This is a genomic window from Ferdinandcohnia sp. SAFN-114 (assembly GCF_059415045.1).
Genome location: NZ_JBPFDQ010000019.1, coordinates 1 through 57,671, shown reverse-complemented (window position 1 = coordinate 57,671; position 57,671 = coordinate 1). Strand labels below are relative to the sequence as shown.

The window sequence follows — 57,671 nt, the reverse complement described above, 5'->3', positions numbered from 1 at the left end:
CTGTGAATGTTTTATCGTTTCTTACATAAACTCATTTCAACCTAAAAATACAGGGGTCAGACCTTCATTTGTGTAAGTATAGTATTTTTTAAGAGCACTTTTGATTAAAACGACTTATCTGTGCCACGTTTATAGTCAGAACCATTGTTTAAATTCTTTCCCTTTGTCTTTAGTAATCTAACAAACTCATCCAATACCTTCGTACGAAACGGCGAATCCAAAACAATGAAAAATTGTCTAGGAAACTGTAATCCATCCACATCAATTATCTTCAAATCACCACTTTTAAGCTCACTCGCTACTGCAAGCTCTGATAACAAACTAATTCCAAGCCCCGCCTTCACAGCCTCCTTAACTGACTGTGTACTACTAAACGTCATAATATTCTTCGGATCAATCCCAAGTTGTTCAAAAATCTTTTCCCCAGCTTCCCTTGTTCCGGATCCCTCTTCCCTAAGAATCCACGGTTGCGCCTCAAGTTCTTTTAACTCAATCTCACCATATTCACCAACCAATGAGTTGTTTGGTAAAGCAATAATCACCATACGATCCGCCGCAAATTCCTCAATCTCAAGGGACTTCTCCTTTTTTACTTGTCCTTCAATAATTCCAATATCAAGTTGATGTGCTTTCACTAACTCGACAATTCTTTCTGTGTTATCAATCTTAACTGTTGGCTGAACATCCGGATACACCGTTTTCATATCTGCTAACACATGTGGCAGGACATACTCACCAAATGTATAGCTAGCGCCAATTGACAACGGCCCTCTCACCTTATTTGTTAGTTCATCCAATAGGTTCTCCATTCGTGTATATAATCCGACTATCTCCTTCGCATGGTGGTAAACAATCTCGCCCGCTTTATTTAATTGCACATATTTATTCGTTCGTTCAAGAAGTCGAACCCCTAGATTTTCTTCAAAAGTACGTATATATTGACTAACTGCAGGTTGAGTCATATGAAGTTCCTCAGCTGCTCGTGAAAAATTCCTCTTTTCTGCAACCATGATAAATACTTGTAATTGCTGATCCACTTTTCCACTTCCTCTCCGTCTACATTCATTATAACAAATCACTTATCATAACTATAATTAACACTTATTTTACTTATACCTAGTCGCCTAATATAGTAAAAGCAGGAGGTGCACATATGGCGTTAGCTGAATTAAAACAATTACCAATAAAAAAGACAAAACCGGAATTAGCATTGGTTGGCGGGGTTGCTTTTACATTTTTATTAGCACTTTTAGGATACTTATTAGCACTTGTACCAGGATTTAGTATTGTAGGACAAATGGCATGTGCCATCATTATTGCAATCGTTTACAGGCAAATTTTTGGCTTTCCGGAGATGATACGCTCAGGTATTGTCTTTTCATCGAAACGAATACTTAGACTCGCTATAATTTTGTATGGATTAAAATTAAACATCGAAATGGTACTTAGCGACGGGATTGGGTTATTAGTACGGGATGCACTAGTAATCATATTTGCAATTTTTGCTATAATGTGGCTAGCAAAAGTTCTAAAAGCGGATCAAACTATATCCCTATTACTCGGTGTTGGAACAGGCGTATGCGGAGCTGCTGCCATTGCAGCGGTTGCACCCATAATAAAATCAAAAGATGAGGATACTGCAATTGGAGTTGGGATAATCGCCTTGGTCGGAACTATTTTCGCCATTATTTACACGATCTTAAGACCAATTCTACCAATTGACGCCGTACAATATGGAATCTGGTCTGGAACAAGTCTTCATGAGGTCGCCCATGTAGCACTTGCAGCTGCACCTGGTGGAGAAGATGCACTCGCTGTTGGATTACTAGCAAAATTAGGCCGAGTTTTCCTCCTTATCCCGCTATGCTTCATTTTAATTTTCTTTATGAAAAGAAAGAATAACAACAATGAAACCGGCAAAGCAAAAATTGAATTTCCTTGGTTCCTTGTAGGATTTATTGTCATGAGTATTCTAGGAAGCTATGTATTTGGCTACTCCATTCCAATGCCCGATAATATAATGAATTTCGTTTTCACCCTTACCACATGGCTGTTAACCGCAGCAATGGTAGGCTTAGGCTTAAACGTAAGCTTAAAAGATGTCCGTGAACGGGCAATCAGACCTCTCATAGCGATTTCGATTACATCTGTAGTGCTATCGGTAATTGTATATTTTACGGTATAACATCAACGTACAACAAAAAAACAATATATTTATAGATAAAGACGTTATGAATAAAAACTATAACAAAAAGGCTTAGGGACATTTCATTTAGTGAGCAGTCGGACTTTTTGTAAGGAAGACACGAACAACTAGCAGTTAGATCTGCTAGTTGTCCGTTCTTCTTATTAGTAAGTTTAGGTCACAGTGACTCCCCGAATTTTGTCGATAATGAATAAAAAACGCCTGACCCCCAACACAGTAAAGCATTACCGCGCTGGGGGTCAGGCACTCTAATCCACTACCTATTCAATTCTACCGTCTCAAATACCTTCCAATTCACTATTTTCTCTAACGTAACTGATAGTAAAACACCTATAATTAAGCCATTGCTAATAAACGGCTGTATATATAGTGGGATGTCAGCGAAAACAGTGGGTGAAATGTTCATGATACTGATCCCAACTAGAACAGGTGCTGCCAATCGAAAAATTGTATTCGAATTAAACGTCTTCCCGTTAAGGCTGCTAAAGGCTGTACCGAATAATTGTAAATAGGCCACAAATAAAACAGCATTTCCTACTGAAATTGGCATGGTTGCAAGGAATGATCCGAATATAGGAACCAGTCCGATTGTTGTTAATAACCCACCACCGATAAGGAATGGTTTCGAATGAAATATTCTTGTGCTTTGTAGAAATCCGATTGAGGATGTAAAGGGTGTGTAAGGTACTAGCCCAAATCCCGTACCAATCGCCGTAAAAACACTTGTCACATAGATAGAATTACGAAATCTATGTTGTGGGGTTTCTTTGTTTATCAGTTTTCCGGCTGCATCAATCGAAGCAATTGTATTGCTCAAATTGATTACCACTGCAAAGAATGTCACGCCAATAATCCCAAACTCTAGATTTGGTTCTCCGATAGGAAATAAAGTGAAAGACATCGAGGATGCTTCTAAAGCCCTTTGGCTAACATCCATAAAAAATAGATCATGCAATATCCATCCAATCATTAAACCTATTAAAATGGAGAAATTACTAATAGATTTAGAGCCTTTAAGTTTTATAATCACAACTAGGATTACAATTCCGATTGATAATAAACTCAACGGTACGTCTAATACTCCTTCCTTGGTTAAAGGAAACATTCCTTTAAAGAAGATAAAAATCAATTGGAAGGTTAAGAGAAAAAGATAGACTGACATGACCATTGGACTGAAGATTGACTGAAAAAGTGACAAACCATTACATGCTGCTAAAACGATTGTAAATACGCAAGCGAGTAGAATCCCAGTCGTGATCCCTCCACCAATCGTAGATAGGCTCATTCCCATCGAAGAAGCAGTGAGCCCTAGGTTTAATATAACGCCCCATAACAACCCAGAATGTCCTTCCATAATGGGCATTCGATGTCCAATCCATCCTTGAAACATACAAGCTACCCCTGTAAGGATTAAAGAGCATCTTAGCATCATTCCAATCGTATCTTGAGGCACCTCAAACACGGTTCCTATCGAAATCGGGACAACTACTGTATTAGCAAAAATAAAAATAAGCCATTGAACAGAAGAAAAAACTGTTACAACATAATCTTTACTCATCATTCACACCACTTTCTTGAAACATGTCGACAGTTCTCCCGTTCCCCTATTATTTCAAACGACAAAAAGGAGTCTAAGGATTTGATGTCAGACCCCATCTAGTAAACTTTTAAAGAACTAAAGGACAAGCCCACATTCAGAATATAAAAAAGAGTCTTACTTAAACCAAAAGACTCCCTGAAGAATACCATTACTATTCTCCAAAATCAATATACTCCGTTCAGACAACTAAATTTTTTCTCTTTTTAGTGCAATAAATCGATATTCATCATGTTTTTATGGATATAACTCTAATGATATTTCTAAGCACTAGGCTCGGTACCAGAATTTAAATTTACTATCCAAAAGAGTAACCTTAAAAAAATAGGTGAAAATAGGAAAAAAGGATGTGGTCACTATGGAATCCTTTCTCTACTTCTTCCTTGCATTCAGTTATCTTTGTCTATTTGTTTGGGGGATTTTTTTAGTTAAAAAAGCAAGATTACATCTTACCAATTTACTCTTATTCGTCATTATTGGACTTATATATGATAACTTGATCATTGCGTTAGGTAGATTTATCGGTGAAGGAAAAATGCTGGAGAGTATCAGCTATGTTCGATTTTTGTTACACGCCCTGTTTACCCCCACCCTGGTTTTATTTGCATTTGGAATCTGTTTGGGGACAGAATTACCGTGGGCCAAGAAAACCTTCTGGAAGGTCTTAGCATTTCTGATGACTCTCGGGTTAATTCTTTATGAACTATTTACATCAGTAATCAATCTTGAACTTGAACCCCATTGGAAAAATGGCATATTGACCTATACAAGTGCGGGTCATTCGGGTAGTCCGATTATGGTCATTATCGTAACAATTGTTCTCGGGATTGTTGGCTTTATTTTGGCGAAGAGATTTCACTTTTATTGGCTCTTGGTTGGCACAATCGTTATGATTACAGGGGGTCTGTTAACCATCTGGGTCAAACATGAATCGATGATGAATATATTAGAACTTTTATTAATTGTCACTTTACTTATGACATGGCAATTTCAAGTCCGTTATCTACTGTCACAGTGACTTCCCGAATTACGAAGCAGTATCTCTTCTGACATGTCATGTTCAACAAACAAAAGAGGTAGCGGTTCTTCAATTTGACTCTTGGGAGCAAAAAACAACTCCTCTTACAATAAAAAGGAGAACTTTAGTAATGACTGATTCATTGGATGGTACAAATGGTATCTAGTTGATTGCAAATACGCTTCACTTATTAGAAGGGAAAATATGCTAGATAAACAAGTGCTCGTGAGAGATTTGCAGTAACTAAGGAGAGTGAAAACCACACTCTCCTTCAGAATTCTTATGTAATTTTAATCTTTAATCAAGAATTCGCCCATATAGTTACCTACAACCTAGTCAGTTCTCACTTATCCTCAGACCCGTACCCTCAAAAACTCTAATACTTCATTTTTGATTGGGATAGACTTTAGGGCCCCTTCCTTTGATACCGTTAGGGCGGAAGCTGCAGTTGCAAACGCGAGGCTATCTTCGATGGTGCTACCACTGCTTTTTGCTACTACGTATGCACCGATAAATGTGTCTCCCGCAGCTGTTGTATCAATAGCTTGTACAGTAAATGCGGGTGTATAGATGCGTACTCCACTACTATTCTTAAAATAAGATCCTTGTTTGCCGAGGGTTATGATGACTTCTTGTACCCCTTCTTCTAGTAATAGGTCTGCTGCTTTTTCTGCAGAAGTTGGATCAGTCACATGGATTCCTGTAATCACTTCCGTTTCAGTTTCATTTACAAATAAACCACTTAGTTTATCCAATACACCCGTTGGTACCTCTATCGCTGGTGCAGGGTTAAAAAAGACAGGTACACCTAATTTATCAGCTTGCTCAATCACATAAATAGTCGTTTCCCATGGGATTTCATTTTGTAATAGGATTAAATCAGCATTTTTTAAAACTTCTGGGAGGACGTTTTTGATGTCATCCTTATGCAGTAACCCATTTGCTCCTTCTTCGAGAATAATCGAATTTTCTCCATTACGATCTACGGTAATGAGGGCAAGTCCCGAATTTGAGGGTTTGGTAACAATATAATCACTCGAAATCCCTTCTGTTTTCAAGGTTTCAAGCAATTCGGAGCTAAACGAATCATTACCTAACGCACACACCATTGTGACAAGTCCACCAGCTCTTGATGCAGATATAGCTTGATTGGCGCCTTTTCCACCAGGATTAAACTCCGTTTTTAATCCTTTCATTGTTTCTCCTGGTAGAGGGTGCCTATTCACTCGGTTGACAATATCCATGTTAATACTGCCAATTACTACAATTTGACTCATTTTACAAACACCTCTCCTCGATAAAAGGTAAAATAAGCGTTACCTCTGTTCCTTGTTCAGGTTCACTTTCAATCTTCACACCATACTCATCACCAAAAGTTAATTTGATTCTTTGGTGCACATTTGGTAAGCCTATTCCCGTACTCTCTGGATTTCCTTTTTCTTTCATTATTGTGCCTACAGATGAGTCCAACATTGAATACACTTTTTTTAGTCGTTCATTCTCAATCCCAATTCCATTATCTTTCACCTCAATCACCAAATCCTTGTTTTGCTGAAAACAGTTCACTTCAATTATTTTTGTTGAATTGGTCGTATCAAAAGCATATTTAATCGCATTCTCAACAATCGGCTGTAACAGAAACCTAGGTACCAACGTATGTTCGATATATGTAGGAAGATGATAGAGAAACTCAATTTCTCCATCATAACGAAAATCAATGATTTCCCCAAATAACTTCAAGTAATCAAATTCCTCTTTCAACGTCACGAATTTTGAATCATCTTTTAAACTATATCGTAATAATTGACTTAAGGAATCCACTACAATTTGAATTTCTCGTATTCCTTTTTGATTTGCAAACCAACTAATTGAATTAAGAGTATTGTATAAAAAATGCGGTGTTATTTTTTCTTGTAGTGCATCAATTTCTGCCTGTTTTTGTAATAAAAGGGCTTTTGATTCTCTCAATTCACTTTGATAGACACGTTCGATTAACTCTTCAATTTTCATCACCATTGCATTGAAATGAGTACCTAAGATCCCAATTTCATCCTTCCTATTAAAATGAACCCTTGTTTGAAAATCTCCATTTTGGACATCAATTAATGACTCTTGTAATTTTTGAATGGGTTTCACAAATAGTTTTCGAATGGAAAAAGCCAATAAAAAGATAAAACAAAGGATAATGACAATAAAGACAAAGAATCCTAGCCGAATCGGTTTAAATTGTTCAACAACTTCATCATACGGAACAACCCCAAATACTTTCCATCCTGTTTGTGGTACTTCTTTCATAAAGTACAGCAATTGGTTCCCATTTTGATCTTTGTACAATTTATATTTTTCCGTTTGATTAATCCAAAAGTGATTGGATTTTGTTCCTAATTTGTTAGTAGGATGAAACAAATACTCATTATGCTGATTCATTAAAATGAAAAAACCAGATTTTAATAGTTTTGCATCTCCTAGTTCTTGATAATAGTAATCAAGATTTAAATCAAGAATGGCAATTCCAATGTATTTACCTGTATGTAAGTCAATAATTTTTTTTCCGAACGAAATGATAGTATCTCCATCAACGTTGTATACCTTGCTAGTTGTAACGAATTGATTTTCGAGGTTACTCCTTAATTCTTCAAATGCAAAATGCTCTTCAAAACCTGGTAAAAAATGACCCTCACTATCTAGCCGCTTCCCTTCAAAATTGTAGACAGATATTTCTTTAATTTCTGGATGACCTACCATGAGAAGATTTGTATATTCGGTAAAGAATCTAGCTTCTTGATAAGAATTCCAATCATTCTTTGATTCCTTTTTTAAAGAATCCTGAATATCTGGATGGATCGTAACCTTCGTTAGTATACTATCCAAATCTTGATAGATTTCACTTAAAAACTCTCCCATTTGATCCACATTGTTGAAATTGGACTCTGTAATCATATTATATAGAACACGACTAAACGTATGATAACCGTATATACTTATCATCAAAATAGGAATAATCGTTAGAGCTATTAATATAAACAATAGTTTTTGATAGAGCGACCTGTTTGAAAGTTTTTTCATTTATTTTGCCACTCTTTTTGTTCGAAAGTGCAGCGGCGATTCACCTGTGTGCTTTTTAAAGATCCTTGTAAAGTATTCCGTGCTATTAAACCCAACCCTTTCAGATACTTCCAACACTTTCATATCTGATTCTCTAAGTAGAAGTTTCGCTTCTTCGATTCGGATGTTGTTCAAGTAATCAATAAAATTTATTCCAGTTTCTTTTTTAAAGACTCTACTTAAATAAGAAGGAGTCACACCCACAATATTGGCTACTTCATTTAAGGTAATATTTTGCTTGTAATGATTGTTAATGACCTCTTTACAGTGAAATAGGATATCTGGACAAGATTGTTGTCTACAATCCCTCACTATATCTGAACATTGTATGAAGAACTCCTCCACTCTTGTTCTGATGGCATGAGTGGTCAGTTTTGGGTTTAATTCTTCAAACAACATTTTTCCTTCTTTATCATAATAAAGTTGGATTATTTCATTGCATGAGAGCCTTTTTCGTAATGACTTGAGACTATCAAGTACAAAAGATAGTAACCGAAAGGGATCATCTTTCACACGAGCTAAGAATGCAAGGTAAAGTTTTGTAAATGCCTCCCTCGTCGTGTCCTTATTTCCCATTTCAATTGCATCAAATAGATGTGATTCAAGACGAACGAGTGCCATGTCCCATTTTTCTTGATTCACCATTAGTTGATTATGAGTAGATAATGAAAAATAAATAGAGGTTACTTTTGATAAGGTTTCTGAGAGATTTTCTTGTTGGATGGGTTTAAGTAAGAATTCTTGAACCCCCAGCTGAATGGCCTTTCTCGCATACTCAAAATCATCATAGCCACTAACAATGATTGTTGTACATTCCGGATATAGTTGTTTCACTTGTTTGACTAAATCTAGACCATCCATTTTCGGCATTCGAATATCTGTTACTAAGATATGAATGGTCGTACGTTTCGCTATTTCCATAGCCTCTACTCCATTGGCAGCACTTCCAACTAAAAAATAGGGTTCACCTAACTGGTGAATATATTGTGTGATACCCCTCCGAACATTCCCTTCGTCCTCAGCAAGTAAAAGATTAATCTTCAACAAAATTCCCCCCTATATAATTGAAAGCATTTTTTTCTACATTATGTTTTCAATCAGTGGAAAAAAGCAAGAAGAACATTCAATATTCAGGTTATTGAAAATAATTTCAATAAGGGAATTCCCCTCCTCTATTTGATAGGAAATTCCCTGTATATCTTATAAACCTTTTACTCTAAATCCTTTATAATGTGTGTGGCTACCATTCACATTCGAAAAACCAATTTGGCCAAATAGATATGGATTTTCTGTATCTGTATATTCTAGTGCTACTTGATCATCCACAAAAATTTTATAGTGTTTTCCTTTTGCTTCTATCTTTAAAGTGTATTCTTTTCCAACTTTCCAGACATAATCAGACGATGCTAGTTTACGATACCCATTATCATTTTTATAAAGTGATAGTTGGTTATTTGGTGCAAACCCTACTGCATACGAGCGGATACCACCTTGAACTCGATAATTTAAATAATGATCATTTCCGAGCATAGGCTTAACAGTGGCTTCAAATTCATAGTTTTCCCAATTGAGATCACCCGTATATGCCTCTGCTTGTTCACCATAATAACTTCCACTTAGGTATCCATCTTCTAATGTCCAAATTCCTCGAAGGTATGTAAACTGACTTACTTCAATGTGTAATCCATTCCATACTTCCAATCTTTCATTCTCAAAATCAATTTCATAGTTAGGCTTTCCTGAGAATCTAAAGTCATCAACATACGCGATTAAGGAAGGCAGTGCACCTAGTCTTCTTTCCTCTTGCACTGGAATCAATTCAATACCCGCTTCTTCGATGCATACTCCTTTTAAGGAAGGGATATCAAACACTAAATGGTCCCAACTTCCTTCTGTTAGTTGAACTTTATCTCCATAATATCTTAGATTCGTATTACGATCTTTGACGTATAGCCTACCTTTCACATCATTTATTTCCCCTATAGGAATCTTCACATAACATTCAATTGTTTGACCTGGATAAAGGATTGGTGAAAAGCTAGGATCATATCTACTATCATTAAAATCTTCTGGCGTATAGTATGTTTTTACAAATGTACGATAGCCATTTCCTCCATTACTATAATCAAACATTACTTTTAAAGAACGGTCACCTGTATGTGCTTCTTCTGTCGTGTTTTCAATGACACCCGTTACTTGTTCTCGAGCATCACATTCCACTCGAAAGGCATGTGTAGATGTTGGGTATTCAAAGTGGAAAACTCGATTTTTATTTTCGATTAGATTAGCCCACTTTTCTGGTGCTTGGACACCTGCAATTTTATAACCAAGTTTTGAAATGTATGAGGCACCCCAAGGGATATCCTGAATATTTAATGTACCGATTACACTTGAACAGCATAGGAAATCATTGATTGGAGTAATCCACTTTTGATTAATTCCGTTAATGCCATTCATTACACCCAAGATACAGCCAACATTACCGACATTACAATCTGTGTCCCAGCCACACATATTACAAATATTAATCGTTTTTGAAAAATCCCCTTGCCCATATAGCATGGATAAAATGATAACTGCAGAGTTTGGAATGATATGACAGTTTCCTGGGTATTTGTCATATCCATAGTTTTCATATACAAATTGGAAGCAGTCTCGCCAATTCTCAGGGTGTTCATGATAAAACCTGATTAGATCTCTTGTTACCTCAGCATATTCGCAATCTGCTGGAATCACAGCCAAGCCAGCTTCGATAATTTTTTCAATGTCATTTTCGACAAATGCTTCAGCAATACATGCAGCAATAAACATACCACCATATTTTCCATTGCCATCGTGCGAAACAGATGCTATTTTTTCAGCATACTCGGCAGCTAATGTAGGATTACCAGGTGCAATTAATCCCCACACATCAATGAAGATTTGACCACCAATTTGCTCTGCAACTGCATGACCATTTTGTTCAATGGAACCAGAACGAGGAGCCATAATCCCATTTTTTATATTCAAATAAGCCGTATGTTCGGTTGACTTCCCGTATCCACCCCACCAGTAAAAGCCATGGCCATCTGGCGCATAATTCAACCATGTTAGCCCCATATGTTCAGGTGTAATCTCACTTGTATGCGTATAATCTTCTAACGAACGTAAAAAGAATAATGGACCATTCGTATCATCATCTGCTGCAAAGTTTTTAAATTCATGGAGATACCCAGTGACTTCACCAAAAGCCTTGTTTATTCTCTCGTAGGTCCATCCTTCAATATTTCCCCCATGTCTAACACCTATAACTTTCCCAAGCCAGCCTGCATACACTCTTTCTACGTAATCGTTTGCAAATACATCTAACGATTGCTTGCTAAAACTATTTTTCTTCTCAGTAATAGACATTGATATTCCTCCTCTTTTCCATAAAAAATTATCCTTTGACACTACCTTCCGCAATACCTTCGATGAAACGGCGCTGTAGAATAACAAAAATAATGGTTATTGGCAATATCGTGATTACCCCAGCAGCTGATAACATTGACCAATCTGAGGTAAATCTACCCGTAAAGGCTAAGTACTTTGTAGCAACTGTTTTTAACTCCTCTGATTGAATAAACGCATTGGCAAAGAAAAATTCATTCCACGTCCATAATCCAACAAGAAGAACAACCGTTAAAAATGCCGGACTCGCTAATGGAAGCATGATCCGATAAATCACCTGAAATTCATTACATCCATCAATTCGAGCGCTATCCAATAACTCATTAGGAATCGCTACAAAGAAAGAACGTAATAAGAAAATATTAAATGGTAGAAAAATAGCTGAATAGATCAGAATGAGCCCTATCAAACTATCCATTAAATTAAGCTGTTTCCAAATGAAAAATAATGGAACAAGGAACAATCCGACAGGAACAGATAGAATGAATAAAAGGATTCCCATAATCGCACTTGATCCTTTAAATTGGAGCTTTGATAATGCATAGGCAGCAAAGCCAGCACTCACCGAAATAATCACAATACAGGCTATACCAACGATAAGACTATTGATGAACGCTTCCCCGTAACCCCCCCTCTCCCAAGCATCCACGATATTTTGGAACTCTAATCTAGTAGGAATTCCAAATGGGTTTACTTGAAACTCATCTTTTGGTTTTAACGCATTACTAAATAACAGAAAAAGTGGTGCAGCGGTTAGAGCAGCTATGATAATTAGGGGGATATGCCTCCAGTCTAAGAACTTTTTCATTACACATCCCACCCCTTTTTCTTCAAATAGCCAAATCCAACAATTACTAGAATACTAAAGAGACCCATAGTTAAAGCAACGGCACTTGCATACCCTGGTTGTTGGCCATAAATTGCTAGGTCATACATATATGTGGCAATTAATTCAGATGCGTTACCAGGTCCACCTTGTGTCATAACAAATACATAATCAAAGGCAGCAAATGACCAAATAATCAACAACATATAGATTAAAACAAGAGTTGGTCGCAATTGTGGTAAAACAACATGGAAGAAGATTTGAAGTTTATTGGCGCCTTCAACAAGTGCGGCCTCTTCCAAACTTTTATCAATTTGTTGTAAAGCGACTAAGAATAAAACAACTAGAAAACCATAGAAATGCCAACCATCCGCTAGAGCAACGGAGAACAGTGCATATTTCCCGTCTTCCAGCCATGGTAATGCAAGCCAATCCAGTCCCCACTCTTCAAATTTCACATTCAGGCCAACATATGGGTTATACATCCACAACCATATTTTCGCTGTTACAACAGTAGCAACAATATAAGGAATAAATACAATCATTCTATAAAACATTTTCCCGAATTTCACTTTACTAATTAAGAGAGCAACACTTAATGAAAGGATTACAGGGACGGTTAGAAAGAATCCCATCCATTTCACATTGTTTAACAGAGCAGCAAAGAAAACATGATCGGAAAATAGGCGAATAAAGTTCTCAAACCCAATAAATTCAGGATTCGCGATACCATTCCAATCGGTGAACGCTAACCATAAGGTTCCAACAAGTGGCCCTCCTACTACAAGAAGTAAAAGTACTAGAGTAGGAGATAATAGAATCCAAGGTAGAATCGTTTGTTTCCATTTTCTCTTGTTACTTTTCCTTACGGTCTTTGTAGATGTGACGGCTGAAACCTCCATTGATCCTCACACTCCTTTACAGAAAAAGGGGACAATGATCATGTAGTCCCCTTTTACTATTATTTACTCATTAAAATTAAAGAGCAGACCTTCTTCTTCATCTTTCTCAGCCTGTTTCTGAGCATTTTTTAAATACTCTTCGACAGATAATTGATCAAGGAACACACTATCAATGTTGTCCCATAAATAGTACTCAACATTTGGACCCCAATATGTCCAAGATGCAAATCCAGTATTCCCTTTTTCAAGTGAAGCATCAAGTTCTTTATGAACATTTGTCACAATCGGATCTACACCTTCAACCGCCTCAATGCCTTTGTTCGGATAGAAGTAACCTTGTTTAAACATAATGGTTCCAACTTCATCACTGAATAACCAGTCAATAAATTCCGCAGCTTCATCAGGATGTTTCGTGTCTGCATTAATACCAACGTTCTCACCCAACGCTAATGGTAAAGTTGGTTCAACTCCATCTCTCCAACCCGGCATCACAAAGAAATCAACCTCGAAGTCAACTGGTTCTGTCGTAAAGTTTGCGTTTGCCCAGGTTCCTTCCATTTTCATTGCTGCTTTTTGGTTTCGGAATAATGTCCAAGCATCGTCACCAGAAATAGCGTGCGATTTTTTCTCATTGATATAGCCTTTTTGCCAAACGTCCTTCCAAATCGTTGTCGCTTCTTGAACGAGATCACTTGTCCATGGAACCTCATTACTTAATACTTTCTTAAATTCCTCTTTACCCAAATATGAGTTGTAAACAACTGAAAGCCACCATTCATTTGCTGGTCTGAAGTCCGTTGTTCCAAATGCAAATGGGATTACCCCAGCGTTTGCGATATCTTCATTTAACTGTAAGAATTCATCTAAATTTTTTGGTTCCTCCCAACCATGTTGTTCAAATAAATCTTTGTTATACCAGACTACTAATGATTCATATTGGCCAGGTAGACTATACAGTTTGTCCTCAACGATCCCTGTATCATATGCCCACTCAAAATAGCGATCTGACCAGCCATATTTCGCAGCATAATCATCAAGTGGCAATAAATAATCAGATTTAGCAAATTGAACGACTTGTGTTGGACCATCCACAAGGACGATATCTGGTCCCGCACCAGCAGCTAATTGTTGTCTTACTAATGAAACAGGATCTTCATTTTGTACCCATTTAATTTTGATGTTTGGATGTTCCTTTTCGAATGCTCCAATCACTTCCTCCTCAATCACTTTCTTTTGAACATCATTCTCTGGAGTATGACTCATATAAACAAGCTCAACCGCATCGCTATCGCCTGTCCCATTACTAGAGTCACTATTACAAGCAGTTAATAGAATAGTAACTATCAAGATAAGACTCATAGCTAAAAACTTTGCCTCCTTCATACTCTTCCCCCTTAAAAATTTATGAAAACGTTTACTATTTAAATTATCAAGCTTTTCTAATAATTTGTATACCACACAAATCTGCACAATTTCATGTACAAATATGACATAATGGAAATTCTATTCATTTAATTAAATAGAACATTTCGCTTTAGTTCTCTTTATTAACAAATAAAATAGTGATAGAAAAAACAAAGTCGATTAATTTTCGACTATTTTCAAATACTTTTTATTTTTAGATAGACTTATCGTTTCTAGAGAACGAATGTTCTATACTATATTAAAGTGTATGGGGGTGACGTTTGTTGAGACCCATTTTAACAAAAGATATTCATGGCGAGAGTTTTAGAGATTTCAATTGGCTAAAGGAAGAATTACAAGCATTGTGCAGAGAAAATGGAATCGGTGCTTCTGGTTCAAAAATTGATATTACTGATAGGGTTGAAACCTTTCTTCGAACAGGAGAGATAAAAAAACCTACCAGAAAAAAAATAAAAAGATAGGAATCACAATCAAATATAAGTCTAGATACAGTCATTACGGAGAACCACCGTTGTAGTCAAGATGTGAGGTTTTTTTAAAAGAAGGTTATCCCAAAATTTCATTTTTCTACATATATTTAAAACTATTTTAAAAACAACGTAGGGAAAACGTATCGAGACGTTGTAGATGCTTGGTATGAGGAAGAAGAGCGAAAGAAAGCCCCCTCCTACAAAAAGAACATTGCACCTAAATTCGAATACAATCAATTCATTCGTGACTTTTTTGAAGACCCGAAAAATCAAGGCAAAAGACGCGAAGAAGCGATTGAAGCCTGGAATGAAATTAAGAAACGTCCTGGAAGCAACAAATATAAAACAATCGATCACACATAGGTCATGTTAACATTTCTACTGTATAGTGATTTGACATTCTCCAAGCAGAAACCAGCATTTGTTTGATACGTTCATCAAATGCTATTTGTTTATCTGTTGCAAGCCAAGAAACCAGCGAAGTGCTTATCTACGTATTTAGTAAGTCTCGTTAGTGGGGAATTGTCCTTTTAGCACTTCAAACCCCTATCGACACTTCTTTGAAACGTATTTTTTGTCTTCTATTAATTTCTGGAGTTCTTCCGTACTTTTCTTTTGTTCCGTTGAGCCATGCCTTGACTGCTTCTTTGTAATTTCCTTGTATGAAATCTGATTCGTATTACTCCATTTCTTCCAAGGAACTTTATCGTATTTATGGTGCTGGTAATACTTCCATGGATGGATACTACCCGGCGCAAAATTATACGTGCCCATGTTTACCGGATCGTTAATGATTTGACCTGTTTCAGCATTATAGACAACTTCAAAGCGACCATCTGATGATATAAACTTCACATTATATGCGGCGTCATATTCGTTTACTTCATACCGGTGGTATCTAGCACTGAATAGCTGCCATTTGCCACATGCCACTAGTTCAATCATTTCCGCTAAAAGCTCAGGTGCCTCTCCATATCGATTCAATTCGTTGCGAAAATAATGAATCTCTTCTGTGATGTAAGGAAGTTGTTTGACATGGTGATCAAATGTCTCAACAAACAGATTAAATTGTTTATGTCCGTTAAGAAGCTTTTCATTTCCCACCAAATCAGCCATCATTTTTGTTACGACTGCATGTGATGCAATTCCTTTAGATGAATCAAATCTATACCATTTTTTATGCTCAGATTGTATCTGATCATATTGCTCTGAGAGTTCAGTAAAGTATTCCTCCGATAAAAAATCAGCCTCGACCAGTACAGGCATACTTGGATATACTAAGTCTTTCATTAGTTGATGGTACCCAGATATCGACACTAATAACAGGAAAAAAAGAAGGAGATAAACCGTTTTTTGCAACCGATTTTTGATAACTATGATAATTTTTCGAACCTCCTCTTATCCCGCTTTCAATCATTCGTTCTTTAACCAATAAAATCTTTTTTATATCGTATAGCTAGATAGACTGCTGAGGCAAGGAAGGCAAGCGAATATTTAAATAAGAAGAATATTTGCCACATATATTCTTTCGGGAAAATCACGTCGCACAAAACGATTCCACTTAACATTATGAACGCACTTTTTAATTTTATTTGATTTGTTCTTTCGTCAGCTTCTCCCATTTTTTTCTGTAATACGTATGATAGAATCCCACCGACAAAAACCAATAAAAAACCGCTAACAATAAGAATGTTCCAATTACCTTGTGATTGCTCAGCCCAAGATCTTAATGGATCAAAAATTGCGTTAGATATATTTGACATATTAATTTTCATTTTGATCATTTCCTTTCTCATAAGTAAAAATATCGTTAACATCAACATTAAAAAATTCGGCAATTCGAAAAGCTAACAATAGAGTCGGAACATAATTACCTTTTTCCATTACAAAGATGGTTTGTTTGGAAACTCCAACTTTCTCTGCTAATTCTTGCTGAGACATTCTGGCGAGTACACGATATTCATACACCTTATTTGAGATCGAATCACCAAAATCTTTCTTCATGACCATCACCTCTTGAATCAAATTATAAACTTAGATTTACCAAAAGTAAAGTAAACTTATACAAAAATATAAAATGTTTATATTTTAATTTAGATTACTTTGATTTAATAAAAGCAAGAATACAAAAAACCTGACGGAAATCATGATTCCGTCAGGTTCACAGGTCGATCCGGAGTAATTTGGGGTTTGGTGGTCCAGTGGATGATAATATTCATTTTTCCTGACTTTATTTCCAGTAGGAAAACAAAATTATATCCATATTAACAATCTATATCTTCTCCGGCGCGCCACATATCAAGTGTTTTATGGATAAATTGTTCCAAGCCCGTATCTTCAACCTTTATCGATTTTTTTACGCGTATGCAGCCTTTTCCATAATTATAGCCCGCTAATAGGGATTCTGCATTTTCTACCTTATCTATTGTACCTACATAGAGGCTGACATAATGTTTTTGCGCGTTTAACGCTAAGACATAGTTGTCATCTTTACCATAATTCAACATTTTATAGCGAATCACTTCTTCTAACTCGGGTGCATAATCCAAAATCATTTCACGAATCGCGAGCAGTTTCTCTTTTCGCCAATCGTCCTCAAGTAATGCTAAATATTCATCAGAATTCTTAACATCGTATTGCATATTAGAGTCTCACTCCTGCATGTTCAATTTACTGATAGTTTACAGGAAATTTGCTAACTATGCATCTTCAAGGTGTTAGGTTGCAATATCAATAAGAAAGAGACACCTCATAACCAATAAATTAGTTAAAAGATGCCCCCAAGTTTATAATCCGTATAATTTGCGATTTATCATCATGGTTGAAACTACAATCTATTTATGTGGCTTCAAAGTAACGATTTTACTGCGCTCAATTACACCGACATTATTGTACTCAATGTAGGCAAAATATGTTTTTCCATTTGCTAGATTTCTGACATGGGCACCATTGAGTTAAAATTGCAATTTTACTACGATATATTTCACTCTATTATAGTAGTTAAATATCCTAATACCTCATCTATATCCTTACTAGATATTTGATGATGTGTGACCATTCGCACCTTCTTAGGTCCTATTTTCTTTACGAGGATATTAACCGATTTCAATTTATTAACTAATTGGTCCGCATTCCAACCTTCTTTTACAATCTCAATAGATACGATGTTTGTTTGGAACTGTTCAGAAGTCAATTTAATTCCTTGAATAGCAGATAAACCATCACTTAATTTTCTTGCTAGCTGGTGGTCATTTTTCATTTGACCAGTCATTTTTGTAAGTGCGATGATCCCCGGTGCTGCAATGATTCCAGCTTGTCGCATTCCTCCGCCCAATCGTTGGCGGATTTTTTTAGCTTCTCGAATAAATGATTTTGATCCCAACAATATAGACCCTACTGGACAGCCTAATCCCTTTGTTAAACAAATTTGTACAGCATCTACATATTTACATATAACAGAAGCTTGCACGTTAAGGTAGGCAGCGGCATTAAAGAGTCTAGCGCCATCTAAGTAGATTGGAACCCCGTAAGCATTAGCCAACTCCCTTATTTCCTTCATATTTTCAAGGGGAACTACTGATCCTTCATTTAAGTTATAAGTGTTTTCCAAACAAATTAATCCCGTTTTCGCAATTTGAATACCATTAGGTTGAATCGATTCTTCTATTCCATTTAAATCGTATAGCCCCTGTTTTACAGAAACACTACGAGCTTGAACTTGTGAGAGTGCCGCTAACCCTGCTACCTCAAGATTATACAAATGTGACTCCTTCCCCATAATCACTTCTTGGCCTCTCTCTGTCATAGTCATTACTGCAACTTGGTTTGCCATGGTCCCTGAAATGGTTAGCATAGCATCCTCCATATCAAATATGGAAGATGCTAGCCTTTCTAGTTCAATTACTGTTGGATCTTCCCCAAGAATAGCATCGCCTAGTTTCGCTTTTGTTATCGCGTCCAACATTTCTTGGGTTGGCATAGTTTCAGCATCACTCCGTAAATCTATATGTTTCACTGACTTTCTCCTTTGTAATTATAATTGAATTTCGTTGTTTACCTCAGTTTGTGCAGCTTTATCTTTTCCAAAGATTTTATTCACGATCATTCCAATTGCTCCATCCCCAACTACGTTTGTAGCAGTTCCAAAACTATCCTGAATCATAAATAAAGTGAGCATCAGGCCCAATGCTGCCTCATCAAATCCAAGCGAAGACTGTAATATTCCTAACGCAGCTAGGACGGAGCCTCCTGGAACTCCTACAGCACCAACCTCGATAATTCCTAATAAAATTATAAATGTGACTACAACTCCTATTGGTGGTAATTGCCCCGTGGTCATCTGAGAAACTGTAAATGCACTAATTGTAATCGCCATTGCAGCACCAGATAAGTGGACTGTATTACATAAAGGAATGACAAAGTCGGCAATGCTTTTCTTCATATATGGTACTGTTTTGGCCTGTTTTAAAGCTACTGGTAATGTAGCCGCACTTGACATCGTTCCCAATGCTGTAAAATAAGCAGGAATCATCGCCTTGAACATTTTCCAAGGGTTGTTTCTTGAAATTACTCCAGCTACTGTGTACTCAATAAGCAACCACACAATTTGCAAGACTATAATTAGGATGAGCATTTTCCCAAAAATCCCTATACTAGAAAACAACTCTCCTTTTGCAGTAATCCCAGCGAATATACATCCAATAAAGAAAGGAAGAATTGGGAGTATTATTTTATTTATACAGAGCGTAACAATGTCTCTTAATTCACTAATTGCATTCTTAATCGTTACCCCTTTTACCACAGTACTTCCAATACCCAGGATAAAAGCAATTAATAACGCACTCATGACACTCATGATTGGAGTCATCTCAATCTCAATAAAAGGCGCTCCAATTGAAGCTGCTTCTGCCCCTGACTTTGAGTCAATTGCAAAGAGGGGAATAACAAAATAAGCGACTACTGCTCCCAATGCACACGCAATGATGGTATCAATATAGGAAATTCCAACCGTAAAACTTAATAGTCTTCCAGCCCTTTTTCCAAACTCTGAAATTGCAGCAGCGACAAACGAAATGATAATAAGAGGGATAATAAATTTTATTAATCCACCTAATAAAACCCTACCTGTTTCGGTCAATCGAATCATCCAGTCGATGTCCAACAACCCAATTCCAATACCAATCAATAAACCAAGGATTAACTTCGGAATAAGTCCTAACTTCGGCAATCGTTTTTCCTCCTTCAATATCTTTTTATATTCAGTATCAAACAGATACTATGAACCGGTTAGAAACTGTTAACCTTGTTACATATTTATAAGTCTACGAAACTAGGCCAACCAAAAAAGCTGTTGAACAGAAACTGGCTATAATACTAAAATTGGTTGTCCATTTAATAAATTATTGTATGTATGTGCTTACGCTATTATAATCAGGTGTTGATACTTTTCATAAACTTCAGATTATTCAAGTGAGCAATTTACTGATGTGCAGCGTCTTTTGTGCCCATATTTGTAAATCAAATAACAGGACGGTTCAAGTGTTTTCTTATTTTTTTCTTATTGCAAATTCAGTAAATCAGTACAAAAAAAACGGAAGTCATCATAAACTTCCGCAATTTCAAAACGTTACTTATATTTGGCCTAGATCATGCATCCATCCTTAACTGTTACTTGTGGATTAACAGATCTTTCCCTTCGATAAATGGAGGAAATATAGTTGGATGTAGAATGCTTGCAATCTTATTGAGTCCGAGCAATAATCTTGGAGATGGTCTGCAAAATAATGGTTCTTCTAAAATATACAATTGCTTATTTTGTATCGCCTGCATTTTATCTGATTGTGGACGTTTTAAAATGACTTTAGGGTTCACTTTGTCTTTTTGAACACCTACCCAGATGATGCACATCACATCAGGATTTCTTCGTCTAACTTCTTCCCAATTTGTGTGTACACTCGCTTGTTCCATATCTTGAAAAATATTTCTCCCACCTGCAAGCTCACTCATTTCAGATAACCAATTTGTCGCCCCAGGTGTAAAAATCGGCTTTGCCCACCATTCCCAATAGATTGATTTCTGATTATCTACTTGCTTCGATAAACGTTGATAGCTTTCAAGAATTTGTTTATATTTATCAAATAATTGGGTCGCTTTTTCAAAAACATTGGTTGCTTTTCCCACAAAAAGTAAGCTTTCTCCTACCTCTAGTAAACTTTCTGGGTTTGGAACAATGACATAAGGAAGGTTTCTCTTCTTCAGTTCTTCAATATTTCGTTCCATCCCAGGTACACTTAAAGATGCTAACACTAGGTCTGGCTGTAGCTCTTCTACTTTATCCATGTCGATATGTAAATCAGGACCCAATCTCGGTAATGTTTTCACCTGTTCAGGCCAATCTGAGTAATTATCTACTCCTATTAAGAATTTAGTTAATCCAAGATATTCAACTATTTCCGTATTACTTGGACAAATAGAGATGAGTCTCATGAGCGATACCTCCTTCTTACAAGCAGAAAAGATTTATTTTAATTTCTTACTTAACCCATTCCATACGTACACCACTTCATCTGACATCTTTACAGCATCCTGCGCGATCCATCCCATCACATCTCGTAGCATTCTATCATTTTTTTGAATGGGTACTATGCCACTGCCAACCTCTAGCATGACAAGCACGATCGGCATATTACGCTTTTTCTCCTCCACATCAAATGCATGAAAAAGTTGTGAATAATCACTTCGAATCTCGTTCATGCTTTTTCCATGGGCAAGTTCAGTTTCAATCCATTTTTCCCAACCTTCAACGACTAATGGTGTATCATTCTCCCATTTGATACTCCAATCCGATAATGAATCACCCATATAAGCAGATGTCCAACTACAACTTTCATATTTCTCTCTCACGATTTTCCTTTTTCCTGCGAAGGCACCGCCGATAACGAGCTGCATGTCCATCCCCCCTCGTTCTTCTTAAAAGTTAAACGTATACAATGTCCATTCGGGATCGTGACTTCCCAGAACGAAAGAGATGATACATATTTTGAAACAACATACCGAATCACGCCTCCATGAGTCATGATAAGAATGGTTTCATTGTGACGCGTTTGTTGAAATCGTTCATTAAAGAAGGCATCAATTCGACCACTAAATGTGTCAGTTGACTCCCCATTCGGAATTATGCCTTTCTCCCAATTGTTAAGCCAGTTCTGATACGCTTTCTGGTCTTTCAATTCGTCATATGTTTTTCCTTCCCAATCCCCAAAATCCAATTCTCTTAATCTATCATCTTCCGTTTCCGGTGCTGGAATATTTAATAATTTCAAAGACTCCTGACAACGTCGTAAATCACTTGTAAAAATATGGTCAAAATGTATGTGTGTCAATTCTTTTTTAAGCTTAATTAGGCCTGATTGTTCACCTCTTATAATTTCTATATCCGTATGACCTAAATACCGTTTCTCCTTATTCCAAGCTGTTATCCCATGACGAACGAGATATACAACCATGTAATCGCAAGTCCCCATAATTCGCCTCCCTCTATGGCTGTACCTAATAAATCTCCATTTGTTCCTTTAAATGTATGCTTGATCCAAGCACCAAACAAGACCATAAACACAATATATGCAGGAACTAAAAAGAAACATTCAGGAAAGATGTATAAGAGTATCCCTACAGGAATCATCGCATATAAAAAGTCAAACTGATTTACGTTTTTCTTCCACTCCCATGCTAAGCCATGTTGTTTTGCTGTAGGTAAAGAAATCATTAATATAACGGCTCCTAAACGTGAAAACGCCATGATAAAAAGAAACGAAGACAAGAGAATATCCGCTTCAATCAATGAATAAATAAAAAACGTTTTCCATGCGAGTAAAAAAAGGAGTGAAATCAGTCCAAAACTTCCTACATGTGGGTCTTTCATGATCTCCCATTTTTTCTCAATGGGGGCGTTTGACCCCACTGCATCAGCTACATCCATCCACCCATCTAAGTGTAATCCACCAGTTATATAGACCCATAATGAAAGGATAAGCAATGTCAAAAACAGGATTGGGACGTAAGGCTGCAATACCGACAACACACTTATAATAATCGCACCTAATCCTACACCAACAAGCGGGTAACTCCTGATTGCCCATCTACTTGTCTGTTTTGTCCACGGACATTCGATAGTAAGTGGAATTCGTGTAAGGAATTGTACAGCAAGTATAAATCCAAACATCATTTGCTTCATCAGCCTTCACCCTTCCAATACAACGGAATCCCTGCTTGAACCTGGACGGCAATGTCTGATTGCTGCACAATATTGTAATGAAGACGTTGTAAGGTATACATATAGCTTTGAACAACATCATCACTGTGTGGGATTCCCTCATTCACATCATTTGAAACAATTAGAAGGTGAAGTTGCTTTTCGCGTGCAATTGATAACCAGCGGTTCACCCTTTCTTCCATCTCTTCCAACCTAAGTCCACGTTCGAACATGACATTACTTACCCATATCGTTAAACAATCTAGTAAAATCACATCACCTTTTTTAAAGTTTGACAGAATCGGTTCAAGATGAAAGGACTCTTCAATTGTATGCCACCTCTCCCCGCGATCATGTTGATGAATTCGAATCCTTTCTACCATTTCATCATCACTTTTTTTAGCGGTAGCAATGTATCGAAGAGAAATGCTATGATTTTCTTGCTTCATTTGATCAAAATACGACAGAGCTGTTTGTTCTGCAAAAAGACTTTTCCCTGATCTAGCGCCACCTGAAATAAAAATGACCATTACTCTTTTCTCCACTTTTGAAGTGCAGTAAGTAAATGTTGATTTTCTGTGTATGACCTGATGGCGATTCGAATAAATTTTCCATTAAGTCCTTTAAAGTTGTGAGTATGTCGCGTCAGGATTCCATTCTCCAATAAAAAGTAATAAAGTTCATCTGTTCGATTTGGAGATTTTTTATCCTGCAATAGATAAAAGTTTACTAGTGATGGTGAAACGTAGTAGTCTAATTCTTTTAAGCAACTAAATACATACCGAGATTCCCCATGTAACCAAACTTTTGTTTTGTCAACAAAAGTTCGGTCTTCAAGTAATCTCGGAACGACTGCATCAACTAAGGAGTTAATGCTCCAAGGAATTTGTTCGTTTTTCAACGCATGTATGACAGTTGGGTGAGCCATTATATATCCGATTCGAAGCCCTGGAATTGTATACATTTTAGTTAAAGAACGTAAAATGATTAGATTGGGGTATGCCGATAACCAAGACGTAAGGGATGCAATGGTAGTTGGTAAAAAATCGACAAAAGCTTCATCCACTACTACATATGTATCCTTTTTCTTCCCAATTTCTAATAAAAGCTGCAAATCTTCTTCTGGTATAACCGTTCCAGTTGGATTATTTGGACGACAAAGAAACAGAACATCTTTTTCAGCAAACCTATCTTGAATCAATTGGACTGGTAGTGTAAAACCACTTTCATCATCAACTATCAGATCCTCCACATCAATATGGTAATGTGTACAGGCACGCTCATATTCCAAAAAGGTAGGATGGGCTATGAGCGCCTTTCCTTTTTCGAAATACTTTGCCACTAAAAAAATGGCCTCTGCTCCCCCATTTGTTACTAGGACCACGTCTTGGTCTATTCCTTCATGCTCCGCGATTGCAGCGCTCGCTTTCGAATACGTTGGATCTGGATAACGGGTTATGGTCTCATACTCTTGTTGTAAAACATCTGATAACCAAATAGGCGGCCCCATAGGATTTAGGTTTGCGCTAAAATCGATTAATGATTTTTCTTCCTTCATATGTAACAGTTTTTTGATTGTTTCAGGTTGTCCCCCATGATTTGGCCATTTCATCATTTCACCTCATTTACACTATTTAACTAGCTGGAGTATGCACAAACCAAATAGAAAGAATACGATCCACCCTCCATGCATATATTGAATTGTTTTTTCGATATCAGAGCTCACCAAATTTCTAGAAGGGTCTCCCATTTGTGCACGTACTGATTTTCTACCTTGATAATAATTGATCCCGCCTAACTGAATTCCGAGTAATCCTGCCACCATTGCCTCTGACCACCCGCTATTTGGACTCGGGTGTTTTCTTGCATCTCTCCAAGTTGTTTTCCATCCATTTCTATAATTAGACCCTTTAATAAAATAAGCGGCTAGCCACATTGAGAGGGCTGTTAGTCTCGCAGGAATCCAATTGACTAGATCATCAAGTCTAGCTGAAGCCCACCCAAATTGATTAAATCGTTCATTTTTATGTCCAACCATCGAATCTAACGTGTTAATCGCACGGTACACCATCACAAGTGGTGCCCCTCCTATGAATGCCCAAAATAAGGGTGCTGTTATCCCATCAACGGTATTCTCCGCAACCGTTTCAACCGTTCCTCTGACAATTTCATTCTCTGGTAAATGTTCCGTATCTCGTCCGACAATCATACTTAGCTTGTCTCTCGCTTCCGTAATATTCCCATTCTCTATAGGAACGAGGACTTCTTTAGCAGCAGCCGAAAGACCTTTGATCGCAATCGTGGTTGAAATCAAATAAATTTGTATGAATATTCCAGCGAATGGATGCAATTGATAAGCGAGATAAACAAGGGATAAGGTAAGGAAAAAAACGAGTAGAATAACAGTTCCGCACAAGCAAATACCTTTCCAAACTCTCCCTTTTCCTCTATTCCAGCTCTTTTCTAGGTATGTGATCAATTTTCCCATTAACACAACAGGATGGGGAAACCACCTGGGGTCACCAATTAACAAATCTAATACAATTGCAGCGAATAAAATCGTGCAGAACATAATTGTGGGTTCCTGTACCATTCCCATCATTTCAATTCCTTTTGATAGTCTGTTATCAATTTATTTATTTGATCTAACTGGATATTTTCTCTCACAACATTGGCTAATACATCAAACCCTTCTTCTCTTTTTTTGGAGAAAGAGGCTCGATTCTTAATTGGCTCTAATCCTTTCTTCACTCTGATTTCATTTAGAAAGACCTCACGAAATAAATCATTATGGAAAATACCATGAAAGTACGTCCCGATTATTTGTTTGTCCTTCGTTATCGTTCCTTCCCATCTGTCAGCTAATTGAACAAAATGATCACATTCATTTTCAAAAGATGATTGTCCCATATGAATTTCATAACCTGAAACTGGAATGCGTTCCTCACCAAACTGCGCAATTCCTTCTGAATGAACGGTTGTCTTCTGTGTGGTCATCGAGGTTTTCATTGGAATCAGACCGAGTCCTTCAACACAACTATGCGTTGATTCAACTTCATGTTCATCTACAATAAGCGTTCCTAGCATTTGGTACCCACCGCAAATGCCGACAACTGTAGTTCTTTTTTGTACTAAATCCAATATCCGATTAGCTAGACCTGTACTGTGTAAGCTCATCAAATCCTCAATTGTATTTTTACTTCCTGGTAAAATCAGTACATCTGGATTTCGAACGTCTTCAATCGTTTTAACAAAGCGAACATGACAATCCTTTTCCTCAAAAAAAGGATCGATATCCGTAAAATTCGATATCATCGGATGACATATGACCGCAATATCAATTTCTTTTGACTCATCCGGTTTCGAAGTATACGTATTTAACACGAGTGAATCCTCTGCTTCAATTAAGAGGTTATCGATATATGGAACAACCCCTAGAATAGGCACACCCGTATATTCCTCAAACCACGTTAACCCAGGCTGTAATAGCGAAACATCCCCTCTAAATTTATTAATAATGACACCGATAACCCTTTTTCGATCCTGAGGCTCAAGAAGCTGTAATGTTCCTACTAAACTAGCAAAGACTCCACCCTTGTCAATATCCCCAACGAGTATTACAGGTGCATTCGCTATCCGTGCAACTCGCATATTCACAAGCTCCCGGTCATTTAAATTAATCTCTGCAGGGCTACCCGCTCCTTCTATCACAATCCGCTCATAGCTTTTGGACAATGTATCATACACTTCTCGAATCACTTGTAAACCTTGTTGAAAAAATTCCTCGCGATATTCTCCAGCTTTCATATTCTTAAATGGCTTACCGTGAACAACAATTTGTGATTCATAGTTTCCATTTGGCTTAATTAATATCGGATTCATATCTGTTGTTGCTACGATTCGTGCAGCTTCAGCTTGAACACCTTGTGCACGCCCGATTTCTTTTCCATCGACCGTAATATACGAATTCAATGCCATATTTTGCGATTTAAAAGGGGCTGTTTTATAACCATCCTGAACAAATATCCGGCAAAGAGCGGTAACAATTGCACTCTTTCCAGCATCTGAATGAGTACCTTGAATCATTAACGGTACAGCTCTATTCATATGTGTGAACTCCTTTTCTTTTGGGGTTCTTGACATTATCAAATGCGCCTTGGCGTATTTGCGCCCGATTTTTAGGCCCACACGATGTGGGTCATAAAGACGTTGCCACAGGATGTGGCGCTCTTAGTCTTTAATCTTACCGCTCGAAAAGCCACCTCTGAAAAATCGTGGCATCCGCCGGAGTCTTTAGGCCAATACGATGTTGGTCACTCAGACGTTGCCACAGGACGTGGCATTCTTAGTCTGAGTTCCTTAATTTCAGCCGGGGTTTGAACCCCCACTGAATTTGATATTTTTTTGCATGCATCCCCACGGGACTTCTGCTGAATAAAGTTAAAATTCAATACCTTTTACGGCTGGTATGCCTTCATCATAATAATGCTTTTCCACTTCAACAACTGAAACAAGATCGGCGATTTCACGTATTTCCCGTTTGGCATCTCTTCCAGTAATAACGAGATGAACATGTGGCGGTTTATTTTTTAATACATCTACCACTTCGTTTAGTGGTAACACATCATCAATTGGAAAGGTATCAATTGCTAATGCATTGTTTAATTCATCTAGTATGATCAAATCAGATTCACCGCTCATGACAGCTTCCTTAGCCTTTAACCATCCGGTCCTTAATGCTTCGCGATGTTCTTCTGGGGTCTTTGTCCAAGTAAATCCAATACCAAGTTGCTCCATCTCAACTCCAAGCTTACTTAAGGCAATTTGTTCACCATATGAACGTTCAGGTGATTTAATAAATTGATAGATTTTTACACTTAACCCTCTGCCAACCGCTCGAACTGTTAGACCTAGAGCTGCTGTTGTCTTCCCTTTACCGTGACCCGTATATACAAGTGTTAATCCCTTTTTCTTATCGTTAGCTTGTTTCATATAAACCTCCTAGTTTTATAAAGTTTGAATTACTATTTCTTAGAAATTCCTGCTGAGTCAAAGGTTGCCATTTCTTTTACCATGAGTGTAGCCGATTGGATAATAGGAAATGAAATGGCTGCTCCTGTTCCTTCTCCAAGTCTAAGTCCTAAATCAATAATGGGTTTCTTCCCTACTAGTGAAAGTGCAATATTGTGACCTGGTTCAACGGATTGATGTGTGACCATGATATAGTCGTTAACACTAGGGGAGATTAAGTTTGCAACTAACGCTGCGATGGTACAGATAAAACCATCTACAAGAATCGGTACCCTCTTGCTTGCAGCACCTAGCATTGCACCTGTCATTGCGGCAATCTCTAGTCCGCCCACTTTCGCTAGAATATCAATTGGATCATTTGGATTCGGATTCCTACGTATTAGCGCCTGTTTAATAATTTCAGTTTTATGTAAAAATGTAGCATCAGAAATCCCAGTTCCTCTTCCTACTAATTGGGATATATCTTTACCACTTAAAACGGCTAGGATTGCACTACTTGATGTTGTATTTCCGATCCCCATCTCCCCGAGTATGAGACATTGTGCCCCTTCTTCGATGATTTGTAAGGCTTGATTATATCCAGCATCCATTGCTTGTTCAGCTTCTTGTCGACTCATTGCATCTTCAAGATAAAAATTGCCTGTACCATAACGAACTTTTTGATTGATTAAACTCTTGTGTTCAATATCGGTAGCTACTCCTATATCGATTACCTTAAGAATGGCGCCTATTTGTCTACTAAATACATTTATTGCTGCACCACCATTTAAAAAGTTTCGAACCATCTGTTCTGTTACTGCTTGCGGATAGGCAGATACACCTTCTGAAGTGATCCCATGATCGGCCGCAAAAACTAGCACACCTGGTGGCGTAACACTAGGGAATGGTTCATTCTTCATTTCTGCTAGGTTAATAGCCATTTCCTCTAGTCGCCCAAGGCTTCCTATTGGCTTTGTTAACGTATTAATATACTCACCAACCTGTCTCCCCATCTCCTTGTTTACCTTTGGGGTGGATTCGTATATTTGTTTCATCCTTATCTCTCCTTACTCGCTTTATACTCTAGACATTTCCTAATCCAGTTCTCAGCAATTTTTGGGTTTGAGCCAAAATGAAGATGGGTGTAGCCAGCTACTAAATTGTATTTTAGACACCCTTCCTGCTTAACACCCCGCAGTCCTTTTGTTTTAAAAGCATGGGAGAATTCATTCTCATTTGCCATAAAAGAAGAATAATGAAATTCATGCCCTCTACCCATTTGATTGGAAAGAATGAAATTGTTATTGAGACCACTAACTTCTCTATATCCCAATGCTTGTAAATAGGAATGCATTTGGACTTTACCAGGAATGATCCCGATCATTTGATACGTCTTCTGTTCTGTCGTTTCAATGGACTCGGTCAAATACATGAACCCGCCACATTCACCAAGAGTTGGCAGCCCTTCTTTAATTGCTTTCTGAATCGATTCCTTGGTCTTTACATTAGATTCCAAGGTTAAAGCGAATTCCTCTGGGAAGCCTCCTCCTATATATAGACCATCTACATTCATTGGTAACTCTTCATTAGCCAATGGAGAAAAATAGACTAATTCTGCGCCATTAACTTCTAATAATTCTAGATTCTCAGGATAATAGAAGTTAAAGGCTGCATCCTTTGCAACCGCTATTCTCGTCATAGTATCTTGCTTCTTTTCAAACATTGAGGATTTATTTTTTTCATTTAGCGGTTCCGCTACAGCTAATTCAAGCAATTTATCAAGATCAATCGTCTCTAAAACCAAGTCACCAACTTTATCAAATAACGGAGTAAGTTCACCGCGTTCAATTGAAGGAATAAGTCCAAGATGTCTTTCTGGAATTTCAATCTCGACATCTCGTTTCAAATATCCAATAACCGGAATATGACATTCTTGTTCAATTGCTTTTTTGACAAGTTGGAAATGTCCCTCGCTCCCCACTCTGTTTGCAATAACTCCAACTATATTTGGACCTTCTGCAAACATTTGAAAACCCTTCACAATTGCTGCAGCACTACGAGCCATACTTTCACAATTGACTACAAGCAATACAGGACTTTTCGTTATGATACTAATCTCTGCAGTACTACCTTCATTCGTTTCCGGACTTTTTCCATCAAAGAATCCCATAACTCCTTCTATAATTGAAATATCTGCATCACGATTTCCATGTGTGAAAATATCCAAAACTCTTTCATGAGTGAGCATCCAACTATCTAAATTGCGTGAAACTCGTTTTGTTACAGCTGTATGATAGGATGGGTCTATATAGTCAGGACCACATTTAAAGCCTTGTACGCTTAGCCCTCGTTTCATGAATGCTGACATAATACCAATTGTTAATGTTGTTTTTCCAACGCCACTTCCAGTACCTGCAATTACAATTCGTCGTTCGGTCATTTACTTCCCCACCTTATTTCGTTTGGACTACTTTGTAAATACTTTTGGATAGCTTCTTTTGTTGCTTCATACACGATTTGACCTATAGCTTTTCCAACAGTGGTTCCTGAACCTGCATATGGTGTTTTCTCCCCTTGTTGAGTAAGACCTAGAAGTAGTGAATCCGTTGATGTACCAGTTGCAATCGTGTTGGAGTGTGGATCTTTAATATTCATGTCTAGTAATGCTTTTGTTTTTGCTTCTGTAGCTGACATAAAGCCATTTACAAGTGCACCATCTGTAAAATGTGAATCAATGAACAGCATGGTGTTGATTGTACCTACTGATTGACTCACCTTAGAATGGGTACGACTTGAAATATCGACAGCATTCCCGGTACCTGCAGTTACAACAGCTAGAATTTGAATACCTTCAAATTCTTCATGACGTATAACCACATCCTTTAATTGAACAGCTGTCATCATTCCAACCGCTTGCTCATAAGGAATAGCGTACTTTGTCATCCAATTTCGCAAATCACGGTCAGGTGCTGAGCAATTATAATTCTTATCAACATAAAAATTACAAAAATGCCTTAACCATTGAATACCATCACCGATGACCCCATTCGAAATTGTTCGTAAAGGGTGATCGAACTGAATGTGAATATACTCTTTCGTTTGATGAATCTGATAAGAATTTTCAAAACGTGTACAAGGTTCTGCTTGATGATAGCCTGGTGTCATAAGGAGTTGCGGTTTTGAAATTGTCGGATGAGACCCAAGCTTAATATCCACTTCATATACCTTCTTTAGTAGGTCGGTCTTTCTGAAATTGTCAACATCTCCAACTTCTAAGAAACAGCCCTTATGAAGCATGGCGATTCGATCTGCATATTGAGAAGCAACATTTAAATCATGCAGAATGGAGAAAATGGTTAACCCCATACTTTGCTGCCGTTCTTTTAATAAATCCAACATTTGGAATGTGTGTTTCACATCTAAATGATTCGTTGGCTCATCTAAAAGTAAAATCTCAGGTTCTTGCGCCAATGCCTTAGCTAATAACACCCTTTGCTTCTCGCCACCACTGATCATTCGGAATGGAATTTTTCGAAATTGACTTATATTCGTTATTTCCATCACCTCTTCAATGACGTTCCAATCTACTCGGGATAGCTGTTTAAATAAACCTTTTTGATGTGGATACCGCCCTAGACTCACAATTTCTTCCACTGTAAAATCAAATGAAACCTGCGCCTCCTGAGTAAGAACAGCCACTTTCTTCGCCTTCTCAAGCTTTGAAAGAGTGGAAATTTCTTTACCAGAAAGGAATATATCACCTTTTATGATCGGCAATTGCCCAGTTATCAATTTAAACAAGGTTGTTTTTCCACTTCCATTTGGTCCAAGAAGTGCAAAAAATTCTCCCTGATGAATCTCAAGATTTATTCCATTAATAATAGGAGAATTCGAATAACCACCAACTAAATTGTTAACAGTAATCATCTTCGTTCCCCTCCAACTCTCTCTCTGATTAATAATAGGGCAAAAACAGGTGCACCTATTAAAGCTGTAATAACACCAATTGGCAGTTCTTCTGGAGCAATAATACTTCTTGATACTAAATCAGCTACTATAAGAAATGCTCCACCTACCATTAGGGAAAGTGGTAGTACATGGCGATGATTTGGCCCTGTAACAATACGCACTAAATGTGGGATGACAAGTCCTACAAAACCAATCGATCCAGACACTGCAACGGCGGCTCCCGTTAATAATGAGGCTCCGATTAGGATATACAACTTTCCTTTCTTCACATCAACCCCAATATGATCTGCCGCCTCCTCCCCAAGAGCTAACGCATTCAACTCCCGGTAATGGTAGAACAAAATAAAGGAACCACACAACATAAATGGAAGAATCAACTGAACATGACTCCAGCCTCTTAGTCCTACACTGCCATATAACCAATAGATAATTTGAGTCATTGAATCTTGGTCGCTTAGTGAAATAATGAGGGAAACAACTGCTCCAATAAAAGAACTTACAATTATCCCCGCCAAGATAATGGTTTCAATCGCTAAGCTTCGACTACTCAATCGAACAAGTCCGAATACAATAAGGAGTGAAATAAAACCACCTACGATTGCAACAATAGGAAGAGTAAAGTTTCCTAACCCCAAAATCGTAAACTGAAAAAATAAAACAATTACTGCACCAAGAGATGCACCAGATGAAACCCCGATTGTATATGGATCCGCTAATGGGTTACGTAATAATCCTTGGAATGCTGCACCCGCTAATCCAAGAGACGCACCAACAAAAAATGCCAGCAATACCCTAGGTAATCGGATATTCCAAATGATCATTTCTTCATTTCTAGCAACCTCATTAAGCCAGCCCCAACCAAATGTGTTGTCTAGCACAATATGTAAAATGGTTGGAACAGGCACGTGGACACTACTAATGAATACGCCTAGGAGGGCTGTACTAAGTACAAACCCTCCACTTAGAATATATAACCAAGTAATTTTATTTATTAAAAACTTCTGGATAAATAAGCTTCGCAAGAGTCTCGACTCCTTCAATTAACCGAGGACCTGGTCTCGTAACCGTATCATTATCAACATCAAAGACCTGTTTATTTTTAACTGCAGGAACTTCAGACCAGCCTTCACGCCCATATACTTCTTCAGTGGGATTATCTATGTAGTAGCCATACGTTGTAATGATGACATCAGGATTTAATTGGACAATTTCCTCCTCTGTTAACTGTACCCACCCTTCATGCTCCTCTGCTGCATTAATAGCTTGAATTGCCTCAAGCATTTCATGCATAAACGTATTGGTTCCTGTTGTAAAAATATCTGGTGCTGGCGAAACCTCAACCCAGACTTTCTTTTTATCTGTAATAGCTGAAGCTTTTTCCTTGATTTCATCAAAGCGTTGCTTCATATTTGTCACAATTTCGTTTGCCTCAGTCGCAGTTCCTGTAGCTTTCCCAATCATTTCTATATGTTCATACGCATCTTCAAATGAAGAAGCACTTCCAACGACAATCACATCAATTCCTGCATCTTCAAACTGCTTTAATATTTCAGGATGTGTATTGTAATGATAATCAGTAACAAGAGCTAGGTCTGGAAGAAGTGAAAGAACCAATTCTGCATTGATATCCTGTGCACCTACTTTTTGTATTTCAAGTGCTTCTGATGGATAATTATCGTAATCCGAAACTCCAATGATTTTTTCTCCTAGGCCAAGTGCAAATGCAATTTCTGTATTACTTGCCTGTATGGAGACAATTGATTCAGGTTCTTCATCAATCGTAACTTCTCGATCAGCACTGTCTATAATCGTGATAGGGAACTCTTGATTAGCGTTCTCCCCTTCAACATTTTCAACGGTTTTTTGAGCCTTTTCATCTTGAGCCGTTTTTTCTTGTGTACCACAACCTGCAACAATACCCATGGTAAAAAGAAAAATAAGACTAAACAGACCCCATTTTTTCAACATTTCCTTCATTTTTTTATCCCCCTTCAAATTTTGAACACAAAAAAACGCCATTCCACAGGAAGAGCGTTTCGTAAAGGCATAATAAAGGTTATTTGCTTAGAACTCCAATAAAGCAATCCTAATATAACAAATATAGTAACATATGATCATTTATTTGCACTTTAAACGTTCCTTTCCTCGAGGAAGCTTAAAAAACAAAATAGGCAGGTCTCCTGACTTGCGAATCAACGGTCGGTTACTCCTTCCCATGTTACATACACAGTGGATATTTATAACCTTCCTCCTCGCTTACAGTGGCGGGACCGTGTTGGACTTACACCAACTTCCCTCTTAGTCTCACATTCTCTCATAGAAGAATGGTAAGAAACCTATTTGCGAAATATTCATTTTTTTGTATTCTGAGAAATTATAATACAACCCTATTGTTTTGTAAATAGGAGTTAAGGTCATTTCAGTTCCTTTTATGAAGTATAATAGAATTAACCAATACAGTTGAAGAAAACCTTTGAGAATCAATCATTTAATAGGAAATAGACGTGTCGATAAACACGTCTATTTTATTTTATGGGAAGCAAAGTATAAAAAAGTTTATGTACTTAACTGTGTTAACGGTATCGCTCTTCTTTAAATGGATTGGCCGTCATCGAATAGCCACGCTCTTCCCAATAACCAGCCTCGTCTTCCTTCATAAACTCTATCCCTGAAACCCACTTTGTGCCTTTCCATAGATAAAATTCTTCTGGTGGAATAAACCGTAGTGGATAACCATGTTTTAGATCAATATCTTGCCATTCATGATTTTTATCCTTCCATCGGAATACAAATAAAGAATCGTCCCCTAATAAAGGTTCTAGCGGTAAGTTTGCAGAATAACCAAATCTCTCCCTATTGGAGTAACCGTAAATTTTGATGTATTTTACGCCTTCATTCATTTCAACTAATTTCAATAACTCTCTAAGCGCAATGCCTTCAAAAGTTGTATCAAATTTAGACCATGTGGTAACACAATGCATGTTTACGGTTGATATGGTTTTTGGAAGCTCCATGAATTCCTTATAGGATAAGGACTTTTCTTGCTTCACTTCTCCAAAAAGTCTGAAATTCCATGTGATTTCATTAAACTCGGGAACATCCCCTGTGTGCAGAATTGGCCATTTTTCTGTTTCAAATTGCCCAGGTGGAAGCTGCCTTTTCATCTTACACCACCCCTTTTTCATTTTTAACGCTACTTAAATCACTGTGCTTTGTATAGTATGCTCCAAGCCTTTTCCTTTATAAACATGATATGAAAGCAGTATTGATTACACCTCCTCTACCCCATACACTTTCTTAGCCAGAGCTGTATTAATTTTTAATGGCTTCCTCGTAATGACTTGTTCCCTTTCTAATTCTCCTAATAATAAACTAACGGTTTCTCTTGATGACCCGATCATACTTGCGATGTCATGCTGAGTAATCTTGACCTCAACTGTTTGCCATTCCCCACTTCTTACACCAAATCGGTTACTTAACTGCATAAAAAGTAAAAGAATTCGATATTTGACATCTTTATAAGCAATGCTTTCTGTTATTTCGTACACTTCTTTTAACTTTGAGGTCAGTATAGTTATAAGTTTTAACGAAATATCGGGATGTTGACGTAGTAACTGTTCAAAACGCTCCTTTTCTAGCGAGCAAACAAAGGAATCAACCATCGCTTCTGCATAAATGTTAGATTCTGTTAAGGAAAAACTAGAAGTTTCTCCAAAGATATTACCTTCACTTAAAAGATCAATTGTGAATTCCTTTCCTGTTGAGGATATCTTATATAAACGAACCTGTCCTTTTTTCAAGAAAAACAACGACCTCATTTGTTGAGTCGGACTTAAGATAATTGTACCTTTTTTAATAGGGACGGTTACCGTTACTTCGTCTAACTTCTTTAATTCCTCTTCTGGTAGCTCATCTAGTAAATTAATTTGTGAAAGCAACATGAGTTTATCCATGTCTTCACTCCCCGTTATACCGTTTTATAATCATTTCATAATCAAAAACCAGTAAATAGATCGATTTCTTCTTTGCATTTACAATCACCTGATAATATATGTAAAACCATATCCATTGTAGCATTGATGCTTTAAATATAAAAAAACGTCCTAGAGAAGTCTCCAGGAACGTTTTCTAAATTATTTAAATAACCGAAGGTATTCCCCATAGCCTTCTTCATTTAGCTTTTCAGTTGGGATAAATTTAAGTGCTGCAGAGTTAATGCAATATCGAAGCCCGCCTTTATCTCGTGGTCCATCATCAAATACGTGTCCTAAATGGGAGTCTGCTGATGAGCTTCTGACTTCAATGCGTCTCATCCCATGGGACGTATCTAGTTTTTCAAGGACTTCTTGATGCTTAATAGGCTTTGTGAAGCTAGGCCATCCACACCCGGAGTCAAATTTGTCCAATGAACTAAATAATGGTTTTCCAGAAACGATATCAACATAAATTCCTTCTTCCTTGTTATCCCAAAATTCATTTTGGAAGGGTGGTTCCGTACCATTCTCTTGAGTCACATGGTGCTGTATAGGAGTAAGATTCTTTATGTTTTCTGCATGGTGTTTCTTCCAATTTTCCCGAATAAATCCCGCTCGTCCAGATCCTTCCTTGTACATATTATAATGAAAGGAATTCTTTTTATAATAGCCTTGATGATATTCTTCTGCTGGATAAAACACAGATGCCTCTTTGATTTCTGTCACGATTGGCTTTGAAAACTTTTTGCTTTTCTCTAATGCCTGTTTGGACTCTTCGGCTAGTCTCTTTTGTTCCTCAGTATGATAAAATATCGCCGTTTTATAGGACTCACCGCGATCACCAAACTGACCATGTGCATCGGTTGGATCTATTTGTTGCCAGAATAGTTCTAAGAGCTTTGTATACGGGAACACATTAGGATCATACGTAATTTGAACTGCCTCATAATGACCCGTTGTGTTTGAGCATACTTCTTCGTAGGTTGGGTTCTCTTTATGCCCACCTGTATAGCCTGAAACTACATCAATAATGCCTGGTAACTCATCAAATGGCTGAACCATACACCAAAAACATCCACCAGCAAATGTAGCTAATTCATAATTTGTTGACATAATCATGCCTCCTACTAGTACTTAGTTTTACCTAAACCCTATCTTTTCCTTCAATTTTGAAAGAATCCCTCAGAACATTAGGGGCACTCTTAAATCTTTTCTCAAGGTATCGAATCTATATATTAATTTCTTCTTTTATGGTATTACATTACATACACTACTTGGATCTCTTGCAAGCTGTCAAAACTACATTGCCAATAATACCACTTCAGTTACTACCTTATGAGAGGTAGATTCTATATTACAATATACAAATACCATGATTAGTTCCTCCTCCAAAGTGTTTCTAATAACTTACACTTACGATTATACTTGGAATCCCTTTTAAAAAATGTAAGCTGCCTTACATTTTTAATGAATAATAAAGTAAGTAATATTTGAACCTCTGCAATTAGTGAATAGTCTGTTTGACGGGATGGATAAGCTGCCTTTAGTTTAAGATAAATAATTTCACAATCTATTACATTTAAATAAAAAAGGCTGCCTTAGCAACCATAGCGGAGACTTACGCTTTGTCCTTTTGATACTATGAAGGTCTGCACTAAAATTATCTTTAAAAGAAATTCTTAATTAAATAACTACGAATAATAGACACTCCAGAGAATTGCTTCTAATTTATACGTTTTCTTCATTGTATAAACCTTTAGTATTCATTTATATATTGCTTATCTTTAAACTTATCTATTATTTTTATCAGACCAACCAAACCTCTAATAATAAACAAAGTAAAATTAACACTTGCAAATGTATGGAAGGCAGACCATTTTTTCCATTTGAATAATCCCGTGTTCTTTTCCATAAACCATTGCCCAATACTCATTGGAACACTAAAAATTAAACTTTTTAATAATATTTTGCCAAAATGATCATTATACGAGATTTTGACCCATATCACACTTAAAAGCGGGAAAAATAACATGTCGTAAATAATATTCGTTTTGAAAATTTTAGGAAAAGGACGAATTGGATATTCAAGTTTTTGTTTTCCAACAACGTAAGCATCAATTAGAGTAGCAATAACACCCTTTGCGAAGAAAATCAAAAGATTTTCTCTCATTTTTGGTCCCTTAAATAAAAATGGGATAGAACCAGTACATAACGCCACTAGTAATTTTAACAACTTTTTTTCCACTTATTAACATCCTCTCATTTGCATTAATCGTGCCATTCTTAAATTACCCAAAACTAAACATTCCTACCGGTCGTTTTTAGAATTTTTTTATTACAAAACGAACAAAACGGTCCTATGAATGAAAGCTTTCTCTTATTCAACTATCTATTTGTGTTAGCTTAAAAGCTACAATAAAAAGGTGCGTAATCCTTATGGATCAACGCACCTTTCGTTAAGTAGAATCTTTTACAATCTCTTGTGTATGAAGATGATTGCGATCAATTTATACTAGAAAATTTATTTTGTCGTAAAGTAGAAATTTAAAAGCATACAGACTGGTTCTTTTGGATTCCATTTGTCAAATGGATTGTTCAGATTAATTACATCTCTGTTGCTGTATTCCCCATTGCAATAGAAATTCTATTCCAATTGTTGATTTGATTAATTATTAGAATAAGGTCAACATATTGTTTTTCATCAAAATGTTCACGAACTCGCTGATAAAGCTCATCTGGCACACGTTTTGTTGGGATTAATGTCACGTATTCTGTCAACTCAAGTGCTACTTTTTCCGCGTCTGAATAAAATGTACACTCTCTCCAGGCACTAATACAATATATTCGTTGTTCTGTTTCTCCCATTTTTCTAGCATCTACCGTGTGCATGTTAATACAGTATGCACAACCATTTATTTGAGAAGCCCGAATTTTTATAAGTTCACGAAGTTTACGGTCTATACCTGTAGTTTTTGTATACTTCTCCATTTCCATCATGATTTTAAGGGCTTCTGGTGCTACATTGTAATATTCGATTCGTTGTTCCATTATTAATTTCCTCCTTAAATAGCTTAGTTTAATCTACACTTTTTACCTTTCCCTTTAATTCAAAAAGTCACGGGTTTTTCAAGTTTAGAATGATTGTGAATTAATATATCCTACTACTTCTTTTTCAGCTGATTTCATTATTTCTTCTCTGTCATTAGTAGACATGTCTAAGCCTTGAGCACGTATTAATTTCATTTGGTTAATTCCCATCATGTGCAATACTCCGCGAATATATTGTGGCGCTATATCTAAATTTACATATCGGTAATTCGTATCATATTCACTTCCACTCGTTAGAATAAATGTGACTTTGGTAGTTTCGTCTGACATTAATCCAACAGAACCAGTTTTAGTATATTTGAATGTTTCTCCTGCTGTTAGAATATTATCCAGATAGTCTTTAAACTTTGCAGGCACATTCCAATTATGCAACGGCATGTAAATATAAATATAATCAGCTGACTTCCATTGTTTAATTAATTTATGTTGTGCTTCATATTTTTCTAATCGTTCAGCTGACATTTCTTTAGGATCAGTAAAATTTAAAGTATCCGCAGTAATTTGCGGGATAAAAGTATTTGGATCGTAAACATTTACTACTTCGATTGTTCCTTGACCCTTTAATTTTTCTTGTAATGTTTGTAAACCAACATCTGCTAGACGGTTTGCAGCTCTTTCTTGATTATTGTAATCAGGATGAGCCATTAATTGTAAAATTCTCATCGTTTCACCTCCATGAATTTGATTCTTGTTGTCCTCTTAAATTGGTTATAATTAAAGACTAAGTTAATCGCCGATTAACACTATCCATAATATACGCTATCTGTATTTTTGTCAATTGAACAAACTTACCCAATCAATAGGTTCCATTTATTTGACTAGTACTCTAAATCCTCATAAGATACAATTAATATTCCTTTATTAGAAGTAGGTGAATTTTTATGCAATATGGTGTAGGTGTAGAATATGCTTTACATTGTCTCGTTTATTTAATTGATATTCCTTCCAAAGAAAGTGTTGGGATAAAGGATCTGGCAGAATTCCAAGGACTTTCTGAGACATTTCTATCAAAGGTTTTTGGTAAATTATCTAAGGCTGGAATTGTAAGTTCTGTCCCTGGTGTAAAGGGAGGATATAAGTTATCTAAGTCCCCAGAAGAAATTTCTTTTTGGGATGTTGTTGAAGCAATTGAAGGTCCTAAGCCCATTTTTCAATGTAAAAATATTAAAGACAATGGTTATGTGTATAGAGAAGGCTGCTGTTCAGCTCCCTCATTCTGTACCATCAATTTAGTTATGCTCGCTGCGGAAGAAAAAATGCGTGATGATCTACGTAGTAAAACTCTTTCATGGTTACATGAAGAGCTTAATCGTGTCTTGCCCAAACAAATCCGTGAAGAAACCCGTAACTTTTTTTCGAAAAGTAGCAAATAAAAAACTCTCTACATTCCTTAAATGAGGAATGTAGAGAGTTATTAAATTAACCGTATTCATTTATGCTACTCGCACACTCGTATTCAACTACAACGTTTGATTTAACTTGTAAATTAGAGTATTGGAACATGAAAATAAATAACAAAAAATAAGATAATGGGAATAGAGGTAAGTAACGCATTTATTGGTTTTTTGTAATGCAGCCATAGCATAGGAAAAAGAATTAAATTAAATAACACCGACCACCCAATTGTCCAACCATTATGGTGAAAAACTAAATTTAAATAGTGTAAATTAATATATTCTATTAGGGAATATAAACTTACCCAAAATAAAATCCAAATTATACGTTTATAAATCCCCTTTGGAAACTTACTTAGGTATATCAAAACTGTTGAAGGATAGGCAACAAACATGATTAATAAAGAAATAATCGTATGGTTTGAAAGGAGATTTTCAGCAAATATACTCTCTTTATATTCCCACATCATATAGTCGTGGCAAAGTATATTGTAAAGTAAGTCCCCAAACCAGAAGAACAAGATTGTAGAATGGTACTCCTTCCAATTTCTCCAATCACCCCATATTAATGTCGCGCCAAGAAATATTCCGTTCAAAATTAAATGCATGTAATCAGCTCCATCGTTTCTGATTACTATTTTATCCATATATTGTAAAATGCATTTATCTTTTTTATTTCATAATTATAATCCTAATCAGTAAGGCTTATTTGTCTGCGGTTCTATTGTTTAACATGCAACTAAAATAGGCAAAATCATGACTATTCATTGGCTTTACTCCTTATTTTTTTCATATACATCATGATTCCAAATACAAAAAGTACCCCTATGAGACATCCAATAATTAAACCAATCAAAAGCTTCCAATCTACTTCTTCATTTCTCCATACACTCATTATGACTACTGATAGAACTACACCAATAATCCACGTTAGACAAAATTTCAATGTATTTTTCACTTTTGCCCCCTCCAATACTGGATGCCTGTTACGTTACAATATTCAATCTATATTCTTACTTCGCTAAGTTGTTTCGTTCGTACAATAAATTCAATAAAAAAAGCGATAATCCGTCTCTGGATCATCGCACCTGTTAGATTAAAACTAAATATATTGTCAGAATGATACAAGTTACTAAGAGATCATCATTTTTTTGTATTCGCTAGCTTGCTTCTGTCTTCCGCCATTGGTGGTTCTTCCAGCCAGCCGTTCTTTATCATGATGTTAATCCAATCATTACCAATTTTTAAATCTTCCGCCATTGCCGTCATATATTTTGCTGTTAAGTCTCTTCTAATCGAAGATGCCCATCCCGTTCCATAATAGACCATGGCCGTTGAGAACAAAAATCCAACTTGGAACATCATTAGTTTATCTGAAAATGGTGATACGGTAGAATCCGTAATTTCAGCATCAAAAATAGGTGGACTTGGAAGATTTTCAGAAAGTAAAACCTCAAAAAACAGTTTAATATGGTCTTCTTTCTTACTAACTGCTTTCTTTAAGAAATTTTTTATTTTATTGGACTTTGTAACTTGATAGGCTGAAATGATAAAGGCTTTAGCAAATATACTCTTTTTTAGATTAAAATAAATATCTGTAATTTCTATACAGCTTAATGGTCTCTTTTCTCCTAACCAACCTGTTAGAAAGCTTTTATCATCTATGTAACTTGCACTATTTGGAGGGTTGACCACAGGCGGCCGATAATATAACCCTTTTTCTAATAACAAATTCTTTGTCCGATTACACAATTCAGCAGCGCTAGTGAGGCATTCAGTAAAATAATTACGTATATCCAATCGTGTACTAGTTGTGATAGCGCCACTATATCCATGACACCCATGAAGGGACATGATATTCAAATAGTTCAAACAAAATACATCAGAGTAAAGTCTAGGAACATTCCGTATATAATCCTCCTCCGTAAATCCAATTGGAATCGGGAAACCCTCACTCTTTAAGAACTCTTTTATACGTTCAATATGATTGGTGCTGAGAGACATTGCATATTCAAATGCATCCTTTATATCATTGTCCTCTAGATGTTCCATCATATGTTTATGAATACATATGCTTGCTGTTTCATTTGAATATTGAATCCAAAGTGCAGCAATCTCAGCAGAAGTTAATTTAGCGTTCGATATGTTGTCCAATTTTAAACACCTCACAGTTTTATTCATAAGGTGTCCTATTTATTACTTGAAAATTCCAATTTCTATAATCTTTCTAAGATCAACGAACCGTTTAGTAAGTAAAATTTTATCATTTTCACCATAACAAAATCTAATCCCTGTGTAGGGACATATCAAAAAGGCGCTTACCTACTAAAGGAAAGCGCCTGATTGTTTAACACTATTACTTACTTTCATTCATATTGGAGATGTTATTAGAAAACTCCTCAAAACTCAATTGTCCTAATGCAAACTTCGTACTTTGAACAAATATACGTTCATTTTTCGTTAGTTCACTTTTTGCTATCTTTTCAATCCATTCATTTTCTATGTCTAAAATATCTAATACATGCTTTTGTTTTGAAAAAGCCTCAAAGTATCTTAATCCAAATTTTCTTTGGGACAAAGCATTAATATGTATGCCATCTGGATTGGCAGTTAAGCCTTTTGACGTTACAAAATAACAATTTTTTTCGGAATGAGCAACTTGAGATAATATCTCGTTTATTTGTTTATATTCTACAGCACTTTTTCCAAATCCTACCTCTCCAAGATAATGTCCCAACTCACCAATCAAGATTGGGATATCCGGTGCATTCAATTCTTCTCTCAAGTGTTTAAATAATGAAAGTAATTTATCTTCATATGTCTTATAACGTTCTCCGTAACTGTCGCTTTCTCCTTGGTGCCAAAGAATTCCCACTAATTCACTTGTTTCCATTGCGAATTTTGCTTCAGAAATTGCATGTCTTGTTAAGATTCCATCAATAGCCCACTCATCTATCGAACTTCCTCCCTCAGCACATGGTATGAGCCCAATAAATTCGCCGGGATGCGCTTCTGTCCAAGCATGAGCAAAAGAGGCTGCTGGGCCAACACCAGAAACGTGACGATCAAAATTAAGCGGTTCTGCCATCATTTGCCATCTGCCGTTTCGCAACATTTTTATGTGCTCATTATAAATCGGACTTACGTCTTCAATAAATCCTCTGCCTGCCATATTTGATTGACCGATTAATAGTACTGATTTCATAGTAAAACCTTACCTTTCAGTTTAAGTATCTAAAGAAATTTTTAATAGCATCCATTCGTATCTTATGACTACAATCTTCACAACAAAAATACTTAGTCTTATTTTTCTTAATTAGTTTAAAGTGTAGCGAACCTTTGTATACCCTAAATACTTTTCTGCAACTAGTACAGAGTACCTCATAGAAAAACATTTTATTATCTTCATTGTGAAACATATCGTCCTCCAAAGTGAAACACTCTTTATTTGGATACTTTTATTAAACGTAGGGAATCTCTTTCCCCTCGACAAGGCTTTTAAGTTTGCTAAAGACTGATAAAAGCCCACCGAATTAACAGTAACTCTTATTCCGGAATTTTCTTCATTTCTGATAATGGATTATTTTTTCAATCGTTAAAGTCATCGGATATTCCTCTTTCAGATTATTATGAGCATTGGGCATTAACGTAGAGATTACTTTCTCCCCAGCACTTAGGTTCGGTATATTCCACGGTGATCCTGGTGCGTACCGTTGTATGAGCATGTCTTCATTTGTCATAGCATTTCCAAACTTTTTCTTTATCTCCATTTTAAAAAACAGAACTTTATATCTGGTGAATTATCCATAAATGATTCCCCCTGAAACATTTATATTTAATAAACAGGATTTACAAATCATTATTCCCTTTTAAAAATTTCCACAAAAAATGGGATTTTCCTTCTTGGATCATCCGTTTGGTTACTATCATTCTATAACTTTAAAATAGATCATTTAAACAATCCACATGCTGCCCGCTTACGGAATTTTTAATTAATCATTTGCCTTGATCTGTCTGAAGATACCTCAACTTCGGACACACCCTTGTGGAAATTGCCTAGCGTTGTCCGAAGATACCTTAACTTCGGACACGCTCTTGTGGAAATTGCCTTGTGCTGTCCGAAGATGGCTAAACTTCAGACACGCTCTTGTGGAAATTGCCTTGTGCTGTCCAAAGTTGCCTAAACTTCAGACACACACCAGCAGATAGTGCTTAGCGTTGTCCGATGATACCTTAACTTCAGACACGCTCTTGTGGAAATTGCCTAGCGTTGTCCGAAGTTGCTTAAACTTCAGACACAACCCAGCAGTAATTACCTTGTGCTGTCCGAAGATACCTAAACTTCAGACACGCTCTTGTGGAAATTGCCTTGTGCTGTCTGAAGATGGCTAAACTTCAGACATGCTCTCGTGGAAATTGCCTTGTGCTGTCCGAAGATGCCTAAGCTTCGGACACGCTCTTGTGGAAATTGCCTGGCGTTGTCCGAAGATACCTAAACTTCAGACACACCCCTGCAGTAATTGCCTTGTGCTGTCCGAAGATGGCTAAACTTCAGACACGCTCTCGTGGAAATTTCCTTGTGCTGTCCGAAGATGCCTATGCTTCAGACACGCTCTTGTGGAAATTGCCTGGCCTTGTCCGAAGATACCTAAACTTCAGACACTACCCAGCAGTAATTGCATTGTGCTGTCCGAAGATGCCTAAACTTCGGACAGCACAATGCAGAAATTTCCTTGCGTTGTCCGAAGATACCTAAACTTCAGACACTACCCAGCAGTAATTGCCTTGTGCTGTACGAAGATGGCTAAACTTCGGACACGCTCTTGTGGAAATTGCCTGGCGTTGTCCGAAGATACCAAAACTTCAGACATACCTGCGCAGATTTTGCCTAGCGTTGTCCGAAGATGGCTAAACTTCAGACACTACCCAGCAGTAATTGCCTTGTGTTGTCCGAAGATGGCTAAACTTCAGACACACCCCTGCAGAAATACCTTGTGCTGCCTGAAGACACACAAACATCGACTTCACCCTAACAGAAATTGCCCTCCATTGTCTGCAGACTTTATTTCCTGGTAGTCTTTTTGACTAAAATTCATTTGACATTTAGCAATCAAATGTTGCCGGGCAAGTGTGTCCGAAGTCAAGTAATACCTTTAATAAAAGGTTTTGCCGTACTCAAGCAGCTCCCGTTGGTTGTCAAAAAAATTAAAGAGGTTGGTACATTACTAGCTTAGAATAGTGATAAAGGAGAATTTGAGTAAACTCAACCTTAGAAAACGCCCTTTGTTGTTGAACTAACTGTGCAGGTTTATCGAAGAAGGTTAACTATCTTTTTTGTAGAATATAGATAGGTAAAGTAAAGGAGGTAAAAGATAAGTATGCATATACCGTGGATAGCTGTTCTAGGTCCAATTATACTTGTTTGGATAGCATCGTATATCGTTTATAGACTTATTACAGAACATATAGATGAGCGTTTTGAGGAATTGAAAAAATGGTTGAAAGATAATCAGTAAATATATATTGAAACCTTAGAAAAAAAGTAGAAAATATAGCTATTCAAGCCCCCCAGAATTACGTTAGCCAATTAGCTAAAGTGGCCGGAATGAATCCAAGCTATCTGTCTGTTATTTTCAAAAAAGGTCGGGATTTCACTACGAGAATACATTCAATTGTAAATTAAGACTCTTTGTGTTCAATCAAGTTAACCAGCAACCATTAAAATGAGAGATTCATTTTGTACCCTTCAATACGTGGGTAGTCTTACATGGTTTTTTTAAAACAGCATACATTAGAAAAACCTCCGAATTTAGTTTAGAGTATCGTCCAAAAAATTACGGAGGTTAAAAAGCCTATAATCCGAGAAGCTGCTTTTTCTTGGATTCAAATTCTTCTTCGGTAATGACTCCAGAATCTAAAAGTCCTTTAAATTTTAAAATCTCATCAGCAGTAGAAGTATTGGCTGTTTGCTGTGGGCTACTATTTTGAGCATTAGAAGTTTTTAATTTATCCAAAACTTCATGAATCGAATTATTTATGGATGAAGCGGAAGCGGAATCTAATGCAATATTAAACTTTTCCTGTGGAGTATCGATTGTGAGAATACCAAATATCATTCCTTTTTCAAAAGAAATATCATTTATTTTTTCGTGATTAACAGCTTTAAACTTTTCTCCAGCAAAAGACTTTTGACCAAACAAAATTCGTTTGTTGGTAATTGCATATGCATAGTTACTATCATGTTTAGTGGGGGATTGATAATTATGCAATCCGATGAAGGTCATTAATACCTTTTCACCGCGAATTAGATTATCCGGTAACACTTTGAAGTGTTTAACCCCCCACTTTTCGTTAAAACCAGAACCAAATTTATTCTCTTTACAATATTGGTACATATTTTCTGCACGTGACATCGGATCATCACCAAGTTTGTCTTCCTTTTCTTGAATAATCGCTTTGATCTCTTCAACTGTAATTTTATTAACATTAATCGCCATAGCTCCTCCAGCTTCTTCTAAGCAACTGGGACACAACCAAGCGTCAGATTTTTTTATTTTAAATCGATTAAGTCCAACTTCTTTATTACACACACTACAAGTAGCTTTTCGATCAAAAAAACCCACCATAACATCTCCTTTAAATGAATAAAGTGTTATATCAATTGCTAGCATCAAAAAGGATATTCAAAAAAGTTAAATAAAAAATCATGGTGATTGAGATAAATCCGTTTTCCCCAAATTGGCAATCCCTCGTTTTTTACCTTGTTTCTTAAAACTGTGTTTTTTAAAAGTTAAAACCAAGAAGTAAAAATAAAATCTCTTCACTTTTTTTAAATAAAAGGATGTAAATGTTTTTTTTTCACTATTCTCCTACTATTTAATTTTTTTATACTGCTTAAACCATAATGTTTAATGGGCAGACCCTGCAACGCTCCAACCTTGCACAAGCTATCATTCCCGAATTCCACTATACACAGTAGTTTTTTAGGTAAATACCCTTTTCATGGATACTCGCCCATAACTTTTATAGGTATTTGCATATGCTGTAGGGACAAAGAATTGATGAAAAGAGGAAACGTTATGAAATATGAATGGTATCAAATGAATCCAACGCCTATTCCGTACCAACATGATTATTCACATCCAGGAATGATGCGTGAGTTCAAGTATGGACACGGCGGCGGACAACATGGAAATCACGGTAAACCAGGACATGGCGGTGGACATTATGGTAAACCTGGACATGGCGGTGGCCACGGTAAACCGGGACATGGTTCATACGGAGGTTTTCAAGGTGGACTCCCATTTTTGGGTGGATTAGCAGGTGGGTTACTTGCAGGAACATTGCTCAATTCTCCTAATAACTATCCGTATTACCCATCCCCTAACTACGGATACTATCCAGGATACCCGCCAACGCCATATCCACCATATCAAAATTACCCAAATTACCCTGGATACCAGAACCCTCCTTACGGTGGATATTACTAAAATATTCTTAAACCACAGTTGCAACAGAAGCCATTACAAGAAGGAATTTGTAATGGCTTTTTCTATTTGTTTTATTAACTTAAGTCAGCTTCACTTGTATTACCGGATTAGTGTACCGAGGGCAAACTCCAGTATCCGATTCTTAATAACTAGGGTTATCTTTTACCTGAATCCATGCGTCTGTCTTTTCAAGTTGACCTGCAATCTGTAACAGAAGGTCTTCACGACCGCGTCTTGCCATAACTTGAACACCACACGGGAGAACATCCTTCGTCAGATGCATGGGCAAAGTCATTGCGGGTTGTCCGGTTAAATTCGCAAGCTGGGTGAATGGAGTTCTCTCAAGGCTTTTGTTTGCTAATTGCTCAACAAAGCCCGACTTTTTCAATATTCCTCCTAATCGTAAAGCTCCCACTACTTGGATTAGTCCTTTCTCAAATGGAGTCTGATCGAGCTCCCCTATCTTTGATGGAGGGTGGGCGGTAGTTGGGGTTATGTAAAGGTCATAATCGTCATGAAAGTTTTCCATTTGAATGGCAGCCTTATCCCAAAACTTTAGACTTGCTAAGAATTCATCAGCTGACACGGCTTTTCCAAGTAAATTCAGCATCCAAGTTGCCGGTTCTACATCATTAAATGTGATTTTTCTTCCGATCACACCCTCAATTTCGGTCAAGGTGGTGGCAACTTCTGCAAAATACAACATGAAATAGCTATTCGCTAATCTTTTTCCATCAATTGGTGCTGCTTTTTCGATAACGGTATGCCCCCTCTCTTCCAAGAGTTTTATCGTTTTATGTACGACCAGCTTACACTCCTGATCAACAGCGGTACCTATTGGTGAGTCTGTTGTAAATGCAATTTTAAGCGGTCTTGGTAGTGAAGTCTGCAATGCGTCTAAATAAGACCCTCGAATAGGAGGGGCACTAAACGCATTCGCGCGGTCCATTTGATAATGGTCAAGCATGGTCGCACTATCCCTAACAGTACGGCTTAAAATATGATCGACCGATGCCCCCTGCCATACCCGCCCTCTACCTGGACCAGTTGGTGTGCGTCCGCGAGTTGGTTTTAAACCAAACAATCCACAAAAAGCAGCAGGAATCCGAATTGACCCACCACCATCATTTGCACCTGCAATTGGAACCATACCCGATGCGACAGCTGCAGCTGAACCCCCACTCGAACCACCTGGAGTATGATCCGTGTTCCAAGGATTTCGCGAGGGTCCATAATGAACAGGTTCTGTTATTCCCAGTAACGCAAACTCTGGCACATTGGTCTGTCCCAACAAAGTAACACCTGTTTTCCGGATTTGACGAACAAACTCACTATCATGATCCGCCTTAATGTTTTCAAGGAGCTTTGAACCACTTCTAACTGGTCGTCCTTTTACTTCCTGGTTAATACTCTTCGTTAAAAAAGGCACACCCGCAAATGGTCCCGTTGATTGATCGTGATTAACTTCCACAGGTTCCTTGTAAAATTTATCAACAACCGCATTTAGCGTACCATTTTTCTTTTCAATCTCACGAATGGCAGCTTCCCTGACTTCTTCTGCCTTCACTTCTTTCTTTTGAATTAACTCAGCTATTCCCACCCCGTCAAATTGCTTGTAATTGAACATCACCCATCGCCCCTTTTGGTTTTGTACAATCATTACTGACGTACTAAAATTAGGTCAATTTAGATACCACTATTTACCTATTATTTTTTCATTTTATGATCTGCTTTTTTATGAAATCTTTTATGAATAAAAAAAATCTGCATACGGAAATCGTATTTTAAATTACAGTCTAAAAAGTTATAACAAAGGTATATATTCTGCACCTCAATTATTGTACAATTTAAAAGATAAACTAACACGACTGTCACTTTGAATACCGTACCGTGGCAAGTATCCTTCTTACGGTAGTTTGTTCAAACGTGTATTAATAAGGGAGATGCCCATGTCTATAATATTAAAAAGAAAAATGTTAACGGCCATTATTAGTAGCTTGATAGTTGCACTCATTTTTATGGTTCCAGGTGGATTTAGTCTGAATGGATTTGCTGGCTTATATTATTTAAATTTAATGATTGTGATTACATATGGGGTTATTACATCCATAATTAGTGATTGGATGAGTAAAAAGATGTTTACATCTACATCCTCTCGTGAAATTTGTTCTTTTCTATTCCATTGTTTTTTTGGATTAGTGTTCCTAGTTCTTAGTCTTGTTTCTGCCATTTCTTTTTATATCGTTGACCGTTTATTAACAAAAGTAAAAATTACGTGGTGGATCGTCATTTTGGCTTTATTCATTGTAATACTACTCTTTTTTATAGGTATAAATATTGGTGATTAAGTTTAACGGCGAAAAGAATAATAAAGAAGACCTGAGCCTAGTATAATACCAGACTTAGGTCCAATAAATTGCTTAATATCAATGTCTTTCTTTTGGAATTCACTTCGATTCTCATTAATTAAAATATCTTCTTAAACCCCTACCCTTTCCCCTATCAACTCAATTGCCTTTTCTAACCGCTCACGGTAGTTCCCGCTTATGCTTACGAACGAAATTCCATATTCATTTAATAATTCTTTCAAGCGCTGATTGTTTTCTTCACGAATCTGTTGTTCTCCGTGCACTCTTAATCCGTCATCTACCCATTCGACATCTGGCTCTAAAAATAGGCATAGATCGTATTGTTGGAGCCTGGCGATTTCAGCTAGTACCCGTTGCGTTTTACGATTATACAGTTCTGAATAGAATTGAGTGACAGCTGCCTCGGTGTCAATAAAGACAATTTTATTCGCTTTTTTACTAGCTTTATACTCTTTTAATTTATGGCCGTATGCAATAAGGGGATAATCCTCGTCTACCATAATTCCATCACAACCTCCCAACTCCTCACAGATATCCCTGCCGTATTCGCTTACATACGTTGTGTTATACATAAGTGCCAGATTTCTCGTAAGCGTTGATTTTCCACAACTTTCCGTGCCCAAAATGACCACCTTTTTGACAAAATAAGGCTTCGCTACCTCTGGAATGTAGTCCCAGTATTGAAACACACCCTTTTCTCGAATTTCGGTAGCCGATATTGGAACGTGTTCTCTTTTTTCATCAACCAATATGTGAGTTGCCTCGGGATATAATTCTTGAAAAATTGGATCATATCCTTTTTCAGAACTGAACACCACATCAATGTTCCTGTCAATTTTCTCTTTTATTTTTACGGATCCTTCCTCCCAATTGTAATCCGCATCCCCATCATAATCCTCTACTTCGATGACCTTGACGTTTTTCATATCCTTCGTAAGTTGGGATAGCCAGCGGATCCTGATTGACTTGGTATATAAGGAAACTTGCTCTCTACACAAAGTTCCCGATCCCTCTTTTCGCTATGAGACAACACTACATACAATTCATCAACCATTGCGGAAGCTTTAATAATGGCGTATACATGACCCTGATGCAGCGGTAAAAACTTTCCACCGTAAAACCCAACCTTTTTCATGCCATTTCCTCCCCTTTCTGCTTTGTATACACTTTCGACCAGTTATAATATCCATAAATGCTATTGATCAAAAACGCCGACCACATGACAAGCATGGATACATCATTACCTCCTTGTAAAAGCAATGCCTTCAGCCAAAGTGCAATGGATAATACATTTACCGCGATCCAAAATAGCCACTGTTCAGTAAATCGTTTGAGCATTAAAATCTGAGCAATCACAGATAATGTCGTCGTTGCCGAATCGATCCAGACGACATTACCACCTATTTTTTCTAGAAGGTAAGCATACAGAACAAAAATGACGAGGAATGAAGATAAGGTGATGGTCCATCCTTTTTTCGTTAAAACACTGACTTGAATTTCTTCCCCTTGTACAGTTTGTTTTGCTTTATGTTTGTTCCATAAATAAAGTCCTACAAATTGTAGTGGAAAATAAAACAAGGCATTTAACATGACTTCGCCATATAGGCCATAACCGTAAGCAATATAGGCATAGGTACCGGTTTGGATAATTCCAAAATAGTAATTACTGATCTTCCCTTTTGCAACCAACACAACACACAGCATTCCTGAAATCGAGGTAATAAATCCAACAAGCGTATCATCCCAGACAAAAAACAAATACACATTTACGAGCGTAAACGTAACAAGCCATATCTTTTCAAATAAGGTCCAGTCTTTTAAAATCTTCATTTTGCCTCACTCCTCAATGATTATTAATTAACAAATTGTTAATTATAATAAAGAAAAAAATTAATATTTAGCATTATAGATGGATACATATGGATCGAAATCATTAAATCGATAGAGCTGTGCTTTGTTTTTCGACCATCGATTTGTTTTTTGAGGCTCTCCATCCTTCATGACTTTTTCAATAAACGGAAGTGTTGGAGCCTTTCTAAAAAATTGAGAATCTAGTTTAAGCCAAGGTTCATCCATGACCGTTAGCAATACCCCTTGTAGCTCAGATAAGACAAATTCCTTTGGTAAAAAATTTTTCGCGAGCGTTGTTAATGACATATCCTTTCTAATGAACCATAACGCATCATCGATGATTTCCTTATGATCAAAAGCAAGGTCCAGCTTAAACACTTCATCCATGGAAAATAATGCTACCTCAGCTGCGTCATCTGCTGCTCTCCTTTTCACAAGCTCATTTTCTGGAACTATCGCATAATGCGCATTCGAAATTATCCATCCCCGCTTGTCACGACCAAATTTGTCGTATACGCCAAAATGCTTGATCTTTAATCCTTCTATACCGGTTTCTTCTCTTAGTTCTCGAACAGCTGCTTCATAGGCCGTTTCCTCAGTCTTAATAAACCCACCAGGCAAAGCCCATTTTCCTCTTTCAATATTAGGCTCACCTTCATTTGTTTTCTCTGCCCGCTTAATTAACATTAGCTTTAGTATCTTTTCTGGTGGCTTATATGGACCCACTTCTGTTGAAATAATCGTAAAAACAGCAATATCACTTGTATATCCATCAGGAGTACGATATTTACTTACATCGTAACCCACCAAATCCTCACTCATCTCTTAGACACCTCGTTCAGTTTCTCATTAATTAACACTTTGTTAATTGTTATTAGTATTATATCAAACACTTGCACAAAGTGTTACATAAAATTTTCGACAAAAGGAATCTTTTTCCGAAAACCCACCTATTTTTGAAGTTCAATTTGGTATTTTAGTTCATTCTCATCTATTTAAAAAACTCATCTACCTATGTTTTTCCTTCTTGATCAACTACAATTGTTAATCCACTTCCTGCACCAGTATGATTCAACATATATAGTTAATCAAAGGTCCCGACATACTCATCTCTCATTTATGTATTTTCTATATTTTACTTTGCCATCTATTGAACTTACCTACTCCTTTAGTACAACAACTTCAACAAAAAATGCTTTAATCCTTTTTGGATCAAAGCACAAGTTAGATGAAATATTAACATTGATTCATATTTCTTTTCACTGAAAAGTAAAAAGAGAGGAATTAGAATCTAAAAAACAAAAACAAACAAGTTATGGAAAAACTTGCCTTTTATGAGCTGTTTTTCTGATAACAATGGAGAAAAGCGTATTTGGAACATAGATATTTTTTTTCTCCAATTAGACATCCCTAAAATAACGTCAACTAACTTCGCTACCACTAAATCAGGGTTGTCTGGAACCAGGTGGTACATAAAAAGGTGGTACTTTTATCCAGCCACGTTTGCGCATCAAATGTTTTAATCTACTCGCAAAAGCTAACTTTTCTGATTGAAACTGAATAAACATTAAACCGACATCAGTACGAATCGATTCCGAAGCAGCACCGGCAGCACGCATAATTAGACTAATTATTTTTAATGATAATTCGTTCGCAATCACATCATCCGTTAATTTAACACCAGGAGGAATACTGTTAGGGTCTGATATTGGCATTTCCTCAGGAGCAGGAGGTAACGTAATACCTTCCTTTAACATGAATTCATGTAGTCGTTCCCTTTGACTGGTCCCTAGTTTCATATCTTCTTCAAGTATGGCTTTTAGTTCATCATCGGTTGTGGTATTTATACCTGCTTGAACAGATACTTTGGCTAATTCAAGACCAGCTAAATAAATCCAGCATGACATCACTTCTCCAACATGCAGAGGTTGCGCTTCATCTTGAACTCTTATTGATTTTAATGTATCCATGATAGTTTCGATTATATTTTCCATTTAACTCCCTCCAGTTTGGTTGTAAACTATACTTATTTTTTGTATGGAAAGATTTTTTATTCAGAGATTCCAGTTATCATCAGCAATCTGTACACTAAATAAATCAAAACTAAAAAGTCGATAACCATTAAAATAAGGGAATCGACTTTTTTATACTTATTATACTCAAGCACCCGCAAGCTGAATATGTGGTAAAACTTCGTATTTAAAGCCATTCACCACCTATTTCTTATAGGTATGACGGAATATTGTAAATATAGTCATACCATAGAACATAAAGGATAACAAAACGAAACAATCAATCAACGTAAAAAAACAACGTGTGAAGAAAGGGATTTTTCATCTTCAGCACGTTAATAACTTTCATAGCCGATTGAAAACGTGGATTAGACGTTTTCAAGGTGTAGCCACAAAATCCCTTGATAACTATCTCTATTCGTTTCGTCGGTTGGAAATTGACAAGTATTTAAGCATTTGAAAAACAAGTTGAATAAATGCTTTTTTCTGCCTGCCAAAACTCAAACAATACAACAGTTCGGATGTTAAGAACAGCTTAAAAACCCTTACAGGATTAATTTCTAAATAATGATATTATTATAATTGATAATACATATTTAGGAGGGATATAGTTGATTTTTGAAATGACTACTCAGGTTAGAGTTTCTAATATTGAAGAAGGGCAAAAGTGGTATGAAACACTGCTTAATAAGAAGCCTGACTTTACTCCACACGAAGGATTTGCTGAGTGGGAACTTATTCCTGGTTGTTGGTTGTGGTCGCAGAAGGAACTCTTACTGAGGGTAACGGACCTTTACGTTTAGGAGTTACTAACATTGAAGCTGAAAGAGAAAGACTGATAGAAGATTTAAGGATTAATAGTTTTGAAATACATTCAAGACCTGAAGTACCAGTGAAATGGGGAACTTTCACAGACCCTTGGGGAAATCAACTTGGATTTTTCGAATACATAGATAAGGGCGAAGAGCAAGAACGTATTAAAACTATCATTGGAAGTATAGAAGTTTAAAAAAATCTAGTTAGAAAGGGAACTCCGAAGGAAGTTCCCTTTCATATTCGTGAAATACAACAAAGTTTAACGAAAACTGCCTATAGAAAAAAAGTGCATATTCCTTCTTGGATCAAGCACCTGTTAATTCAATAATGATAATAACTTTGCCACAATGAGTAATCGGATGAAATTTGCAATTACATATACTTGCTAAAGCTGATATAAATTCATCAAATTAATATACATCATCGTCCTAGTTTTGTAGATTTTTCTTTCTATGAAAATTCAATTTATAGTTTACCTAAAAATATTTGTCTCACTTAAATTGATCAATTAGATGAAAAAAACTTTGGCAATTCTTTTTCGCGCTTATCGAGGATAATTTGTTCTGGCTTTATGTCATGCTCACGTAGTATTTCAATGTTCTGTACCACGAACTGATCGCTACCAACAATATAGAAGAGTCCGTTCTTATCTGCAGCAAGGTTATGCACTGCTCCATAATAGTCAGTACGGTTATTTACGAACTGTGCCGTGAACTTCTTGTCAGGTGCTGATTTAAAAATATTTGTAAATAGGAAGTCATTCGATGAATTGATGTTCAGGGAATGGATTTGATTGACGTTCGCAGCACGTTCAAAATATTCAAGAACAAGCGGTCTAAAAGTTGCCAGGCCGACACCAGATGAAAGCAGGTAAATGTTTTTGTCTTCCCTTTTCAGCGGTACATTAGAATGAGTTTTAAATATTGCAACTTCATTTCCGACTTCCAAATTTCTTAAAATCGATTTAAACTCAGAGCACTGCTCTCTGATGCGTGTTGTGATACCGATTGCATTTTCGTACGGTAACGTAGAGATAGACATATGACGAACCAGACTTTTATTTGGTTTATCTCCAGCATTAAAACCTTTCAGTGCAAAGTGAGTGTGGGAACCTTCCTCCCATGTAAATTCTTCAGGGCGGTCAAGCAGGTATGTTCTAATCTCAGGAGTTTCCTCAATAATCTTATTTATTTTCGTCCAGTATATTTGCATTATTAATCTCCTTCATAATGAATATGGTTGCTCCTACCTACTATACAACAAGTGATAATAATTCTCAATTAAAAAGATTGATGATTTCAGATAATTTATGAAAAATATTAACTTAAATATTTATATACTAATAGAGAACACACATGATTCCATTTGAAGCTTCAACACTACTGTATTGCTAGTCACTCAAACTTAAGCGTTAAATCGCACTATGAGATTGAAAATTTTCTATCATACTTCGTTCTTACAACAAAAAAAGGCTGCCTTTATGACAGCTCTGATCTATCAACTATTTCATCCATTTGTTTAAATAGAAATCCTTGAAAGTCGAAGATAAAATCATTTAGGGTTCATTATTTATCTGATTTTCTCCGCCAACTCTAAAATAATTCCCTCTGGACCGCGAACATAACATAATTTATAACTTTCTTCATACTGCTGTATCTCACTAAAAATTTCCGTACCCTTCTTTTTCAACCTTTCAATAATGGCTTCAATATCTTCAACAGCAAAGCAAATATGTTGTATACCTAGCGTATTTGCTAGGGGTCGCGAAATATCTTCTGACGGTGGCGAATAAAATTTGACAAGCTCTATCCATGCCTGGCCACCTGGCATTCCCATCCCGACACATGATGTTTTCACATTATTTAGCCCAACTATTCTGTCTAACTGTTCACCATCCAATTCCCATTCCGCTTTCACTTCAAGTCCTAAATCAAGAAAAAATGCTTTAGCCGCTGAAAGATCATTTACGTTTATACTCACATGATCTATTCTATTGATTTTCATATTTCGTACCTCCCATGTTCCCATTTCAATTGCTGTATTCGTGTAGGTTCATATACTATAAACTAATTGAACCAGTTTTTCACTTTCGTTACATTACAGTTTCTCCTAGTGATAAAACCTTTAATTGCTCCTTCGGCAGTTGACGTTTTTCCCATTCTCGTTGTAATCGCTCTAAGGCTTCTGGCCCTGTGTCATCTGCCAACCGATAAGCACCATAATGCATGGGAACAAACTGCTTCGCTTCCAGTTCAATAAATGCCTTCACACTATCTTCAGGAGAAATATGCGAGTCTGCCATAAACCACTCCGGTTCATAGGCGCCAATTGGCATGAAAACGATATCAATCATAAAACATGCAGCAATTTCCTTTACTATGTAAAATTAAAGACAAGTGAATGTGCCTTTTTATTATAATATTAGTAACTTGTCTTTAATGTCACACAT

55 protein-coding genes, 5 pseudogenes and 1 riboswitch are annotated in these 57,671 nt (G+C 36.8%); of the genes and pseudogenes, 9 read left to right on the top strand and 51 right to left on the bottom strand.

Going from position 1 to position 57,671, the window contains the following annotated elements:
- Positions 1-104: 104 nt before the first annotated feature.
- On the bottom strand, positions 105-1,037 hold the full coding sequence (locus ACR65M_RS08355) for a selenium metabolism-associated LysR family transcriptional regulator (protein WP_440273096.1): 933 nt from the start codon (positions 1,035-1,037) through the stop codon (positions 105-107).
- A gap of 116 nt (positions 1,038-1,153) precedes the next feature.
- On the opposite strand from ACR65M_RS08355, the gene ACR65M_RS08350 reads away from it, so the two are divergent.
- Complete coding sequence (locus ACR65M_RS08350) at positions 1,154-2,185, top strand: YeiH family protein (protein ID WP_440273095.1); 1,032 nt, start codon at positions 1,154-1,156, stop codon at positions 2,183-2,185.
- A 277-nt stretch (positions 2,186-2,462) separates the two neighbouring features.
- Here ACR65M_RS08350 and ACR65M_RS08345 read toward each other — a convergent pair whose 3' ends face one another.
- On the bottom strand, positions 2,463-3,764 hold the full coding sequence (locus ACR65M_RS08345; RefSeq protein ID WP_440273094.1) for a uracil/xanthine transporter: 1,302 nt from the start codon (positions 3,762-3,764) through the stop codon (positions 2,463-2,465).
- Positions 3,765-4,161: 397 nt separating this feature from the next.
- On the opposite strand from ACR65M_RS08345, the gene ACR65M_RS08340 reads away from it, so the two are divergent.
- The gene (locus ACR65M_RS08340; protein WP_440273093.1) at positions 4,162-4,821 is read left to right on the top strand and encodes a hypothetical protein; all 660 of its coding nucleotides are present in this window, start codon (positions 4,162-4,164) and stop codon (positions 4,819-4,821) included.
- 353 nt (positions 4,822-5,174) lie between these two features.
- Here the strand turns inward: ACR65M_RS08340 and rbsK are convergent, their stop codons facing one another.
- The 7 genes from rbsK to ACR65M_RS08305 all read right to left on the bottom strand — a co-directional run bounded on the left by rbsK (position 5,175) and on the right by ACR65M_RS08305 (position 14,466).
- Positions 5,175-6,098 (bottom strand): ribokinase, encoded by a 924-nt coding sequence (gene rbsK / locus ACR65M_RS08335; RefSeq protein ID WP_121445928.1) that lies wholly within the window; start codon positions 6,096-6,098, stop codon positions 5,175-5,177.
- 1 nt (position 6,099) lies between these two features.
- On the bottom strand, positions 6,100-7,887 hold the full coding sequence (locus ACR65M_RS08330; RefSeq protein ID WP_440273092.1) for a cache domain-containing sensor histidine kinase: 1,788 nt from the start codon (positions 7,885-7,887) through the stop codon (positions 6,100-6,102).
- Positions 7,888-8,970 carry a response regulator transcription factor gene (locus tag ACR65M_RS08325; RefSeq protein WP_440273091.1) on the bottom strand — a complete coding sequence of 361 codons (1,083 nt, stop codon included), beginning with the start codon at positions 8,968-8,970 and terminating at the stop codon, positions 7,888-7,890.
- 156 nt (positions 8,971-9,126) lie between these two features.
- Positions 9,127-11,316 carry an ADP-ribosylglycohydrolase family protein gene (locus ACR65M_RS08320; protein WP_440273090.1) on the bottom strand — a complete coding sequence of 730 codons (2,190 nt, stop codon included), beginning with the start codon at positions 11,314-11,316 and terminating at the stop codon, positions 9,127-9,129.
- A gap of 28 nt (positions 11,317-11,344) precedes the next feature.
- On the bottom strand, positions 11,345-12,163 hold the full coding sequence (locus ACR65M_RS08315; RefSeq protein WP_440273089.1) for a carbohydrate ABC transporter permease: 819 nt from the start codon (positions 12,161-12,163) through the stop codon (positions 11,345-11,347).
- Positions 12,163-13,083 carry a carbohydrate ABC transporter permease gene (locus tag ACR65M_RS08310; protein WP_121445923.1) on the bottom strand — a complete coding sequence of 307 codons (921 nt, stop codon included), beginning with the start codon at positions 13,081-13,083 and terminating at the stop codon, positions 12,163-12,165. The genes ACR65M_RS08315 and ACR65M_RS08310 overlap by 1 nt, the downstream gene beginning before the upstream one ends.
- A gap of 63 nt (positions 13,084-13,146) precedes the next feature.
- On the bottom strand, positions 13,147-14,466 hold the full coding sequence (locus ACR65M_RS08305) for an ABC transporter substrate-binding protein (protein ID WP_440273088.1): 1,320 nt from the start codon (positions 14,464-14,466) through the stop codon (positions 13,147-13,149).
- Positions 14,467-14,771: 305 nt separating this feature from the next.
- Between ACR65M_RS08305 and ACR65M_RS08300 the strand changes: the two are divergent.
- Positions 14,772-15,341: pseudogene (locus tag ACR65M_RS08300) on the top strand (DUF6434 domain-containing protein).
- Position 15,342: 1 nt separating this feature from the next.
- On the opposite strand, the pseudogene ACR65M_RS08295 reads toward ACR65M_RS08300, so the two are convergent.
- The 27 genes and pseudogenes from ACR65M_RS08295 to ACR65M_RS08165 all read right to left on the bottom strand — a co-directional run.
- Positions 15,343-15,481: pseudogene (locus ACR65M_RS08295) on the bottom strand (IS1595 family transposase); the annotation flags it as partial.
- A 43-nt stretch (positions 15,482-15,524) separates the two neighbouring features.
- Positions 15,525-16,337 (bottom strand): hypothetical protein, encoded by an 813-nt coding sequence (locus ACR65M_RS08290; protein WP_440273087.1) that lies wholly within the window; start codon positions 16,335-16,337, stop codon positions 15,525-15,527.
- Between the two features lie 65 nt (positions 16,338-16,402).
- On the bottom strand, positions 16,403-16,753 hold the full coding sequence (locus ACR65M_RS08285; RefSeq protein ID WP_341331366.1) for a DUF2178 domain-containing protein: 351 nt from the start codon (positions 16,751-16,753) through the stop codon (positions 16,403-16,405).
- Complete coding sequence (locus tag ACR65M_RS08280; RefSeq protein WP_121445920.1) at positions 16,743-16,982, bottom strand: helix-turn-helix domain-containing protein; 240 nt, start codon at positions 16,980-16,982, stop codon at positions 16,743-16,745. Before ACR65M_RS08280 ends, ACR65M_RS08285 begins: the two co-directional genes overlap by 11 nt.
- A 260-nt stretch (positions 16,983-17,242) precedes the next feature.
- Positions 17,243-17,620 carry an iron chaperone gene (locus ACR65M_RS08275; protein ID WP_440273086.1) on the bottom strand — a complete coding sequence of 126 codons (378 nt, stop codon included), beginning with the start codon at positions 17,618-17,620 and terminating at the stop codon, positions 17,243-17,245.
- Positions 17,621-17,961: 341 nt separating this feature from the next.
- Positions 17,962-18,993, bottom strand: coding sequence for a threonine aldolase family protein (locus ACR65M_RS08270; protein WP_341331364.1), 1,032 nt, complete (start codon positions 18,991-18,993; stop codon positions 17,962-17,964).
- Between the two features lie 18 nt (positions 18,994-19,011).
- Positions 19,012-20,205: a cation:dicarboxylate symporter family transporter gene (locus ACR65M_RS08265; protein WP_341331363.1), complete on the bottom strand. Its 1,194-nt coding sequence runs from the start codon at positions 20,203-20,205 to the stop codon at positions 19,012-19,014.
- A gap of 440 nt (positions 20,206-20,645) precedes the next feature.
- Positions 20,646-21,464 carry a cobalamin-binding protein gene (locus ACR65M_RS08260; protein ID WP_440273085.1) on the bottom strand — a complete coding sequence of 273 codons (819 nt, stop codon included), beginning with the start codon at positions 21,462-21,464 and terminating at the stop codon, positions 20,646-20,648.
- A gap of 33 nt (positions 21,465-21,497) precedes the next feature.
- Positions 21,498-21,926: a bifunctional adenosylcobinamide kinase/adenosylcobinamide-phosphate guanylyltransferase gene (locus tag ACR65M_RS08255; RefSeq protein WP_440273084.1), complete on the bottom strand. Its 429-nt coding sequence runs from the start codon at positions 21,924-21,926 to the stop codon at positions 21,498-21,500.
- Positions 21,878-22,483 carry a histidine phosphatase family protein gene (locus ACR65M_RS08250; protein ID WP_440273083.1) on the bottom strand — a complete coding sequence of 202 codons (606 nt, stop codon included), beginning with the start codon at positions 22,481-22,483 and terminating at the stop codon, positions 21,878-21,880. Before ACR65M_RS08250 ends, ACR65M_RS08255 begins: the two co-directional genes overlap by 49 nt.
- The gene (gene cobS, locus ACR65M_RS08245) at positions 22,453-23,211 is read right to left on the bottom strand and encodes an adenosylcobinamide-GDP ribazoletransferase (protein WP_440273082.1); all 759 of its coding nucleotides are present in this window, start codon (positions 23,209-23,211) and stop codon (positions 22,453-22,455) included. Before cobS ends, ACR65M_RS08250 begins: the two co-directional genes overlap by 31 nt.
- The gene (locus tag ACR65M_RS08240; RefSeq protein WP_121445913.1) at positions 23,211-23,759 is read right to left on the bottom strand and encodes a bifunctional adenosylcobinamide kinase/adenosylcobinamide-phosphate guanylyltransferase; all 549 of its coding nucleotides are present in this window, start codon (positions 23,757-23,759) and stop codon (positions 23,211-23,213) included. Before ACR65M_RS08240 ends, cobS begins: the two co-directional genes overlap by 1 nt.
- Positions 23,759-24,841, bottom strand: coding sequence for a threonine-phosphate decarboxylase CobD (gene cobD, locus ACR65M_RS08235; protein ID WP_440273081.1), 1,083 nt, complete (start codon positions 24,839-24,841; stop codon positions 23,759-23,761). The genes ACR65M_RS08240 and cobD overlap by 1 nt, the downstream gene beginning before the upstream one ends.
- 18 nt (positions 24,842-24,859) lie before the next feature.
- The gene (gene cbiB / locus ACR65M_RS08230; RefSeq protein ID WP_246006366.1) at positions 24,860-25,828 is read right to left on the bottom strand and encodes an adenosylcobinamide-phosphate synthase CbiB; all 969 of its coding nucleotides are present in this window, start codon (positions 25,826-25,828) and stop codon (positions 24,860-24,862) included.
- Positions 25,828-27,336 (bottom strand): cobyric acid synthase, encoded by a 1,509-nt coding sequence (locus tag ACR65M_RS08225; protein ID WP_121445910.1) that lies wholly within the window; start codon positions 27,334-27,336, stop codon positions 25,828-25,830. The genes cbiB and ACR65M_RS08225 overlap by 1 nt, the downstream gene beginning before the upstream one ends.
- A 333-nt stretch (positions 27,337-27,669) precedes the next feature.
- Positions 27,670-28,221: a cob(I)yrinic acid a,c-diamide adenosyltransferase gene (locus ACR65M_RS08220; protein ID WP_121445909.1), complete on the bottom strand. Its 552-nt coding sequence runs from the start codon at positions 28,219-28,221 to the stop codon at positions 27,670-27,672.
- 32 nt (positions 28,222-28,253) lie between these two features.
- Entirely contained in the window at positions 28,254-29,294 is a 1,041-nt protein-coding gene (cobT, locus tag ACR65M_RS08215) for a nicotinate-nucleotide--dimethylbenzimidazole phosphoribosyltransferase (protein WP_440273080.1), read from the bottom strand.
- A gap of 2 nt (positions 29,295-29,296) precedes the next feature.
- On the bottom strand, positions 29,297-30,679 hold the full coding sequence (locus tag ACR65M_RS08210) for a cobyrinic acid a,c-diamide synthase CobB (RefSeq protein ID WP_121445908.1): 1,383 nt from the start codon (positions 30,677-30,679) through the stop codon (positions 29,297-29,299).
- Positions 30,676-32,166, bottom strand: coding sequence for an adenosylcobinamide amidohydrolase (locus ACR65M_RS08205; RefSeq protein ID WP_121445907.1), 1,491 nt, complete (start codon positions 32,164-32,166; stop codon positions 30,676-30,678). The genes ACR65M_RS08210 and ACR65M_RS08205 overlap by 4 nt, the downstream gene beginning before the upstream one ends.
- Positions 32,163-33,230, bottom strand: coding sequence for a FecCD family ABC transporter permease (locus tag ACR65M_RS08200; RefSeq protein WP_121445906.1), 1,068 nt, complete (start codon positions 33,228-33,230; stop codon positions 32,163-32,165). The genes ACR65M_RS08205 and ACR65M_RS08200 overlap by 4 nt, the downstream gene beginning before the upstream one ends.
- The gene (locus tag ACR65M_RS08195) at positions 33,193-34,185 is read right to left on the bottom strand and encodes an ABC transporter substrate-binding protein (RefSeq protein ID WP_246006365.1); all 993 of its coding nucleotides are present in this window, start codon (positions 34,183-34,185) and stop codon (positions 33,193-33,195) included. Before ACR65M_RS08195 ends, ACR65M_RS08200 begins: the two co-directional genes overlap by 38 nt.
- Before the next feature lie 176 nt (positions 34,186-34,361).
- A riboswitch (cobalamin riboswitch) is annotated at positions 34,362-34,563 on the bottom strand.
- Positions 34,564-34,781: 218 nt separating this feature from the next.
- Positions 34,782-35,372, bottom strand: coding sequence for a molybdopterin-dependent oxidoreductase (locus ACR65M_RS08190; RefSeq protein ID WP_440273079.1), 591 nt, complete (start codon positions 35,370-35,372; stop codon positions 34,782-34,784).
- 105 nt (positions 35,373-35,477) lie between these two features.
- A complete protein-coding gene (locus ACR65M_RS08185) occupies positions 35,478-36,161 on the bottom strand; it encodes a Crp/Fnr family transcriptional regulator (protein WP_440273078.1) in 684 nt (227 codons plus the stop codon).
- Positions 36,162-36,341: 180 nt separating this feature from the next.
- Entirely contained in the window at positions 36,342-37,295 is a 954-nt protein-coding gene (msrA, locus tag ACR65M_RS08180) for a peptide-methionine (S)-S-oxide reductase MsrA (RefSeq protein WP_440273077.1), read from the bottom strand.
- A gap of 643 nt (positions 37,296-37,938) precedes the next feature.
- Positions 37,939-38,427: a CBO0543 family protein gene (locus tag ACR65M_RS08175; RefSeq protein ID WP_341331346.1), complete on the bottom strand. Its 489-nt coding sequence runs from the start codon at positions 38,425-38,427 to the stop codon at positions 37,939-37,941.
- A gap of 359 nt (positions 38,428-38,786) precedes the next feature.
- The gene (locus ACR65M_RS08170) at positions 38,787-39,230 is read right to left on the bottom strand and encodes a carboxymuconolactone decarboxylase family protein (protein WP_440273076.1); all 444 of its coding nucleotides are present in this window, start codon (positions 39,228-39,230) and stop codon (positions 38,787-38,789) included.
- An 84-nt stretch (positions 39,231-39,314) separates the two neighbouring features.
- Positions 39,315-39,953: an FMN-dependent NADH-azoreductase gene (locus ACR65M_RS08165; protein WP_440273075.1), complete on the bottom strand. Its 639-nt coding sequence runs from the start codon at positions 39,951-39,953 to the stop codon at positions 39,315-39,317.
- A gap of 218 nt (positions 39,954-40,171) precedes the next feature.
- Between ACR65M_RS08165 and ACR65M_RS08160 the strand changes: the two genes are divergently transcribed.
- Complete coding sequence (locus ACR65M_RS08160) at positions 40,172-40,663, top strand: RrF2 family transcriptional regulator (protein ID WP_440273074.1); 492 nt, start codon at positions 40,172-40,174, stop codon at positions 40,661-40,663.
- Between the two features lie 113 nt (positions 40,664-40,776).
- On the opposite strand, the gene ACR65M_RS08155 is transcribed toward ACR65M_RS08160, so the two are convergent.
- The 5 genes from ACR65M_RS08155 to ACR65M_RS08135 all read right to left on the bottom strand — a co-directional run bounded on the left by ACR65M_RS08155 (position 40,777) and on the right by ACR65M_RS08135 (position 44,424).
- A complete protein-coding gene (locus ACR65M_RS08155) occupies positions 40,777-41,292 on the bottom strand; it encodes a CBO0543 family protein (RefSeq protein WP_440273104.1) in 516 nt (171 codons plus the stop codon).
- A gap of 152 nt (positions 41,293-41,444) precedes the next feature.
- The gene (locus tag ACR65M_RS08150) at positions 41,445-41,642 is read right to left on the bottom strand and encodes a hypothetical protein (RefSeq protein ID WP_440273073.1); all 198 of its coding nucleotides are present in this window, start codon (positions 41,640-41,642) and stop codon (positions 41,445-41,447) included.
- Between the two features lie 185 nt (positions 41,643-41,827).
- Positions 41,828-42,838, bottom strand: a complete 1,011-nt coding sequence (locus ACR65M_RS08145) for a DUF3231 family protein (RefSeq protein WP_341331340.1) — start codon at positions 42,836-42,838, stop codon at positions 41,828-41,830.
- A gap of 202 nt (positions 42,839-43,040) precedes the next feature.
- Positions 43,041-43,889, bottom strand: coding sequence for a sialate O-acetylesterase (locus tag ACR65M_RS08140; protein WP_341331339.1), 849 nt, complete (start codon positions 43,887-43,889; stop codon positions 43,041-43,043).
- A gap of 358 nt (positions 43,890-44,247) precedes the next feature.
- Positions 44,248-44,424, bottom strand: coding sequence for a hypothetical protein (locus ACR65M_RS08135; RefSeq protein WP_440273072.1), 177 nt, complete (start codon positions 44,422-44,424; stop codon positions 44,248-44,250).
- A gap of 1,638 nt (positions 44,425-46,062) precedes the next feature.
- Here ACR65M_RS08135 and ACR65M_RS08130 point away from each other — a divergent pair.
- Positions 46,063-46,200: a hypothetical protein gene (locus ACR65M_RS08130; RefSeq protein ID WP_165918121.1), complete on the top strand. Its 138-nt coding sequence runs from the start codon at positions 46,063-46,065 to the stop codon at positions 46,198-46,200.
- A 336-nt stretch (positions 46,201-46,536) separates the two neighbouring features.
- Here the strand turns inward: ACR65M_RS08130 and ACR65M_RS08125 are convergent, their stop codons facing one another.
- Positions 46,537-47,355, bottom strand: a complete 819-nt coding sequence (locus ACR65M_RS08125; RefSeq protein WP_440273071.1) for a PH domain-containing protein — start codon at positions 47,353-47,355, stop codon at positions 46,537-46,539.
- Positions 47,356-47,763: 408 nt separating this feature from the next.
- Between ACR65M_RS08125 and ACR65M_RS08120 the strand changes: the two genes are divergently transcribed.
- Positions 47,764-48,174, top strand: a complete 411-nt coding sequence (locus tag ACR65M_RS08120; RefSeq protein WP_121445893.1) for a hypothetical protein — start codon at positions 47,764-47,766, stop codon at positions 48,172-48,174.
- A gap of 142 nt (positions 48,175-48,316) precedes the next feature.
- On the opposite strand, the gene ACR65M_RS08115 is transcribed toward ACR65M_RS08120, so the two are convergent.
- Positions 48,317-49,801, bottom strand: a complete 1,485-nt coding sequence (locus tag ACR65M_RS08115; RefSeq protein ID WP_440273070.1) for an amidase family protein — start codon at positions 49,799-49,801, stop codon at positions 48,317-48,319.
- A 322-nt stretch (positions 49,802-50,123) separates the two neighbouring features.
- Between ACR65M_RS08115 and ACR65M_RS08110 the strand changes: the two genes are divergently transcribed.
- On the top strand, positions 50,124-50,522 hold the full coding sequence (locus tag ACR65M_RS08110; protein WP_246006364.1) for a hypothetical protein: 399 nt from the start codon (positions 50,124-50,126) through the stop codon (positions 50,520-50,522).
- A gap of 131 nt (positions 50,523-50,653) precedes the next feature.
- Here ACR65M_RS08110 and nadR read toward each other — a convergent pair whose 3' ends face one another.
- From nadR to ACR65M_RS08085, 5 genes are all read right to left on the bottom strand, one after another.
- The gene (nadR, locus tag ACR65M_RS08105) at positions 50,654-51,469 is read right to left on the bottom strand and encodes a multifunctional transcriptional regulator/nicotinamide-nucleotide adenylyltransferase/ribosylnicotinamide kinase NadR (RefSeq protein ID WP_440273069.1); all 816 of its coding nucleotides are present in this window, start codon (positions 51,467-51,469) and stop codon (positions 50,654-50,656) included.
- Positions 51,466-51,678 (bottom strand): adenylyltransferase/cytidyltransferase family protein, encoded by a 213-nt coding sequence (locus ACR65M_RS08100; protein WP_440273068.1) that lies wholly within the window; start codon positions 51,676-51,678, stop codon positions 51,466-51,468. The genes nadR and ACR65M_RS08100 overlap by 4 nt, the downstream gene beginning before the upstream one ends.
- On the bottom strand, positions 51,675-52,373 hold the full coding sequence (gene pnuC, locus ACR65M_RS08095; protein ID WP_121445890.1) for a nicotinamide riboside transporter PnuC: 699 nt from the start codon (positions 52,371-52,373) through the stop codon (positions 51,675-51,677). Before pnuC ends, ACR65M_RS08100 begins: the two co-directional genes overlap by 4 nt.
- A 60-nt stretch (positions 52,374-52,433) precedes the next feature.
- Entirely contained in the window at positions 52,434-53,216 is a 783-nt protein-coding gene (locus ACR65M_RS08090; protein ID WP_440273067.1) for an NUDIX domain-containing protein, read from the bottom strand.
- A gap of 623 nt (positions 53,217-53,839) precedes the next feature.
- Positions 53,840-54,388 (bottom strand): DUF3231 family protein, encoded by a 549-nt coding sequence (locus tag ACR65M_RS08085; protein WP_440273066.1) that lies wholly within the window; start codon positions 54,386-54,388, stop codon positions 53,840-53,842.
- Between the two features lie 295 nt (positions 54,389-54,683).
- Between ACR65M_RS08085 and ACR65M_RS08080 the strand changes: the two are divergent.
- Positions 54,684-54,945: pseudogene (locus ACR65M_RS08080) on the top strand (IS1595 family transposase); the annotation flags it as partial.
- Between the two features lie 72 nt (positions 54,946-55,017).
- A pseudogene (locus tag ACR65M_RS08075) lies at positions 55,018-55,415 on the top strand (VOC family protein).
- 311 nt (positions 55,416-55,726) lie between these two features.
- Here ACR65M_RS08075 and ACR65M_RS08070 read toward each other — a convergent pair.
- From ACR65M_RS08070 to ACR65M_RS08060, 3 genes and pseudogenes are all read right to left on the bottom strand, one after another.
- On the bottom strand, positions 55,727-56,434 hold the full coding sequence (locus ACR65M_RS08070; RefSeq protein WP_440273065.1) for a ferredoxin reductase domain-containing protein: 708 nt from the start codon (positions 56,432-56,434) through the stop codon (positions 55,727-55,729).
- A gap of 357 nt (positions 56,435-56,791) precedes the next feature.
- A complete protein-coding gene (locus ACR65M_RS08065) occupies positions 56,792-57,226 on the bottom strand; it encodes a VOC family protein (RefSeq protein WP_440273064.1) in 435 nt (144 codons plus the stop codon).
- Between the two features lie 88 nt (positions 57,227-57,314).
- A pseudogene (locus ACR65M_RS08060) lies at positions 57,315-57,596 on the bottom strand (MBL fold metallo-hydrolase); the annotation flags it as partial.
- Positions 57,597-57,671 lie beyond the last annotated feature (75 nt).

Coding starts and splice junctions, on each gene's coding strand:
- ACR65M_RS08350 (WP_440273095.1), top strand. CDS start 1,154: ATGGCGTTAGCTGAATTAAAACAATTACCAATAAAAAAGACAAAACCG.
- ACR65M_RS08345 (WP_440273094.1), bottom strand. CDS start 3,764: ATGAGTAAAGATTATGTTGTAACAGTTTTTTCTTCTGTTCAATGGCTT.
- ACR65M_RS08340 (WP_440273093.1), top strand. CDS start 4,162: ATGGAATCCTTTCTCTACTTCTTCCTTGCATTCAGTTATCTTTGTCTA.
- rbsK (WP_121445928.1), bottom strand. CDS start 6,098: ATGAGTCAAATTGTAGTAATTGGCAGTATTAACATGGATATTGTCAAC.
- ACR65M_RS08330 (WP_440273092.1), bottom strand. CDS start 7,887: ATGAAAAAACTTTCAAACAGGTCGCTCTATCAAAAACTATTGTTTATA.
- ACR65M_RS08320 (WP_440273090.1), bottom strand. CDS start 11,316: ATGTCTATTACTGAGAAGAAAAATAGTTTTAGCAAGCAATCGTTAGAT.
- ACR65M_RS08315 (WP_440273089.1), bottom strand. CDS start 12,163: ATGAAAAAGTTCTTAGACTGGAGGCATATCCCCCTAATTATCATAGCT.
- ACR65M_RS08310 (WP_121445923.1), bottom strand. CDS start 13,083: ATGGAGGTTTCAGCCGTCACATCTACAAAGACCGTAAGGAAAAGTAAC.
- ACR65M_RS08305 (WP_440273088.1), bottom strand. CDS start 14,466: ATGAAGGAGGCAAAGTTTTTAGCTATGAGTCTTATCTTGATAGTTACT.
- ACR65M_RS08285 (WP_341331366.1), bottom strand. CDS start 16,753: ATGAAAATTAATATGTCAAATATATCTAACGCAATTTTTGATCCATTA.
- ACR65M_RS08280 (WP_121445920.1), bottom strand. CDS start 16,982: ATGAAGAAAGATTTTGGTGATTCGATCTCAAATAAGGTGTATGAATAT.
- ACR65M_RS08275 (WP_440273086.1), bottom strand. CDS start 17,620: ATGCAATACGATGTTAAGAATTCTGATGAATATTTAGCATTACTTGAG.
- ACR65M_RS08260 (WP_440273085.1), bottom strand. CDS start 21,464: ATGAGACTCATCTCTATTTGTCCAAGTAATACGGAAATAGTTGAATAT.
- ACR65M_RS08255 (WP_440273084.1), bottom strand. CDS start 21,926: ATGCAGCTCGTTATCGGCGGTGCCTTCGCAGGAAAAAGGAAAATCGTG.
- ACR65M_RS08250 (WP_440273083.1), bottom strand. CDS start 22,483: ATGGTTGTATATCTCGTTCGTCATGGGATAACAGCTTGGAATAAGGAG.
- cobS (WP_440273082.1), bottom strand. CDS start 23,211: ATGAAGCAAATGATGTTTGGATTTATACTTGCTGTACAATTCCTTACA.
- ACR65M_RS08240 (WP_121445913.1), bottom strand. CDS start 23,759: ATGGTCATTTTTATTTCAGGTGGCGCTAGATCAGGGAAAAGTCTTTTT.
- cobD (WP_440273081.1), bottom strand. CDS start 24,841: ATGAAATGGCCAAATCATGGGGGACAACCTGAAACAATCAAAAAACTG.
- cbiB (WP_246006366.1), bottom strand. CDS start 25,828: ATGGGAATGGTACAGGAACCCACAATTATGTTCTGCACGATTTTATTC.
- ACR65M_RS08225 (WP_121445910.1), bottom strand. CDS start 27,336: ATGAATAGAGCTGTACCGTTAATGATTCAAGGTACTCATTCAGATGCT.
- ACR65M_RS08220 (WP_121445909.1), bottom strand. CDS start 28,221: ATGAAACAAGCTAACGATAAGAAAAAGGGATTAACACTTGTATATACG.
- cobT (WP_440273080.1), bottom strand. CDS start 29,294: ATGAAACAAATATACGAATCCACCCCAAAGGTAAACAAGGAGATGGGG.
- ACR65M_RS08210 (WP_121445908.1), bottom strand. CDS start 30,679: ATGACCGAACGACGAATTGTAATTGCAGGTACTGGAAGTGGCGTTGGA.
- ACR65M_RS08205 (WP_121445907.1), bottom strand. CDS start 32,166: ATGATTACTGTTAACAATTTAGTTGGTGGTTATTCGAATTCTCCTATT.
- ACR65M_RS08195 (WP_246006365.1), bottom strand. CDS start 34,185: ATGAAGGAAATGTTGAAAAAATGGGGTCTGTTTAGTCTTATTTTTCTT.
- ACR65M_RS08190 (WP_440273079.1), bottom strand. CDS start 35,372: ATGAAAAGGCAGCTTCCACCTGGGCAATTTGAAACAGAAAAATGGCCA.
- ACR65M_RS08185 (WP_440273078.1), bottom strand. CDS start 36,161: ATGGATAAACTCATGTTGCTTTCACAAATTAATTTACTAGATGAGCTA.
- msrA (WP_440273077.1), bottom strand. CDS start 37,295: ATGTCAACAAATTATGAATTAGCTACATTTGCTGGTGGATGTTTTTGG.
- ACR65M_RS08170 (WP_440273076.1), bottom strand. CDS start 39,230: ATGGAACAACGAATCGAATATTACAATGTAGCACCAGAAGCCCTTAAA.
- ACR65M_RS08165 (WP_440273075.1), bottom strand. CDS start 39,953: ATGAGAATTTTACAATTAATGGCTCATCCTGATTACAATAATCAAGAA.
- ACR65M_RS08160 (WP_440273074.1), top strand. CDS start 40,172: ATGCAATATGGTGTAGGTGTAGAATATGCTTTACATTGTCTCGTTTAT.
- ACR65M_RS08155 (WP_440273104.1), bottom strand. CDS start 41,292: ATGCATTTAATTTTGAACGGAATATTTCTTGGCGCGACATTAATATGG.
- ACR65M_RS08140 (WP_341331339.1), bottom strand. CDS start 43,889: ATGAAATCAGTACTATTAATCGGTCAATCAAATATGGCAGGCAGAGGA.
- ACR65M_RS08135 (WP_440273072.1), bottom strand. CDS start 44,424: ATGACAAATGAAGACATGCTCATACAACGGTACGCACCAGGATCACCG.
- ACR65M_RS08130 (WP_165918121.1), top strand. CDS start 46,063: ATGCATATACCGTGGATAGCTGTTCTAGGTCCAATTATACTTGTTTGG.
- ACR65M_RS08125 (WP_440273071.1), bottom strand. CDS start 47,355: ATGCTAGCAATTGATATAACACTTTATTCATTTAAAGGAGATGTTATG.
- ACR65M_RS08120 (WP_121445893.1), top strand. CDS start 47,764: ATGAAATATGAATGGTATCAAATGAATCCAACGCCTATTCCGTACCAA.
- ACR65M_RS08115 (WP_440273070.1), bottom strand. CDS start 49,801: ATGTTCAATTACAAGCAATTTGACGGGGTGGGAATAGCTGAGTTAATT.
- ACR65M_RS08110 (WP_246006364.1), top strand. CDS start 50,124: ATGTCTATAATATTAAAAAGAAAAATGTTAACGGCCATTATTAGTAGC.
- nadR (WP_440273069.1), bottom strand. CDS start 51,469: ATGAAAAACGTCAAGGTCATCGAAGTAGAGGATTATGATGGGGATGCG.
- ACR65M_RS08100 (WP_440273068.1), bottom strand. CDS start 51,678: ATGAAAAAGGTTGGGTTTTACGGTGGAAAGTTTTTACCGCTGCATCAG.
- pnuC (WP_121445890.1), bottom strand. CDS start 52,373: ATGAAGATTTTAAAAGACTGGACCTTATTTGAAAAGATATGGCTTGTT.
- ACR65M_RS08090 (WP_440273067.1), bottom strand. CDS start 53,216: ATGAGTGAGGATTTGGTGGGTTACGATGTAAGTAAATATCGTACTCCT.
- ACR65M_RS08085 (WP_440273066.1), bottom strand. CDS start 54,388: ATGGAAAATATAATCGAAACTATCATGGATACATTAAAATCAATAAGA.
- ACR65M_RS08070 (WP_440273065.1), bottom strand. CDS start 56,434: ATGCAAATATACTGGACGAAAATAAATAAGATTATTGAGGAAACTCCT.
- ACR65M_RS08065 (WP_440273064.1), bottom strand. CDS start 57,226: ATGAAAATCAATAGAATAGATCATGTGAGTATAAACGTAAATGATCTT.